The 55,626-nt window shown below is 71.1% G+C and carries 46 protein-coding genes and 2 pseudogenes (1 of these 48 cut by a window edge); 19 read left to right on the top strand and 29 right to left on the bottom strand.

The annotated features are described in order from the left end of the window. Window positions 1–338: hypothetical protein (locus FFT21_RS29815; protein ID WP_225978482.1), on the top strand; the 338-nt coding region annotated here is incomplete at its 5' end. Between the two features lie 223 nt (window positions 339–561). Next, window positions 562–888, top strand: a complete 327-nt coding sequence (locus tag FFT21_RS16995; protein ID WP_137814859.1) for a transposase — start codon at window positions 562–564, stop codon at window positions 886–888. Window positions 889–1,181: 293 nt separating this feature from the next. Here FFT21_RS16995 and FFT21_RS16985 read toward each other — a convergent pair whose 3' ends face one another. After that, window positions 1,182–1,856: a dienelactone hydrolase family protein gene (locus FFT21_RS16985; RefSeq protein WP_137814858.1), complete on the bottom strand. Its 675-nt coding sequence runs from the start codon at window positions 1,854–1,856 to the stop codon at window positions 1,182–1,184. 22 nt (window positions 1,857–1,878) lie between these two features. Beyond that, window positions 1,879–2,184, bottom strand: a pseudogene (locus tag FFT21_RS30715) (dienelactone hydrolase family protein); the annotation flags it as partial. A 173-nt stretch (window positions 2,185–2,357) separates the two neighbouring features. Here FFT21_RS30715 and FFT21_RS16975 point away from each other — a divergent pair. Continuing rightward, window positions 2,358–2,948, top strand: coding sequence for a LysR family transcriptional regulator (locus tag FFT21_RS16975; RefSeq protein ID WP_137814857.1), 591 nt, complete (start codon window positions 2,358–2,360; stop codon window positions 2,946–2,948). A gap of 80 nt (window positions 2,949–3,028) precedes the next feature. On the opposite strand, the gene FFT21_RS16970 is transcribed toward FFT21_RS16975, so the two are convergent. The 5 genes from FFT21_RS16970 to FFT21_RS16955 form a co-directional block, all read right to left on the bottom strand. Continuing rightward, window positions 3,029–3,853, bottom strand: a complete 825-nt coding sequence (locus FFT21_RS16970) for an SAM-dependent methyltransferase (protein ID WP_137814856.1) — start codon at window positions 3,851–3,853, stop codon at window positions 3,029–3,031. After that, complete coding sequence (locus tag FFT21_RS16965; protein ID WP_137814855.1) at window positions 3,850–5,553, bottom strand: cyanobactin maturation protease PatG family protein; 1,704 nt, start codon at window positions 5,551–5,553, stop codon at window positions 3,850–3,852. The genes FFT21_RS16970 and FFT21_RS16965 overlap by 4 nt, the downstream gene beginning before the upstream one ends. A gap of 252 nt (window positions 5,554–5,805) precedes the next feature. Then, window positions 5,806–7,710 carry a PatA/PatG family cyanobactin maturation protease gene (locus tag FFT21_RS16960; RefSeq protein WP_137814854.1) on the bottom strand — a complete coding sequence of 635 codons (1,905 nt, stop codon included), beginning with the start codon at window positions 7,708–7,710 and terminating at the stop codon, window positions 5,806–5,808. Window positions 7,711–7,832: 122 nt separating this feature from the next. After that, window positions 7,833–7,994 carry a hypothetical protein gene (locus FFT21_RS28860; RefSeq protein ID WP_153816558.1) on the bottom strand — a complete coding sequence of 54 codons (162 nt, stop codon included), beginning with the start codon at window positions 7,992–7,994 and terminating at the stop codon, window positions 7,833–7,835. 846 nt (window positions 7,995–8,840) lie between these two features. Then, on the bottom strand, window positions 8,841–9,467 hold the full coding sequence (locus FFT21_RS16955) for a histidine phosphatase family protein (protein ID WP_137814853.1): 627 nt from the start codon (window positions 9,465–9,467) through the stop codon (window positions 8,841–8,843). 257 nt (window positions 9,468–9,724) lie between these two features. Between FFT21_RS16955 and FFT21_RS16950 the strand changes: the two genes are divergently transcribed. Together FFT21_RS16950 and FFT21_RS16945 are read left to right on the top strand one after the other, a co-directional pair. After that, window positions 9,725–9,937 (top strand): CbtB domain-containing protein, encoded by a 213-nt coding sequence (locus tag FFT21_RS16950; protein ID WP_192909589.1) that lies wholly within the window; start codon window positions 9,725–9,727, stop codon window positions 9,935–9,937. A gap of 29 nt (window positions 9,938–9,966) precedes the next feature. Continuing rightward, window positions 9,967–10,716, top strand: coding sequence for a CbtA family protein (locus FFT21_RS16945; RefSeq protein ID WP_307722945.1), 750 nt, complete (start codon window positions 9,967–9,969; stop codon window positions 10,714–10,716). A gap of 252 nt (window positions 10,717–10,968) precedes the next feature. Here the strand turns inward: FFT21_RS16945 and FFT21_RS16940 are convergent, their stop codons facing one another. Both FFT21_RS16940 and FFT21_RS16935 read right to left on the bottom strand, forming a co-directional pair. Continuing rightward, complete coding sequence (locus tag FFT21_RS16940) at window positions 10,969–11,211, bottom strand: hypothetical protein (RefSeq protein ID WP_137814850.1); 243 nt, start codon at window positions 11,209–11,211, stop codon at window positions 10,969–10,971. 23 nt (window positions 11,212–11,234) lie between these two features. Next, a pseudogene (locus tag FFT21_RS16935) lies at window positions 11,235–11,774 on the bottom strand (putative immunity protein). 590 nt (window positions 11,775–12,364) lie between these two features. On the opposite strand from FFT21_RS16935, the gene FFT21_RS16930 reads away from it, so the two are divergent. The 5 genes from FFT21_RS16930 to FFT21_RS16910 all read left to right on the top strand — a co-directional run bounded on the left by FFT21_RS16930 (window position 12,365) and on the right by FFT21_RS16910 (window position 16,986). Then, window positions 12,365–12,703 (top strand): histone-like nucleoid-structuring protein Lsr2, encoded by a 339-nt coding sequence (locus tag FFT21_RS16930; protein ID WP_137814849.1) that lies wholly within the window; start codon window positions 12,365–12,367, stop codon window positions 12,701–12,703. Between the two features lie 467 nt (window positions 12,704–13,170). Next, on the top strand, window positions 13,171–14,628 hold the full coding sequence (locus tag FFT21_RS16925) for a tannase/feruloyl esterase family alpha/beta hydrolase (protein WP_225978481.1): 1,458 nt from the start codon (window positions 13,171–13,173) through the stop codon (window positions 14,626–14,628). 419 nt (window positions 14,629–15,047) lie between these two features. Further along, the gene (locus FFT21_RS16920) at window positions 15,048–15,701 is read left to right on the top strand and encodes a DUF4142 domain-containing protein (RefSeq protein WP_192909588.1); all 654 of its coding nucleotides are present in this window, start codon (window positions 15,048–15,050) and stop codon (window positions 15,699–15,701) included. After that, complete coding sequence (locus tag FFT21_RS16915) at window positions 15,698–16,372, top strand: class F sortase (protein ID WP_137814847.1); 675 nt, start codon at window positions 15,698–15,700, stop codon at window positions 16,370–16,372. Before FFT21_RS16920 ends, FFT21_RS16915 begins: the two co-directional genes overlap by 4 nt. Window positions 16,373–16,647: 275 nt before the next feature. Further along, window positions 16,648–16,986, top strand: coding sequence for a PASTA domain-containing protein (locus FFT21_RS16910; protein WP_137814846.1), 339 nt, complete (start codon window positions 16,648–16,650; stop codon window positions 16,984–16,986). Window positions 16,987–17,424: 438 nt separating this feature from the next. Here FFT21_RS16910 and FFT21_RS16905 read toward each other — a convergent pair whose 3' ends face one another. From FFT21_RS16905 to FFT21_RS16895, 3 genes are all read right to left on the bottom strand, one after another. Beyond that, the gene (locus tag FFT21_RS16905; protein ID WP_137814845.1) at window positions 17,425–17,715 is read right to left on the bottom strand and encodes a hypothetical protein; all 291 of its coding nucleotides are present in this window, start codon (window positions 17,713–17,715) and stop codon (window positions 17,425–17,427) included. Between the two features lie 677 nt (window positions 17,716–18,392). After that, a complete protein-coding gene (locus FFT21_RS16900) occupies window positions 18,393–19,736 on the bottom strand; it encodes an MFS transporter (protein WP_137814844.1) in 1,344 nt (447 codons plus the stop codon). A gap of 292 nt (window positions 19,737–20,028) precedes the next feature. Beyond that, window positions 20,029–20,703, bottom strand: coding sequence for a TetR/AcrR family transcriptional regulator (locus FFT21_RS16895; RefSeq protein ID WP_137814843.1), 675 nt, complete (start codon window positions 20,701–20,703; stop codon window positions 20,029–20,031). Window positions 20,704–20,848: 145 nt separating this feature from the next. On the opposite strand from FFT21_RS16895, the gene FFT21_RS16890 reads away from it, so the two are divergent. The 5 genes from FFT21_RS16890 (at window position 20,849) to FFT21_RS16870 (ending at window position 25,789) form a co-directional block, all read left to right on the top strand. Beyond that, window positions 20,849–21,790, top strand: a complete 942-nt coding sequence (locus FFT21_RS16890) for a shikimate dehydrogenase (RefSeq protein ID WP_137814842.1) — start codon at window positions 20,849–20,851, stop codon at window positions 21,788–21,790. Continuing rightward, window positions 21,777–23,669, top strand: coding sequence for a bifunctional sugar phosphate isomerase/epimerase/4-hydroxyphenylpyruvate dioxygenase family protein (locus FFT21_RS16885; RefSeq protein WP_137814841.1), 1,893 nt, complete (start codon window positions 21,777–21,779; stop codon window positions 23,667–23,669). The genes FFT21_RS16890 and FFT21_RS16885 overlap by 14 nt, the downstream gene beginning before the upstream one ends. A 226-nt stretch (window positions 23,670–23,895) precedes the next feature. After that, window positions 23,896–24,327 carry a class I SAM-dependent methyltransferase gene (locus tag FFT21_RS16880; RefSeq protein ID WP_192909587.1) on the top strand — a complete coding sequence of 144 codons (432 nt, stop codon included), beginning with the start codon at window positions 23,896–23,898 and terminating at the stop codon, window positions 24,325–24,327. Window positions 24,328–24,564: 237 nt separating this feature from the next. Continuing rightward, window positions 24,565–24,933, top strand: a complete 369-nt coding sequence (locus FFT21_RS16875) for a DUF4232 domain-containing protein (protein WP_137814839.1) — start codon at window positions 24,565–24,567, stop codon at window positions 24,931–24,933. Window positions 24,934–25,180: 247 nt separating this feature from the next. Further along, the gene (locus tag FFT21_RS16870; RefSeq protein WP_137814838.1) at window positions 25,181–25,789 is read left to right on the top strand and encodes a DUF6230 family protein; all 609 of its coding nucleotides are present in this window, start codon (window positions 25,181–25,183) and stop codon (window positions 25,787–25,789) included. Here the strand turns inward: FFT21_RS16870 and FFT21_RS16865 are convergent. Together FFT21_RS16865 and FFT21_RS30555 are read right to left on the bottom strand one after the other, a co-directional pair. Then, a complete protein-coding gene (locus FFT21_RS16865) occupies window positions 25,786–26,442 on the bottom strand; it encodes a hypothetical protein (RefSeq protein WP_137814837.1) in 657 nt (218 codons plus the stop codon). The genes FFT21_RS16870 and FFT21_RS16865 overlap by 4 nt on opposite strands. A 110-nt stretch (window positions 26,443–26,552) precedes the next feature. After that, window positions 26,553–27,527 carry a DivIVA domain-containing protein gene (locus FFT21_RS30555; RefSeq protein ID WP_137814836.1) on the bottom strand — a complete coding sequence of 325 codons (975 nt, stop codon included), beginning with the start codon at window positions 27,525–27,527 and terminating at the stop codon, window positions 26,553–26,555. Between the two features lie 977 nt (window positions 27,528–28,504). Here FFT21_RS30555 and FFT21_RS16855 point away from each other — a divergent pair. Further along, a complete protein-coding gene (locus FFT21_RS16855) occupies window positions 28,505–31,816 on the top strand; it encodes a MurT ligase domain-containing protein (protein WP_137814835.1) in 3,312 nt (1,103 codons plus the stop codon). A gap of 41 nt (window positions 31,817–31,857) precedes the next feature. On the opposite strand, the gene FFT21_RS16850 is transcribed toward FFT21_RS16855, so the two are convergent. After that, a complete protein-coding gene (locus FFT21_RS16850; RefSeq protein ID WP_137814834.1) occupies window positions 31,858–33,042 on the bottom strand; it encodes a MarP family serine protease in 1,185 nt (394 codons plus the stop codon). A 287-nt stretch (window positions 33,043–33,329) separates the two neighbouring features. Here FFT21_RS16850 and FFT21_RS16845 point away from each other — a divergent pair, with 287 nt between their 5' ends. Beyond that, window positions 33,330–33,677, top strand: coding sequence for a hypothetical protein (locus FFT21_RS16845; RefSeq protein ID WP_225978480.1), 348 nt, complete (start codon window positions 33,330–33,332; stop codon window positions 33,675–33,677). Window positions 33,678–33,806: 129 nt separating this feature from the next. On the opposite strand, the gene FFT21_RS16840 is transcribed toward FFT21_RS16845, so the two are convergent. The 13 genes from FFT21_RS16840 to FFT21_RS16780 all read right to left on the bottom strand — a co-directional run bounded on the left by FFT21_RS16840 (window position 33,807) and on the right by FFT21_RS16780 (window position 49,003). Beyond that, window positions 33,807–34,544, bottom strand: coding sequence for a TIGR03943 family putative permease subunit (locus tag FFT21_RS16840; protein WP_137814833.1), 738 nt, complete (start codon window positions 34,542–34,544; stop codon window positions 33,807–33,809). Continuing rightward, the gene (locus FFT21_RS16835) at window positions 34,541–35,458 is read right to left on the bottom strand and encodes a permease (RefSeq protein WP_192909593.1); all 918 of its coding nucleotides are present in this window, start codon (window positions 35,456–35,458) and stop codon (window positions 34,541–34,543) included. Before FFT21_RS16835 ends, FFT21_RS16840 begins: the two co-directional genes overlap by 4 nt. Before the next feature lie 328 nt (window positions 35,459–35,786). After that, window positions 35,787–37,685: a twin-arginine translocation signal domain-containing protein gene (locus tag FFT21_RS16830; protein ID WP_137814867.1), complete on the bottom strand. Its 1,899-nt coding sequence runs from the start codon at window positions 37,683–37,685 to the stop codon at window positions 35,787–35,789. Further along, a complete protein-coding gene (locus FFT21_RS16825) occupies window positions 37,682–38,767 on the bottom strand; it encodes a glycoside hydrolase family 172 protein (protein WP_137814832.1) in 1,086 nt (361 codons plus the stop codon). Before FFT21_RS16825 ends, FFT21_RS16830 begins: the two co-directional genes overlap by 4 nt. Before the next feature lie 87 nt (window positions 38,768–38,854). Then, window positions 38,855–40,261, bottom strand: coding sequence for a sugar porter family MFS transporter (locus tag FFT21_RS16820; RefSeq protein WP_137814831.1), 1,407 nt, complete (start codon window positions 40,259–40,261; stop codon window positions 38,855–38,857). Between the two features lie 255 nt (window positions 40,262–40,516). Further along, the gene (locus FFT21_RS16815; RefSeq protein WP_137814830.1) at window positions 40,517–41,632 is read right to left on the bottom strand and encodes an MCE family protein; all 1,116 of its coding nucleotides are present in this window, start codon (window positions 41,630–41,632) and stop codon (window positions 40,517–40,519) included. Continuing rightward, window positions 41,629–42,798, bottom strand: a complete 1,170-nt coding sequence (locus FFT21_RS16810; RefSeq protein WP_137814829.1) for an MCE family protein — start codon at window positions 42,796–42,798, stop codon at window positions 41,629–41,631. The genes FFT21_RS16815 and FFT21_RS16810 overlap by 4 nt, the downstream gene beginning before the upstream one ends. Beyond that, complete coding sequence (locus tag FFT21_RS16805) at window positions 42,798–44,012, bottom strand: MCE family protein (RefSeq protein WP_225978479.1); 1,215 nt, start codon at window positions 44,010–44,012, stop codon at window positions 42,798–42,800. The genes FFT21_RS16810 and FFT21_RS16805 overlap by 1 nt, the downstream gene beginning before the upstream one ends. Continuing rightward, window positions 44,009–45,025, bottom strand: coding sequence for an MCE family protein (locus FFT21_RS16800; protein ID WP_137814828.1), 1,017 nt, complete (start codon window positions 45,023–45,025; stop codon window positions 44,009–44,011). The genes FFT21_RS16805 and FFT21_RS16800 overlap by 4 nt, the downstream gene beginning before the upstream one ends. Continuing rightward, window positions 45,022–46,050, bottom strand: a complete 1,029-nt coding sequence (locus FFT21_RS16795; RefSeq protein ID WP_137814827.1) for an MCE family protein — start codon at window positions 46,048–46,050, stop codon at window positions 45,022–45,024. Before FFT21_RS16795 ends, FFT21_RS16800 begins: the two co-directional genes overlap by 4 nt. Then, the gene (locus FFT21_RS16790) at window positions 46,047–47,375 is read right to left on the bottom strand and encodes an MCE family protein (protein WP_137814826.1); all 1,329 of its coding nucleotides are present in this window, start codon (window positions 47,373–47,375) and stop codon (window positions 46,047–46,049) included. The genes FFT21_RS16795 and FFT21_RS16790 overlap by 4 nt, the downstream gene beginning before the upstream one ends. Beyond that, on the bottom strand, window positions 47,372–48,211 hold the full coding sequence (locus FFT21_RS16785) for an MlaE family ABC transporter permease (protein ID WP_137814825.1): 840 nt from the start codon (window positions 48,209–48,211) through the stop codon (window positions 47,372–47,374). Before FFT21_RS16785 ends, FFT21_RS16790 begins: the two co-directional genes overlap by 4 nt. Before the next feature lie 3 nt (window positions 48,212–48,214). Next, entirely contained in the window at window positions 48,215–49,003 is a 789-nt protein-coding gene (locus FFT21_RS16780) for an MlaE family ABC transporter permease (RefSeq protein ID WP_137814824.1), read from the bottom strand. A gap of 332 nt (window positions 49,004–49,335) precedes the next feature. Here FFT21_RS16780 and FFT21_RS16775 point away from each other — a divergent pair, with 332 nt between their 5' ends. Both FFT21_RS16775 and FFT21_RS16770 read left to right on the top strand, forming a co-directional pair. Beyond that, window positions 49,336–50,586: a PucR family transcriptional regulator gene (locus FFT21_RS16775; RefSeq protein ID WP_225978478.1), complete on the top strand. Its 1,251-nt coding sequence runs from the start codon at window positions 49,336–49,338 to the stop codon at window positions 50,584–50,586. Between the two features lie 404 nt (window positions 50,587–50,990). Next, on the top strand, window positions 50,991–53,534 hold the full coding sequence (locus FFT21_RS16770; RefSeq protein ID WP_192909586.1) for a bifunctional YncE family protein/alkaline phosphatase family protein: 2,544 nt from the start codon (window positions 50,991–50,993) through the stop codon (window positions 53,532–53,534). Window positions 53,535–53,658: 124 nt separating this feature from the next. Here the strand turns inward: FFT21_RS16770 and FFT21_RS16765 are convergent, their stop codons facing one another. Next, a protein-coding gene (locus FFT21_RS16765; RefSeq protein WP_192909585.1) for an ATP-dependent helicase crosses the window boundary here: on the bottom strand, window positions 53,659–55,626 show its 3' portion. It continues 822 nt past the right edge of the window; only the last 1,968 of its 2,790 coding nucleotides appear in the window; its start codon lies beyond the right edge, outside the window; the stop codon is at window positions 53,659–53,661.

Raw genomic sequence — 55,626 nt, 5'->3', positions numbered from 1 at the left:
AAAGTTCCCCGCACCTGGCCCTGGGCCAACCAGATCGTGAACGCATGGCAGCGCATCACCTCCCTGCCGCAAGCGCCCTAACCAGCACGAACCCGTCCCCGCGACCAAAGAAAGGACCCCGGGCCTGTGGAACCCCCGGCTACCCGGCCCGACAGCCGGGCAACCACCACGCCCAGGCCACAAAAACCAGCCACACCACAACAAAACACAACCTCCCCACCCACTCACCGACCGCCGTGAAAAGTCAGGGCTGGGGCTGCGGCGGCGAGTTCGAGGCGAACGGAGCGCTTTCGCAGAAAGACGTGATCGGCTGGGATCTGCTCGGCGCCGGCAGGTGACTACCCGAATCGGCTGGCGGCGCGAGCCGGGCCACCGTTAGCCAACCTGCCGAATGGGCCGCTGGGTATGCCAGACGTCGTCCTGGACGCCTACCTACGTGCCCAGCAGCGCATGGCCGCCAGCGACCCGGCCTGCCGTCTGGACTGGTTGCTGACCTGAGGTTCCCCCGGTAGCTCGGAGACTTTCAAGCATGGTCCGATAGGGACCTAAAGGGAGTCATCTGTGGCAGCACCGAAGAAGTACCCCGACGAGCTGAGGGCTCGGGCGGTCCGGCTGTATTGGGAGTCCGATCCGAAGCCGGTGATCCGGCGGCTGGCCGAGCAGTTGGGCGTGCACCACGAGGCGCTGCGGAACTGGATCCGCCAGGACGAGGCCGACCGCGGCGAGCGGGACGATCGGCCGACGACCAGCGAGTCGGAGGAGTTGCGCAGGCTGCGGCGGGAGAACGCAGAACTCAAGCGGGCCAACGAGATCCTTACTGTAACGTGTGCGGCGTGGGCGTGGCTGGGTGGGCTTTGGTGTTTTCGCTTTTGCCGTGCCTGTCGGTGAGGCGATGTGCACGTCGTAGCGCGGGGTTGGGCGGTGGTTGCTGCGTCCTGCGGGTCGCCCGGGGCCGGGTTGGGACGGTTCGATGTCCTAGCTGGACAGGCCAGCTGTGGGCGCAGGTGCCGAAACCCCCGACGCACGCGGGCGGGGGTGAGCCGTTGTGGCGGTGCTGGTTTCTCCCAGGGCGGCGCAGGTCGGCGGCGAGGCCGCGGGCCAGGCGCAGCTGGGTGTAGGCGGCCGGCAGCAGCCCGAAGCGGCGCAGGAACGCCTGCCACAGATCTGGACACCCCGCCGCCCTACTGGCTGCCCACGAAGGCCCTTCCGGAAGACGTCCGTGCGGATGCCCTGAAATTCCCGTACACCGCGACGGCGAACGATCCGGAGGCGCTGGTGATCGACGTGCAGATGGAGCACTGCGACTGCACCTGGAACGCCACGTTGAGCTGGATCGACGGCGGCACCACGAAGTCGAAGGTCATCGACGACGGTGGCCATCCCTTCGAGACCACCTCGGTCACCGGCTTGACCGGCGCGGAGTGGGCGGATACGTCGCCGGACGACACTCCGAAGTGGACGACCAGCCCACTGCCGAGGTGATGTCGCCGGACGGTCAGGCCAACTCCGCGGCGAGCAGGTCGCGGATGTGGCGCCACGCGTCGTCGGCGGGCTTGGCGGAACGTGTCGCGCTCCTCGCAGAAGAACCCGTACGGCGTGTCGGGATAGACGACCATCTCGTGGCGCACGCCGGCGTCGGCGAGGTGGCCGATGATCTGCCGGACCTGATCGGCGGTCACCAGGTGGTCGTCCTCGCCGGTCAGGAAGAGCAACCGGCCGGCGATGCCGGCAGTCAGCGTGACGGTCGGTTCCGGCCGGCTGAGCGCGATGTCGGTACCGGTGAGCCAGCCCGGGTAGAACACCGCGGTCGCCCGCGAGGTCGAGCTGGGTGGCGGCGAGGTATGCGATGTGCCCACCGAAGCTGCACCCGACCATACCGATGCGCTCCGTCACGGGTTCCCGGTCGCGGAGCTGATCGATGGTGGCCCGCACGTCCGCCAGGGCGTCGGCGCGGCCGAGCGCGCCGCCCAGTTCGAGTCCCCGGCGCCGGCCCTCGTCGGTGCCGGCGAGTTCGATGCCCGGTCCGGCACGGTGGTAGAAGTCCGGCGCGACCGCGACGTATCCGAGCCGCGCGATCCGCTCGGTCAGATTGCGGACGTAACCGGTCAGCCCGAACATCCCGAATCCGACGAGCACCGCGGGACGCCGCCCCGATGCGGCCGGACGGGCGAGGTAGGCGCCCATCGGCGAGTCGGGCGCGCCGGGCACCGGGATGTCGAGGCGCGCGGTGACGATCTTCTGGTCCACGTCGTCTCCTGTCAGCCGCTGTGGGCACCACGCTAGATCCGGCGAGGTATCAGCGACCAATAGCAGAAGTTCGTATCATCCATCAGCATGCTGATGGATGGTCGGGCCTGATGGATCTGTCCCTGCTGCGCACGTTCCTCGGGGTGTACCGGGCCGGCTCGCTGTCCCGCGCCGCGCCGCACCTGGGCCTGTCCCAGCCGGCGGTGACCGCGCAGATCAGGGCGCTGGAATCGGCGCTGGGCCAGCAACTGTTCCAGCGGCTGCCCCGGGGCGTGGCACCGACCTCGGTCGCCGACGAGCTCGCGCGCGAGGTCGCGCCGCACGTCGACGCGCTGGCCGCGGTCGCCGACCGGGGCGTCGCCCCGGCGAATCCGCTGGCCAAACCCGTGCACCTGGCGGGTCCGGCGGAGCTCACCACGGTCCACGCGCTGCCGGCGCTGGCCGAACTGGTCGGCCGCGGGCTGAAGCTCCGGGTCACCCTCGGGCTCGCCGACGACCTGCTCGCCGGCCTGGCCGCCCGCCGGTTCGTGCCCCGCTACCTCTGCCGCGACGAACTGGACTCCGGGACGTTGGTGGCCCTGCGGCGGCCAGAGGTGCCGCCGATCAACACGCTGTTCCTCGCCGCCCGCGCGGGGACCACCACGTTGCCGCACATCGCCGCGGTGCGCACCCGTCTGCTGTCCGCGGCAGCGTCCTGGTAGATCGTGCCGACGCCCCGGTTCCGCGATCACTGACCCTAGCGTGAGGTGGCGCGTTCCCAGGACGCCGGGGGTGGACCCAGCTAGGCACGGCCCGGGAAGTCGAGGTCGTCGTGGACAGTGCGGCGGGGCACGAACAGGGTGCTCATCGTGTGGCTTCCCGGGTGGTCCAGCTCGGCGAGCGGCAGCGTTTCGATGCTGGGCCCGGCGAGCTGGGTTCCCGACGTGGTCTGCACATACCGCACCGGGTGGCTCGGCGGGTAGAACCGCAGCAGGTGGTCCCGCAGCGCGGCGATGGTCGAACTGGTCTCCATGGTGATGCCCGCGGTGAGGTCGGGGCCGTGGTGTACGCCGAAGAGTGGGGCTTGAGGCAGCATGAGGTTGGCCCGCGTGTTGGGTTCGATCTTCTGCCGCACGAAGAGGGTCGCTTCCCAGATTTCCAGGCCGTAGAAGGGTTCGATGTTGAGATCGGCCCAGATCCCGTCCAATGAGGACGTTCCTCCGGTGACGTGGACGGTGAGGCCGCGCCCCGGGGCCTCGGCGAGGACGCGGTGGCTGACCAGGGCGCCGACCATCGCGCTGCCGTAGGTGGCCAGTGCCACCGGCGGCTGCTGCGCGGCGGCGTCCAGGACGGTGTCCAGCCACTCCTGGTAGGTGCGCTGCCGGTCCTTGTCCGGCGCGTAGCGCAGGAACAGGTTCTCCATGGCGGGCAGCCCGAAGTCGGGGGCGTGGATGGGCGGGATGCCGAACACGCGCGTACAGCGTTTCAGCACGGCCAGCGCTTCGAGAGTGAAGTCGTTGGGCAGCCGCATCCCGTAGCCCACCAGGTACACATCGGCCTCGGGGACGACCAGGTTCCACGGGACGGTCACCTCACCGGCCCGGCCCGGCGCCTCGCTTGCGGTCATGGAGACTCCTTTCCTCGGGTTTCCAACCAGGTGCGTACCTCGCCCACGGGCAGGGGAAGCGGGTCGCTGACGTCGACGGTGAACCGGCAGACTCGCCGGGCGCGCTGGTTGTTGTCCGGGTCGACGAGGCGGAACCGGACGTCCCAGCAGTCGCGGCCGGCGCGACCGAACGGGCTGGGTGCCACCGCGATGCCGTCCAGCACGTACCCGTCGACCGCGGCCGCGGCCAGTGCGGACCCGGCCTGGACGGCGTTGGTGGCCGCGAAGTTGAGCGCCCGGTCACGCGCGGTGGTGCCCAGGTTGCGGCAGTCGTGGACGATCCGGGCGAGGAGTTCCCGCAGGGCCTGCCGGGCCCGCTGCGCGTCGGGATCCGGCAGGGCTGCGGTTGCGCGGGCGGTGAGCCGGCCGGCGTCCCAACTGGACAGTCCGCGTGGTCGCTCGATCTCCACCGTGGGCACGACCGTGCCGGAGAGCAGCCGGGCGGTGCGGCCGCTGATCCTGCCCGGCAAGCAGACGCGGTCGACCTCGTCGCGGGCGGCCAACAGCCTGGCGAGCACCCGGTGGACCTCCGCGGCGAACGCGCCGACCGGTTCGATCGCGTAGACCGGGCAGCCGTCGAGTTCGAGGGTCCAGATCAGTGCGGCGGCGTCGGGGGGCCGAGCCGCGAGTTGGTTCGCCACCGCCCGCGGGTCGAGCGGATCGCCGTGCCCGGCCAAAAGCGTCCGGAAAGCGTCGCGGCGGGCTTCGGTGCCGAAGTCGTAGCCCAGCGAACCGAGCGCGTAGACCGGGGGACCGGACACGGCCGCGGCGGTGACGACGCCGGGGGAGAGCACCGCCCGGGTGGCCGCCGCCACGTCGAGCCGGCCGGCCAGGCACCGGTCCGGCTCGCCGTGCGACTCCGCCGGGGTGCAGGGGCGGGCGCTGGCCAGCAACGCCGCGCGCACCGCGAGCGGGTCGGGCCTTCTGCCCTGCCGCCGTTGCACGCTCACCAGCAGGGCCGCCACGCCGCTGACGATCGGTGTGGCGATGCTGGTGCCCTTGTGCACCGTGGTCCCGCCACCGGGCGCGGCCGCGCGCAGCTCGTCACCCGGGGCGACGATGCCGTGATCGCGGAACCGCGGTCCCCAGTTGCTGAACCGGAACATCGTGCCGTCGTCCCGGTGCGCGCCCACCGCCAGCACCTCGGGCAGGATGCCCGGGATCACCCGGTGCTCGCCGTAGTCGTTTCCGGTCGGCGCCACGATGAGTACGCCGGCCCGCTCGGCGTGCCGGACCGCCCGCTTGAGCAGGTCGTCGGCGTCGTCCGAGCGGGTCGGGTGGGCGGCGGTGAAGTGGATGACGTGGACGCCCGCGTCGACGAGCGCCTCGATGGCGCGGGCCGCGTTCAGCGGGTCCAGCACGGTGTCCTGGTCCCGCAGGGCGGGCACGACGATGCCGCGGCACCGCGGTGCCAGCCCCCGCACCGGACCGTGGTGCTGTCCGAAGAGGACGCTGGCGACGAACGTGCCATGCTCGGTGAGCACCTCGTGCGTGAGCGACGCGGGTAACCAGGACGGCTCCAGCACGGTCAGCTCGGCCCCGGCGAAGCACGGGTGCGCCAGGTCCGGCAGCCCCTCCACCACGCCGATCGTGACATCCGGCTCGCCGACGGTGTGCCGCCACAGCTCGCGGACGCCGGGAATGGACTCGATGGCGGTCACGGTCCGCTCCGCCCGGCGGCCATGGGACTCGGTGCCGGTCCGGCCAGGCGGCGGCCTGCCGCACCGTCTACGGTGGACACCCGCATTCGCTGGTAGCTCGGAACGGCGAACGCCGGCGGGTCACCGGGGTTCGCGCCGCACACCGCCCGGGTCCGCGCGGCGCGGTGCGGAGTGCCACGCGGCTGGATCGGGTCCGGTCGGCGCACCGGGCGAGCCTGCGGGGGCGGCGTCACGGCAGGCTCCCGCGCACCGTCAGCTCTCCGACCACGAGCGCACCTCGCCCAGGGTGACCGGGAGGACGTCACTGACGTCGATGGTGAACCGGTAGACCCGCCGAGCGCGGCGGTTGTTCTCCGGGTCGAAGAACCGCAGCTTCACGTCCCAGCAGTCGCTGTCCGGGCGGCAGAAAGGGCTCTTCTCGACGTCGATGGTGTCCAGCGCCATGCCCTCGCCCAGCGCGGCGGCGAGGGTTTGGGTGGCCTGGAACGCGTTGGTGGCGGCGAAGTTCAGCGCGCGGTCGCGGGAGGTGGCGCCGAGGTTGCGCAGGTCGTAGTACACCCGCGTGAGGAACTCGCGCAGCACCGTGCCGACCGCCGCGCCGTCCACCTCGCCGGGCCGGGTGGTAGCCGCTTCCACGGCTGCCACGGCCGCGGCGGTGAGCCGGTTGACCTCCCAGCCGTACAGGCCGCGGCGCTGTTCGACCTCGACGACCGGCACGACCTGCCCGGAGAACAGCCTGACGGTTCGGCCGCTGAGCCGGCCGGGCACGGCGATCCGCTCGACGAAGGCTGCGTCGTCCTCGTCGGTGACCTCGCCGGCCAGCAGTCCCACGAGCAACTCGTAGACGTCGGCGGCGTAGGCGCCGACGGGCTCGATCGCGTAGATGGGGGTCAACTCCAGGTTGAGCGTCCAGATCAGCGCCCTGGCCTCGGAGGGGTGCGCCCGCAGATGCTCCACCATGTGACGCGCGTCGTACGGATTGGCGCCGCTCTCCGCGGCGGGACCCATCAACTGCTGGAACGAGTCGCGGCGGGCCTCGGTGCCGAAGTCGTAGCCCAGCACGCCGACGGCGTACACCAGCGGGGTCCATGGTTGCGCGGTGGCGTTACCGGCCGAGGTCACCACACCCGGCCCGCGCTGGGCGGGCACGGCGTCGGCGGCGGTGGTGGGGGCAGCCTCCACCGCGGGCGCGTCACCGCCAACCACGTTCGCGGCGGCCGGCTCCGTACCGTCGCAGCCACAGCCGCAGGGTTGCTTCCGAACCGCCTCGGCCAGTTCGTCGAACTGTTCGGTCGTCACAGCGTTCACCGTTCTTTCGATGTTCAAGGTCCCGGACAGGAAGCGGACGCATTCCTCGGGATCGAATTCGCACGGGTCGGCGTTGGCCAGCAGGGCCGCCCGCACCGCGAGCGGATCGGGATCCCTGCCGGCGAGCACCTGCAGGCTCAGCAGCAGCGCCGCGACCCCGGCGACGATCGGGGTGGCGAGGCTGGTGCCGCTGCACCGGGTCGTCCCGCCGCCGGGGACAGCTCCCAGGATGTTCTCGCCGGGGGCGAGGATGCCCTGTTGCTGGTAGGCCGCGCCCCAGTTGCTCGTGGTCATCGGCCGGCCCGTGGCGCTGAGGGCGCCGACCGCGAGGACCGAGGGCAGCGCCGCCGGGACGTGCGTGCAGAAGCATCCGTCGTTGCCGGCCGCCGCCACCACGAGCACGTTGCGGTCCCGGCAGAAACGGACCGCCCGGGCCAGGGCGTCCTCGGCCGCCGCCGGCGGGCTGAGCTGCCCGCCGCTGATGTTGATCACGTGCGCGCCGGCCTCGACCGCGAGTTCGATGCCCCGCGCAAGCTCCAGCTGGGACGTCGTCGCGCGCCGGCCGAAGACGGGGACGCTCAGCCCCCGGCAGTGCGGCGCGACACCGGGGACCGGCCCGTCATGCTGACCGAACAGGACGCTGGCCACCAGCGTGCCGTGCGCGGTCGTGGCGCTCGTGCGGTCCTCGTCCTTGGGCCAGACGCCGGGCAGCCGGCCCAGCGATGCCCCGCGGAAGGCCGGGTGGCCGTCGTCGACCGGGCCGTCGACCACCGCGACGACGATCCGGTCCACTCCCCGGGTGCGTTCCCACAACCGGGCCAGTCCGGGGATCCGGGACACCTCACACATGCCGCAGCCGCTCCTCGCGAGTACCTCGGCCGGCGGGGCGGAGTGCCGGGCGGGGCCGCCGCCGGCGGCCGGCCACCCGACACTCCACGGGCCCCTTCCGGCACGTCACCGGCGGTGGGTGGTCACTCGTCGCCCTCGTCGGCGAACGTGATGCCGAGGATGGGGAGTGTGATACCGAGGATGGACTGGCCGACGCTCTCGTCGGTGCTCGCGGCGCCACTGGGTTTGCGGGTCACCGGCGGGGCCAGTTGGGCAGCCACGGACTCGATCAGGTTCTCCGACATTGATGTTCTCCTTATTCTGTTCCTGTTCGCCAGGCGTACGAGGTTTGGCGTCGCCGAACGGAGTTGGTGCCCGACGTCGCCGAGCCAACAGAGAGATCGGCGGAAATTTCTGATGCAGTCGATCAGGCAAACGTCCGCCGGGTTCGACGCCACTCCTCGGAGCCGGATCCGCCGCAGGGGAACCGCCCAGGTCCTGCCGTTGTGCCGGCGGACTCGTCGGAACCCGCGGGAGAGTGGGGTTTTGCCCACAAATGAGTGATCAGGTTACGTCGTCGTCTCCGGTCGTCACGAATCACCCCCGTTTCGGCCGCGCGGGGAAAGTGTGGGTCCACCGTGTCGCGCCGGGAGAATATCGGCGCTGATCCACACGTTCAGAATAGGTAGGCTGAAAGGGGGCGGCAATTCGCTGAACGGGTTCCGCGTCACATACCACGGTCACCCGGTCTTACCATGCGTGGCCGACGCCCAGGCCCTCGGTTCGGGCAAAGGGAGACATTCCGGCGGCGTCCGTGTGACGCACCGCCCATGGCTCCTCCCTCCGGATATACCGGGAAGAGACTCGGGTCGGGTCCTTTCGGGGTACCGCGACCGTGGCCGTGCGCGCACCAGGCGCCTCTCGCGGCCACGCGTGCGGGCCAGCGCGGCGAGGCCGGGGAAGCGGTCCGGATGGGCGTGCAGATCGACGTCGGGACCGCCACTGCGGCACGGTGACGATGCCGGGATCGGTGCGTGGACAGCAGCGCACCAGCATTGGTGACCGCTCGGCGGCTCGAGAACACGACCGTCGTGGCATGAGATCCAGAAACCCGACTCCGCGAAACCCGGGGCGGTTCAGCTCAGCCGAGATCAGCGTTCTTGAGGACCGGTCGCGTCCATGGTGGTGGGCTGCGGCTCTGGTGTTGTCAGGAGTGGGTGCCCTGTCTGCCGCACCGTCCATCGGCCGCCGTTGCTCGACAGCACGGTGTGGGACAGCGGCGCCACATCGAGCCGCCAGAACCCGGACGGCGGCGCCTGAAGCACGTGGAGCACGGCGGCGCGAATGACCGACGCGTGGGTGACCGCGACGATGCGCCCATGGCTTGCGCGCAGACCATCGAGCCAGCCGGCCACTCTCGCGAGCAGGTCGAGCAGCGGTTCCCCGCCGTGCGGCGCAGCCGAGGTATCGGTCAGCCAGGCATGCAAGGCGGTGGGGTCGGTGCCCTCAAGTTCCGCCAGACCCTTTCCACGCCAAGTGCCGACGTCGAGATCGGCCAACGCCGAGTCGACCGCGAGGTCCCGCAGTCCCAACGCGGTGGCGGTCTCCCGGCAGCGTCGCTCCGGACCGCAGCGCACCTGGTCGATGCGGCGCAGGGCCCCCGACGCGGCGGCGGCCTGGCTGGCGCCACGGGTGTCGAGTGGCTCGTCGTCGGGGAAGCGTGCCGCGCGGGTGGCGGTGGTCGACGCGTGGCAGACCAGGACCAGTCGGGTGATCATCGGTGGTTGGCTCCTCCAGTCACCGGGGGTGGAGCGGTGAGCGTGGTCTCCCAACCGGTTCGGCCGATTGACATCGTCTTCACACCGCGCTTACGGTCACTCGACCGACGGACCGGAGTAAGCCGGTGGGAGCCCGGCACGGTCGCGCCACTGTAAACGGCACCGTGCGCAGCCAGCGCGGGGTCCGTGAGTCAGACACTCCGCCGTCGTGATCACCGTCCGTTTGTGGGTCGCGTCAACCCGAGGAGGTTCCGATCGTGAGCGTCGTCTCCGCCCCCCGGCCCGCCCCGATCCCGGTGCAGATCCCGGTGCGGGAGATCCTGCCCTGGGCCGTGTTCATCGGTGTCTTGGCGTTGGTGTTGCTGTACTTCGTCGGCGCCGAACAGGGCGCCACGTCGCTGATCTCTGGTCACTACGTGCACGAGTTCGTCCATGACGGCCGGCACCTGCTCGGCTTCCCCTGCCACTGAGTGGCTGGGGGACTTCGGCCATGATGAGGATGTTGTTGGTGCGCGGCATGCTCTCCGGCTTGGTGGCGGGGCTGCTCGCGCTCGTGTTCGCCCGGATCTTCGGCGAGCCCTCGGTCGGTGCCGCGATCGATTTCGAGTCGGCGGAGCAGGCCGCCAGGGGCGAGACCCCCGATCCCGAGTTGGTTAGCCGGGGCGTGCAGAGCACGCTGGGCCTGGCCACTGGCGTGTTGGTATACGCGGTCGCTTTCGGTGGTCTGTTCGCGCTGGCGTTCGCGGTGGCCTACGGCCGCGTCGGTCGGCTCAGCCCGCGGGCCACCGCGCTCCTGGTGGCCCTGGGCGGCTACCTCGCGGCGTTCGTGGTGCCTTTTCTGAAGTATCCGGCCAACCCGCCGTCGATCGGTAACCCCGACACGATCAACGAACGCACCGTCGTGTACTTCGGCATGGTGGCGTTGTCGATCGCCTTGGCGGTCGCCGCGACATATCTCGGCCGGAGGCTCGTCTCCCGGCTGGGTGCCTGGAACGCGGCGCTGGTCGCGGGCGCGGCGTTCATCGTCACCGCAGCGCTGGGTGCGTTGCTGTTGCCGACCGTCAACGAGGTCCCGGAGGGCTTTCCGGCCGGCGTGTTGTGGAACTTCCGCGTGGCTTCCCTGGGCATCCAGCTGGTCATGTGGACCACCATGGGCCTGCTGTTCGGTGCGCTGGTGCACCGCCGCCTGGCGGCCAGCGGACGCGCACCCGAGCAGGCCGCGCCTGGCGCGGTCGCCCCCGTCCATTAACAAGAGCCACGGCGTCTTCTCGTCACCAGAAACTGGCTTTGGCCCTGGACGGTGTGGTGCCGGCCACCGCATATGGTGCCCGGTACCACACCGCAAGGGAGGGGAGCGGCGCATAGGCGTCCACAGCGGACTGGCGGCGCGGAGCCGGTGAGTGACTGACTGAGGTGACAATCACGGCGAACGTGCCTGGACATCCACGGACTTCCCGGAACATCCCGGCCCGCCGAGTAGCCAGCGGACTCGTTCGCCCACTCAAGGCCACGGCGCGGTCGCCGCGCACGCAGGAGCGGAAAACCGCTCGTGATCGGGCCGCGTACCGCTGGTGATGGTGCGCCGGACGTTGCGGTCACCGAGCGCAGCCGAAGGTGAGGCGCCGAGACGCACCTTGGCCGGCAACCGGTCCAGCCTGGGCTTGACGAGCTGGTGGCTGGCGTTGATCGCTCTGTCGAGCGGGGGCTCGGCGACGACGGGTTGGTACAGCAGGTACCGGTGCACCGGTGAGTGGTGGGAGGTGGGGGTCACCGCAGCGACGCGTCCAGCTGACGGATCAGTTCTCCGACCCGCCCACCGCCACGCGGGGCGACCGGGTAGCGCCTCAGGACGCCCACCACGACGGGAGACGCAAGGATCCGCGACTGCGCGATGTGGTCGGCTCCGACGGCGGGATCGTCTCCGGCGGAGAGTTCGAACGCTCGTGCGGCATGAGCGGCCGATCCGAGGATGTGCTTGACCTGAGTAGCTTTCGCCAGGGGGTGGAGGAACGCCGCACCGGCCGCGGCGAGGGCCGCGCGCGCAGCGTCGCTCGCCGCGGCCTGTCCTGCATCGCGAGCCTCCTGAGCCGCCCGCTGCGCCGCCCACGCGCTGTCACGTAACGCCTTGGTCCGCTCGCCTCCATCCGCGAACGCCTACGCAGCGTCGATCGCGGCGTGTGGGCGCCGATCGTCAGGGCGTTCCCGTTCGAAGATCGTCAATGCAGGCCGCGCGCACGCCACCGCGTAGCCGGCGACCTCCCGGAGTTCGGACCGGCTGAGTTCGATCGTCGTGGAGCCATCCGCCATGGTGTCATCCTTGCGCACCGGCCGCCCTGTCAGGGGCCCACGAGTGCATCGCTGTGCCGAAAGCGGACCATGTCCGGCCTACTGATCGCCGGGCGAGCCTTAGCACGGGCGTACCGAACACGAGTGGTGTGAACGTGGACCGACCGGGGGCCAGATCCGCGGTTTCCGCTTTCTTGCCACGCGATCCTGGCAGTCCGTGCTGGGACCGGCCCGAGCAGAAGGCGCCGCGTTCATGAGAAACTTTCCCATGTTCTTCCCCTGGACATGCGCTCGGTCCTTGGCCTGTTCCGCCGCAGCGTTCGACGCTCGCGGTACTGCCGCCGGAAGCGGGAATCTTGAGCGGCGTTCCGGCATGGCGATGCGGGCGTGGAGAGAAGGATGTTTCGGTTGTACGGGCGTCGATGGACGCCCGTCGCCGGGGCCCCGCCGATGGGGTGGTGAACATGGGGATCGGCAGCAGCGGGAATCGCGGCCAAGGTCGTGCGATCTCGGTCGGGCGGCGCTGTGTTGGTGTGGCATTCAGTTGACAGGAACGGCGTGGGGTCGCAGGATTTTGGACAGGACTCGATTATCGGTGAAAGGAGATGGCCGTGGCGCAGAAGGTGCAGGTCGCTCTCGTGGACGATCTCGACGGTTCTGAGGCCACTCAGACGGTGAAGTTCGCGTTCGAGGGTCGCGAGTACGAGATCGACCTGAGCGACAAAAACGCGGAGAAACTGTCGAAGGCACTGCGGCCCTACCTGGACAAGGCGCGCCGTGTCGGGGGTCGCAAGACGCGCGTCGGGCGGCCAGGCCGGCGGGCGGCGGCGAGTCGGGAGGAGAGCCAGGCGATCCGTGCGTGGGCCCGCCGGCAGGGCATCCAGATTTCCGACCGCGGCCGGATCCCGGCCGACGTGCAGCGCCGATACGAGCAGGCACACCGGAAGTAGTGACAACCGGCGGCGCGCGGGTGGCGGTGCGCATCCGATATCGCCACGGGGTGAGAGGTCGGCGACGACACCTTCCAACAGCACGTCGACGCGCAACGCCCGCGCCCGGAGTTCGTACCCGCGGTTACGAGGCGGACGCATCCTCAGCCTCGCGCTGCATGCGGGCGCTTGGCACCCACACGGTCGTCGGGTAGCCGCCCCACTCGCCAGCGCGGTGCCGGACTCGGCAATCGGGCCGTCCATGTCCGCACGCACCACAGGAGGCCCGTGACGTCTGTGCCGCCGGTACATGGTTGGCGCCCCTCGCGCTCTCTACGCTCACCCCGTCGGTCGGGGGGATGCCGTGGAGGGATGCGATGGTGCCGCGCTCCGTACCGGTGGCCGCCGGTCAGCCGCTGATGCCCGACCACGCCGGGCCGACTACCGCGAGCACGCGGACGAAGCGACGGCGCGGTCGGGCACGGCGTGTGGGGACCGGACCAGCCGTCGCCGGCCTCGCCATGCTCACGGTGGCCACGCTTGGCGCGGTGCCGGCGTCCGCGCAACCCGCCAGCGGTGTCGTGGCGCACTGTCCGGGGTTCACCGGCGCACTGGTCACGCCGGCTGCCGGAATCGCCGTCGCCGGAGCGGAAACGCAGAAAGCCGCGTGCCTGCCCAGCCTCACCACGGGCGGAGCGCAGGGAACCGTGGTGACCGGCCACACCGATCCCAGTGACTGGGCGGGACTGGCCGCATCCGGCACGAAGTCCCCGACCGGCGTCCCGGGTATCCAGGTGGACGGCTACTTCCCCGACAGCGACCGGGTGCAGCACAACACCGAGAACGGGTGGTCGCACGACGCCCAGTTCGTCATGCGTTTCCCGGAGCACTGGAACGGCAAGCTGGTGGTCACCGGTGCACCCGGCGTGCGCAAGCAGTACGCCGCCGACCAGGTGATCGCCGACGACGTGCTCGGCCGCGGCTACGCCTACGCGGCGACCGACAAGGGCAACAGCGGCACGGACTTCTTCCAGGACGGCGTGTCGCCGGGCGACGCGGTTGCCGAGTGGAACGCGCGGGTGACCCAGGTGACGATCGCGGCGAAGGACGTGGTCCGCCAGGTCTACGGCCGATCGCCGCGGCGCACGTACATGACCGGGATCTCCAATGGTGGCTATCTGACCCGCTGGCAGTTGGAGAACCGGCCCGATCTCTACGACGGGGGCGTGGACTGGGAAGGAACGCTGTTCCTCCCCCAGGGACCCAACCTGTTCACCTACCTGCCGACCGCGTTGAAGGACTACCCGACCTACGCCGCGGGTGGTCCCGGCGCGCAGGCGGCGCACGACGCGATGATCGCGGCCGGGTTCGCGCCAGGCTCGGAGTTCCTCTGGGCCGACCACTACGCCGAATACTGGGATCTCACGCAGCGGACCTATCGAGCCGAGTTCGATCCCGGTTACGAGCCGCCCGGGGCACCGCAGGACGGCTTCCCGTTCTGTCAGCCCGGCACGATTCCGCCAACGGTGGGCCGCTGCGACGCCGACTACGACTACGCCGACGCGATCACGCAGCGGCCGGAGGTGGCCGACGCGGTCGCCAAGGTCTCGCTCACCGGCAAGATCGGCAAACCGATGCTGACCCTGCACGGCGATCTGGACGCCCTGCTGCCGATCCGCACCGACTCCGACGTCTACAACCAGATGGTCGAGTACGCCGGAAGCGCGCCGTTGCACCGCTACTACGTGATCGGAGCCGGAAACCACGTCGACGGGCGCTACGACGCGCACCCGGACCGGCTTCGGCCGATCCTGCCGTGCTACCGCGACGCCCTCACCGCGCTGGAAGGCTGGGTCGAACACCGCACGACGCCGCCACCGAGCGGTTTCGTCCCCAAGCCAGGCAGTGGCGACGTGGTCAACACCTGCACCCTGCCCGGCCAGTAGCGGAGCACCCCCGGCGCTCGTGGCGGGTTTGCGGACCCGCGCAACCGACGCTGCGAGGAAGAACCGATGTGTGTCACGGCACCCACCGGACGCTTCCCGCGACACGGACGGTCCCCGCCGGCGGTCAGGTCGGGCGAGATCGACACAAGCGTGACGGACAGTGACCCGCGCAGGTCCACCACATCGGTGGCTGACACCCCGACGGCGAGCACCGTGTCGGACACGGTGCCATCCTCGGCTGGTGCCCGCGTGGAGCCCGCGCACCGCGGCAGCTTCATCGACGCTCTGGCGACGTCCTCGGGGTGGTTGGCGGAGCGGGTCAGGGACCTCTGTGGGCGGAACTCGTTGACAGCTGTGCGGTGCCGCGGCACGCCGCTGGGGGGGATGAACGAATGTCGAGCCGTTGGTTGAGATGGACAGTGGGGCATGGCAGGGCGGTTGCCGTCGGGCTGTTGCTGGCGGTGGCCACCGCCGGTGCCGCGGCCGCGAGCCAGTCGCAGCTGTCCAGTCAGGATCAGCAGTTTCTGCGGACGGTGCATCAGGGCAATCTGGCGGAGATCGCGGTGGGCCGGCTCGCGCAGAGCAGGGGCGCCAGCGAGCAGGTCAGGAGCATCGGCGCGCTCTTCGTCGCCGACCACACCCGCTTGGACGGCGCGGTGCAGCAGTTGGCCTCGATGAACCGGGTGACGTTGCCGGAGGCCCCCGACGCCGAGCAACGGGCGATGCAGGCCAGGCTGGAGAATGCCTCGGGCAGCGAGTTCGACCGGCTGTTCATCACCGGACAGTTGGCGGCGCACAGCGCGGTCCTGCGACTGGGCATGACCGAGGAGGAGACGGGCAGCTCCGCGGAGGTGAAGCGGGCGGCCGCTGATGCGGCTCCGGTGGTCCGCGCGCACATCGACCGGTTGACCGCAGCGGCCCGACAGCTTGGTGTGCCGATTTCGATCAACACCGGCAGTGCGGGCCTGGCCGCCGCGTCCTCGCGGGGCTGGCAGGTCGCCATCCTGGCCGTGGCCGGCCTGGTGGTGGCCGGACTTGGTGGTCTGGGACTGCGTCGGCGCGCCGGCAGGTGAGCCTGTTCCGGCTCGGCGGTGCGCGCACCATGGTGTGTGCCGCCGCCGTGGTAAGCGGCGTCGCGATGGTCACGGCTGCCATGGCGCTCACGCTGGCGGATCCGCCAGCCGAATTCGGCACCGTGCCGACGTTCGCCGGCGCAGACGGCAGTGCTGTGCCGCGCCCGTCCTTCGGTGGCACGGAGGACGGGCGCGCGCCGTCGAGCCCACTGGCCGCGGCGTTGGTGCAGCGCGTTCCGGATCGGCTGGTGTTGCCCAGCCTGGGGATCGCCGCCGCGGTGGTTCCCGTTCCGGTCCGCGGCGACGGGTCGCTGGTGGTGCCGCCGGACCCACGCCAGGTCGGCTGGTGGGTCGGCGGCGCCTATCCCGGCGCGACGACGGGGACGGTGCTGGTGGCCGGCCACGTCGACGACGTCCGCATCGGGCTGGGGGCGCTGTTCCACGTGGCCTCGCTGCGGCAGGGCGACCTGGTCGCGCTCGATACTCCCGTCGGTCGCTACACCTATCGCGTGATGGCCCGTCGTGAGTATCCGAAGCAGCGCCTACCGCCGGACCTGTTCGGCCAGCGCGGCCAGGCGCGGCTTGTTCTCGTCACGTGTGGCGGCTCGTTCGACCCCGACCGGGGATACGCCGACAACGTGGTCATCTACACGGAACCGGCGGCCAGCTGAGGATGGCGGCACCGTGCCGCGACCGGTCAGGGCCGCGCGGCGCGCGTGTCCCGGCTCGGAGTCCCGTGGTCGTCTCGGGCACCGCGGACAGCGGAATCCCCGCATCGGCGGCATCGCCGACGGTCAGTACCGCGTGTGCTGCGCCGAACCAGCGATTGTCCAGGCCCGTCCGAGTGGTCTGGATCGCCCGACATCCTGCGTCGCCGCAAGGATGGAAGGCACCGCAGAACGGCTGGGAGGCATGAGGGGGTTACCGCATGACCAGAATGGCGCTCGTGGGCATCGTCGGCGCCGGCCTGCTGATCGCCGGATGCCAGGGGCAAGGCGACCTGCTGATCAACTCCACGACGGTCCTACGATCGACCGTGATCCAGCCCCGCGCTGCCGCGCCGGCCGAGATCAGGGTGCCGGCCGTGGCGGGCCGCAACGGGCAGATCGTCCGCGATCAACTCCGCGCCCTGGGGCTGAAACGGGTCACCTTCGCCTCCCAGGACCCGCACGCCAAGGTGCCGATCATGCTGGGGAACTGGACGGCGGTGAAGATCGAGCCGCAGCCGGGCACCGTCGTCACGCCCACCGACACGGTCGTGGTCACCCTCACCAAACACGGCTGAACGCAGCCACACCGCCGGTGAGACGTGGTGTTGCCGCTCGCAACTGGTATGACCCGAACGGCGGCCTGACCCACCAGACCAGCTGCTACGTCCCGCGTTCCCAGGGCATAGAGCAGGACTGGACCGACTGCCGTCCCTGAAACCACCAGCCGCCGGGCTCTTCTCGGCGTGCTGAACATCCCGTGGTTCCCTGCCGTCGAACCATGGAAGATGCCGGACTGGAATGGTTGATACCAGGCGCGAAGCCGGTTCGGCCCGCAGAACCGTGGCATTACCGCGTTTCCCCTCGACCGCACGTCGGGTCGAGGGGAAACGCGGACACCGCGGGTGGCGATGAATCATCACTCGGGCCACCTGGGAGCCCGGCCGGCCGCCCGCACCTCGACACGGCAAGAGCGTCCACGACCGGAGCGGCGCAGGCGCCGTGCCCACCGGCGGTCACCGCGGCGCCGGCCGGTGCCCGCGGTGGGCGACGACCGCCAGCGCCACGCTCCACCAGTGCCGTGGCATGGCCAGCAATCGGGCGAGCCCGACGGCCGGCGCCGGCCACGGCGACCGTGCGCTCGCCGGCGCCGGCGCGGGTAAGAGTGCCGGCTGCGGCCGCGTGGACCGCTCGCGGGGCGGCGGGGTGATGTGCGCGGCACCGGCCGCGCCGCGGGTGGGCTGGTACCGGCGGATGGCCTCCGCGTGTACGACCGCGGCCATGGCGGCGAAGATGTCACGAGGCATCGTGGCTCCCTCCGGGTCGGTGAACCGGTATGGGGGGATCGCGGCCACCGGACGGCGGGCCCGGCGCGCAGGTCGGGCGGGCAGACCCGGGGCGACGGCGACCGCCCGGTGTCGCATCACGCGCGGTGACCGGTAGCTGGTCCGCCCACATCGGATAGTTGATCGGGCAATAAATCGGCGCGTGAATTCTGCTAACCGTGGTCAGCGGTGATAGAGTGCTGTTTCCGCCACGCCTCCCCTCGAACAATGCGGGCCGGGTGTCAGTGCCGACCGCGCGGGCACCGGAACTGTTCCCATGCGTCGACGTTAGCTCCGAGCAAACGGCCGGGTACTGCACATATCGTGGGTATTCGCGGTACGGCGCCGCCACGGTAGGTAGCGCGCCGATGCCCGCCCGCGATCGCGGGCGCCATGGCGAACCGGACATTTTCCGGGCACCGTACTCCTCGGTCGTCGGTATTCCGAGCTTCGCCCAACAAGGCTTTACCGGGTGCGCCCGCCGACGCCCTCCGGACAATTCCGGATCGGCAATCATTGACCCTTTCTTTGCCCGAGATATGTCACTCCAGGTAACCAGGCGCGGGACGTCCGGACGCTGATGATGGCGAGGTCTTAACGGCGATCAGCGGGGTTTGGCGGGCACGGTGTTCAGCGCTGAGCAGGCCGTCGGGCGCCGGCTACCGTGTGGTCGCCGGAGCCGGGCGGGCACCGAGCCGGTCCATGGGGACTCGGTGGGTTTCCCGGGCGGTGGCCGCGGCGATCGCGTTGACCACGCACACGGCGGCGGTGAGCGCGGCGACGCCGAGCCAACTGCCACGTCCGGAGCCGGCGACCGCGGCCGCCGCCGTGGGCACGAACCCGGCGAACGCGAAGCCGAGCTGGGTGCCGATGGCGGTGCCGGAGAGCCGGACGCGGGCGCTGAACATCTCGCCGTAGAAGGACGGCCACACCCCGTTGGGCGCGCTGTAGGCGACACCGAACATGAGGATGCCGGTCAGGAAGATCAGACCGTAGCCGGCCGAGGAGATCGACCACAGGTAGGCGAAGGTGAGCGCGCCGCTGGCCAGCGCGCCGCCGATGAACACCGGCTTGCGTCCGATCCGGTCGGACAGCCGGGCCCACAGCGGGATGGCGGCGAGCGCGACCACGTTGGCCAGCACGCCGACCCAGAGCACCGGCGTCCGCGCCAGCCCGACCGTGTTCACCGCGTAGGACAGCGCGTAGACGGTGAAAATCGTGCTCACCGACGCGATCCCGGCGGCCAGGATGACCCGTAGCACCGCGGCCCAGTGCTCGCGGAACAGCACGGCCAGCGGCAGCGCGGCACGCTCCGCCCGCACCTCGCGACGGAACACCGGTGTCTCCTCCAGCCTGCGGCGGATGACGAAAGCGACCACCACGACGACCGCGCTGAGCCAGAACGGAACCCGCCATCCCCAGGTGAGCAGCTGGTGCTGGGGCAGTGCGGCCACCGGGAGGAACACGGCGGTGCCGAGGATCTGGCCGGCCTGGGTGCCGCTCAACGTGAAGCTGGTGTAGTAGCCGCGCCGGTCGGATGGGGAGTGCTCCAACGTCATGGAGTTCGCCCCCGCCTGTTCACCCGCGGCGGACAACCCCTGGAGCAGGCGCAACGCGACCAGGGCGGCCGGCGCCAGCACGCCGACCTGCTGGTAGGTCGGCAGGCAGCCGACCAGGAAGGTGGCGGCCCCCATCAGCAGCACGGTGAGGACCAGGACGCGCTTCCGGCCGAACCGGTCGCCGACGTGGCCGAGGAGGACGGCGCCGATCGGTCGGGCGAGATAGCCGACGCCGAAGGTGGCCAGCGAGAGCAGGGTGCCGGTGGCCGGGGCGCTGGCCGGGAAGAAGATCTTGCCGAAGACCAGCGCGGCGGCTGTGCCGTAGATGAAGAAGTCGTAGTACTCCAGCGCGCTGCCGATCCAGCCGGCCAGCGCCGCCTTCCGCGGCTTGCCCAGCTCGGCCAGGAACTCGGGCCGAGGCCGGGTCGATCGGGTGGGCGTCATTGCTGCTCCTCGGTCGGTGCTCCGTTGCACGGGTCGCACGGGCAGCGGCGGCGTTGTGCCGGCGCGCCACGGTCCTCGCGGTGGCCGGCGGAGGTGGCGGTGTAGCCGGCCGCTCGCGGGTCTCCCGAGGGGCGGCGTGCCGGTGCCCGTCCTAGATGTGGCTGTGCGGCCGGGGGGGGTTGGGGTCGGCTTCCGTTACGAACTAGTTAGTTAAATCTGCGGGTCATGGCCGTCGCGTGTCAAGCCCCGCTGCCCGCCGTCATCGCCGGGGTCCACGGCAGGGCACCGGTGGTCAGCGCGCGGTGAGGTAGGCGATCAGCATGTCGCCGAGCATCCGGCGGTGGTGCTCGCGGTGCCGCGGGTCGAGCATGTCCCGCTTGAAGATCGCGTCGAACGTGTGGCGGTTGGCCGTGCGGAACACGCAGAACGCGCTGATCATCATGTGCACGTCCAGGGCGTCCACGTCCTCGCGGAAGACTCCGGCCGCCCGGCCCCGCTCCAGGATGCGGGCGAGCACGTCCAGTGCCGGATCGGCCAGTCCGGACAGCACCGAGGACTTGGCGATGTGCTCGGCCCGGTGGATGTTCTCGATGCTGACCAGGCGCAGGAAGTCCGGATGCGACTCGTGGTGGTCGAAGGTCAGCTCGGCGAGCTGCCGCAGCGCGTCCGCGGGTTCCAGGTGGTCGACGTCCAGCTCCCGCTCGATCGAGCGGATCACCTGGTAGGCCCGCTCCAGCACGGCCACGAAGAGCTGCTCCTTGCTTCCGAAGTAGTAGTAGATCATCCGCTTGGTGGTTCTGGTCTTCGCGGCGATCTCGTCTACTCGGGCGCCGGTGTAGCCGCGGTCGGCGAACTCCCGGGTGGCGACGTCGAGGATCTCCGCCCGCGTCCGGTCGGCGTCCCGCTGCCGCTCCGCCCCCTTCGGGGCGCGTTCGGTCGACGCCGGGTCGGACGGTGGTGCGGCCACCGGGGCCCCCTCGTGCTCGGATATGCGGATCTCCCACTTTAGGTCCGCGCGCCGGATTCCCTCGGCTCGCCCTTCCCCGGGCGACCCTGGTGGGCTAAAACTAACTAGCTAGTTCGTACACAGGCTCGGATGGGAGGACAACCGCATGCCCGCTTCGCAGCGCGCCGGTGAGGGTGGGAGCCGCCGGGGCGGCTACCTGATCGGGCTGATCGGGTCGGGCATCGGCTCGTCGCTCAGCCCCGCCCTGCATGAGCGCGAGGCCGACCGGCTCGGCGTGCGCTACCTCTACCGCCTGCTGGACATCGACGACCTCGCACTGCCGGCCGCCGCGATCGGCGACCTTCTCAGCGCCGCCAGGCTCGCCGGCTACGACGGGGTCAACGTCACCCATCCCGGCAAGCAGCTTGTGCTCGACCACCTGGACGAGTTGTCGCCGGAGACCGCCGACCTCGGTGCGGCCAACACCGTGGTGTTCACCGGCGGCCGGGCGATCGGCCACAACACCGACTGGTCCGGCTTCGCCCGCGCGGTCGGTCGGGGACTGCCCGACGCCTCGCTGGACGCCGTGGTCCTGCTCGGCGCCGGCGGCGCCGGCAGTGCGGTGGCGCACGCGGTGCTCACCCTGGGCGCCGGGCACGTGCGGATATTCGACCTCGACGCACGCCGCGGCGCCGCGCTGGTCGAGGCGCTGCGCGCCCGCTTCGGCGCCGACCGCGTCAGCGGCGGGCGGCTGTCCGACGGCGGCGCGGAGTTGGCCGCGGCGTTGCGGTCGGCCGACGGCCTGGTCCACGCCACGCCCACCGGCATGGCCGCGCACCCGGGGCTCCCGGTGCCGGTGGACCTGCTGCGGCCGCGACTGTGGGTGGCCGACGTGGTGTACCGGCCGCTGGACACCGAACTCGTCACCGCGGCCCGGGAACGTGGCTGCCGGGTCCTCGACGGCGGTCGGATGGCCGTCTTCCAGGCCGCCGACTCGTTCCGGCTGTTCACCGGCATCGACCCGGACGAGGAAGCGATGATGCGCCACTTCGACGCGCTCGTCGGCGCGGCCGGAGCGGGAAAGCGAGACGCCCATGCCCGTCGCTGACCAGCCCCCCAAGCCGGCCCGGCCGCGCACCGGGATCGCCACCGTCTGCCTGTCCGGCACCCTGGAGGACAAGCTGGCAGCCGCGGCCGCCGCCGGCTTCGACGGCGTGGAGATCTTCGACCCCGACCTGATCGCCGCCCCGTGGTCTCCGGCACGCGTCCGGCAGGAGTGCGCCGACCTGGGCCTGACCATCGACCTGTACCAGCCCTTCCGCGACTTCGAGGCGGTCCCGCCCGACGTCCTCCGGGCCAACCTGCGCCGGGCGGAGCGCAAGTTCGACGTGATGGAACAGCTCGGGGTGACCACCATGCTGGTCTGCTCCTCGGTGTCGCCGGACGCGGTGGACGACGACGACCTTGCCGCCGAGCAGCTGCACGCGCTGGCGTCGCGAGCCGCGGAGCGCGGGATGCGGATCGCCTATGAGGCGCTGGCGTGGGGTCGGTTCGTGAACACCTACCAGCACTCCTGGGACATCGTCCGCCGCGCCGACCACCCCGCGCTGGGCCTGTGCCTGGACAGCTTCCACGTGCTGTCGCGGGGCAGCGACCCGGCGGGCATTCGGGACATCCCCGGATCCAAGCTCTTCTTCCTGCAACTCGCGGACGCGCCGCGGATGGACATGGACGTGCTGCAGTGGAGCCGGCACCACCGGCTCTTCCCCGGCCAGGGCGCCTTCGACCTGACCACCTTCCTCGACCACGTGCTGGGCGCCGGCTATGACGGCCCGCTGTCGCTGGAGGTGTTCAACGACGTCTTCCGCCAGGCCGATCCGCGGCGTGCGGCGGTGGATGCGATGCGGTCGCTGCTGGCCCTGCGGGAAACCCTCGGTCCGGCTGGCCCGGCCCAGGTGCGCGAGCCGGAGCTGCCGTCCCCGCCGGATCTGGCCGGGCATGCCTTCGTCGAACTGACCGTTGACGAGGCGTCCGGCTCTCAGGTGGAGCGCGCGCTGGCCGCGATGGGTTTCGCGCACACCGGCCAGCACCGCTCCAGGCCCGTCCAACTCTGGCAGCAGGGCACCGCGCGCATCCTGGTCAACGCGTCCGGACGCGGCGGGGACAACCCGGGTGTGACCGAGGTGACCGGGCTCGCCGTGGAGAGCGCCGACCCGGCCCGCTCCGCCCGCCGCGCGGAGGCGCTGCTCGCGCCCGAGCTGCCCCGGACGCACGCCGCGAACGAGGCGGACCTCGCCGCCGTGGCCGCACCGGACGGGACCGCGGTGTTCTTCTGCCGCACCGGCGCCGACGATCCGGCCAGCTGGCTGGCCGACTTCATCGCCATGGGCGTGCCGCGCGGTGCGGGGACCGGCCTCACGGCGGTCGACCACGTCGCGCTGACGCAGCCGTTCGACTATTTCGACGAGGCGGCGCTGTTCTACCGCTCGGTGCTCGGCCTGCATCCGGAAACCCTCACCGAGTTCGCCGCCCCGTTCGGGCTGGTCCGCAGCCGCGCGGTCACCGACACCAAGCGCCAGGTGCGGATCGCGCTCAGCGTGGCCCTGCTGCGCCGCGGCGAGTGGGCGCCGGGGGTGCGCGACCCGCAGCACATCGCCTTCGCCACGGACGATGCCATCACCACCGCCCGGGCCATGCGGGCGCTGGGCGCGCCGCTGCTGGAGATCTCCGGCAACTACTACGACGACCTGGACGCCCGGCTGGCCCTCGACCCGGACCTGCTCGCCGCGATGCGGGAGTGCGGCGTGCTTTACGACCGCGACGAGAACGGCGAGTTCCTGCACTTCTACACCGAGTTGCTGGGCTCCCGGGTGTTCTTCGAGGTGGTCCAGCGCGTCGGTGGCTACGCCGGGTACGGCGCGGTCAACGCGCCGATCCGGATGGCCGCCCACCGGCGGCTGCGGCTCGCCCGCGGCGCTCAGCCGTGACGCACCGACGGGTTCGGTGGCGCGGGGAGGCCGCTCGGCGAGCCGGATGGCGGCCCGCCTCTGTCGAGCAGCGGCTTGTGGTCGACCGTGCCGGAGATCCGGGTGGGGGAGCGACGGTGAGCAGTTGCGCCACAATGTCAAAACGCAGGCCGTGCTGGGCAGGGGTGGGAACACGACGATGACTCGAGGAGCGAGGACCGACGCGTACAGCACCGGACCCTTCAGCATGGACGAGCTGACCGAACTGGATCGGCTACGGTTGCTCGAGCGGGTCAAGGACCCTGACACGATCGCGTTTCTCGAATCACTTCCTCTCCGTGACGCCTGGCGGTGCCTCGAAATCGGCGCTGGCGCAGGGTCGGTCGCCTACTGGCTTGCCACCAGGTGCTTGGAGGGTCATGTTGTCGCGGCCGATATCGATACGCGCCACCTCGATCCGCGGCGGGTGTCCAATCTGGACGTCCAGGAAGTGGACATCAACTCCCATCATTTCGCCCCGTCATCCTTCGAACTCGTGCACACGCGCGCGGTGCTCTGCCACGTCCCCGCCCGCGAGGAGGTCATCGCCCGCGCCTTCGAGTGGCTCACCCCGGGCGGCTGGCTGGTCGTGGAGGACGTCTACACCCTCCCGGTGGGCTCGAGCCCCTACCCTGCGTGAATCGCTACGCTGCCGCCGCCGAACAGGCCGCACGACGGCGCGGTGCGGACATGGCGTGGGGAAGCCGGCTTCCCGCTCTCCTGGCACAGCGCGGTTTCGTCAACATCGCGGCGGAAACGAAGCCACGGCTGATCGGAGTGGGCGGGCTACCGGACGATCTGTGGCGACTCAACCTCACGCAGGCCGGACCACATCTGGTCAGGGACGGGTTGCTGACCCGCGACGAACTCGACGAGTGTGTCCGCCAATATTGGCAAGGCGAACTGTGTCCTGTCAGGCTTCCCGGGGGTGTCCTTCGTCGCGCCAGGAAACGGCGAGCAGGTCGGCGCGCCCGCGGGGCACGATGGTCCTACCGGGCCGCAGGTCACCCTGGCACCCGGGCAGATGGCCTCCGCGATTGTGCGGGTCGCCAGCACGGAAAACTATCCGGCCAGTGACTGCAATCCCGTCGCGGTGGCTGGTTTCCGGGTCTACCCGCCGGACGACACCGCCGCCATGTTCGTGCGGTTCGATTCGGGCGATGTCACCGCATGCGGCAACACCAGGATCCCGGGAGGTCCGCAGCTCTCGGTGCAGGCCGTCAAGCCAGGGTCCGGGAACGGGTGAGCGGGCGGGCGGGCTGCTCGAGGACGGCGTCGAGGTACGCGCCGTGTTCGGCGTTGACCGGGTTGAGCGCGCCCTGTCGCCGCGCGGTGTCGGTGGCGCCGCCGAGGCCGGGACCGCGCGAGATCGATAACCGTGCGCATGGGTGGGCTGACGGCGACGCCCCGGGCGGGTGATTCCTTCGGCGAGCGCAGGCGCCGACGACGGTTTCCTGCGGAGACTGCGAGGGACGACTTCAGGGGGGAAGATCGTGGTCGAGGCAACGGGAACACAGGGCGGGCGGATCCGCTGGCGGCGCTTTCTCGCGGTATTCGCCGCAGCGGTGATCAGCGCGGGCGGGCTGATGTTCGGCATGGCCCGGGGTGCCCTCGCGGTGTCCTTCGCCGTCGCCGGCATGCCGTTCAAGGTCAGCGCGGACCTCCTGCAGGGCTTCGGGTTCGTCACGTTCGGCGCGGTCGACCGCGAGCTGACGGGCCGGCTGCATCCGGTGCAGGTCAACGCGTTCCGGCAGGTCACCCTCTACGGCTTCTGCCAGTCCATCGTCACCCCGCACGTGCCGTTCATCGGTGACGTCACGCTGCTCACCACCGCGCCGTCCTCGACGGGCGTCAACCTGGTGACCGACCTGGAGTTCCTCGCGGGCGACGTCACCTACAACAACGTCGACGTCAACATCGACGCCAGCACGGTGTTCAAGGGTCCGCCGGGGGTCCGGGGAGTACCCGGAACCTCAGGCGCGCAGGCCAACGCGGTGACCGTGCGCAATCTGCGCAACGTCGCCTGGGCGACCACCGCCGGGACGTTGCACCAGCCCGGCATGGTGACCAGGGTTCTGATCGGCCGCCACGAGTGCTTCTAGACGCTGTCCTTGGCTTGGCGTGGCGCGTCGGCGGTCGGTACGGTCGCCCGCGCCTTCGGTGGTAGGCGCAGGCCCAGCGCGGCGAGGTGGGCGGCGGCGAGCTTTTCGGTCACGGCGGTCTCCCCGCGATGCCAGGCCGCGGCCGGCTCAGCGCTGATCGCCAGCAGCCGGCGTGCCGGCAACGCGGTCAATGCGCGCAGGGCCAACAGTTCCGGATCCCGCTCGCGCATCAGCTTCGCCGCGCCGGCCGCGCGGGCGTAGCGCAACCGCCGGGGGAGCCACCACCACAGCACCGGGACCACCCCGAACACGACCACCGCCGCCGCGAGCGCCACGGCGCTGTCGTCGACCACGGCGATCTGCCGCTGTCCGGCGTCGATCATGACCTGCCCGGCGTCCGCGCCGTGGCCGAGCGCATCGGAGAGCGGACCGCCCACCAGGGGTACCTTGCCGGCGTGCTGCGCCGTGCTGGTGAAGGTGTGTTGCAGATCGGCGCCGGCCTGGGTCAACCGCAGCCCGGGATCACGCAGGCCCAACACCCAGTCCCGCACCTGAATCGCGGCCCAGCACGAGACGGCCAGCCACGCCACGACGAGCGCGTCCGCCACCGCCTGCCCGGCGACGCGAAACGGCCGCTCCGCATAGAGGTTCATGGCGCCCGAGTGTCGAGCATCGAAACGCACCCCGACACCCCGCGAGCCGACCGACGCGTACCTCACCCTGGCGCGCCACGGCCGCGGCCGGGTGCGTGCCGGCTGATCGGTCAGGCGTGCCAGCGGTGCACCACGTCGCCGCCGAGGTGGTCCTGGACCAGGTCCAGGAGTGTTTCCACCTCGTTCTGGTCGTAGCCGCCCTGCTCCGGTGGCACCTCGTGGAACCGGACGTCGTGCACGTCCTGGGCGGTGAGGGTGTCCTGGCCGGCCAGCGTGGCTTCGACGCGGTCGAGGAACGCGTCGACCTCGTCCGCGTCGTAGCCGCACTGACCCAGCGGCGGCCGGTGAAACCGGACGTTGCGGATCGCTTCCGGGGTCAGCGGTGGCGGGGTGGCTTCCGGCGGCGCCACCGGTGGCGTGGGTGGGGCGGGCTGCTCGAGGACGGCGGCCACCAGGGCGAGAAATTCGGTTTCGGTGTAGCCGGGCCGGCCCGGTGGCGGAGGGTTGAAGGTGGCGGTGAGGACATCCTCGGCGGTGATCGTGTCCCCACCGGCGAGGGTGGCGCGGACCCGGTCCAGGAGGGCGTTGACCTCGTCCCGATCGTAGGTCGCCGCCGCTGAGCGGCGCCGGATGGCCGCGGCGTGATAGACGTCCCGGGGGTCCGGTTCCGATGGGCGACGACCGGGCTGCGGGGTTGGCGACGCCTGCCGGAACACCCTCGACGCGTCGCGGCCCGATCGCGGTGTGTTCCCGGGCGCGGACGCACTCGCCCGCATCGATGGTCGGGTGGGTTTGTCCGCGGACCGGGTGAGCCGTTTGAGGCTGTGCGCGGCCAGGACGAGGAACGCCGTCACCCCGGCCTGGCCGTAGCCGCGGTTCCCCGGCGCTGGCGGTGGGAAGGCGGCGGTGAGTACCTCGTGGGCGGTGAGGGTGTCCTGGCCGGCCAGGGTGGCGTGGATCCGGTCCAGGAACCGGTCGACCTCGTCGGCGTCGTAGGCCGGTTCTCCCTGGGACGGGCCCAGGAAGGCGACGTTGTGCATGTCCCCGGCATCCCACGGGGGCGGATCCGTCCGTGGCCGGGTCATCGGTGGTGCCTGCCGGGACGATTCCGGCGCGTGACCTCGCGGTGACGGGAGCGCCGACCCGATGTGGCCGCCGGGCGCTCGTCGTCGCCGCGCGTGCCGGGTGGGGCCGCGCCGAATCTGATGCCGCGGACATCCCTCGGGGTCAGGGTCACCGTGCGTTCCTTCCCGCGGGTTCTCGCGCGACCGCGATCGCGTGGCCAGGGCGCGCCAGATGCGCCCGGGTCACGTCCCGCGGCACGGCGCCCCGCCACCACGATCGCGGGGCCTGGCGGCCGGTGAGCGTCATGCGGAACCGGCCCAGCGACCACGGGCCGCCAGGCCCGTGCGAGCGGCCGGTGCGGCGACACACGGGACGGACCGCACGGGCTGGCCGCATGACGCGAACGCCCGCAGAAACACGGCGCGTGACATGGTCGCGTTGGCTCACGCGGCTTCGCGCACGCATGAGGGAGCCTCCCTCGCGCCGGTACGCTGGAACAGCGCCCGCGTACGCGGCGGGAACCGGCGGGCCCCCGACTGCCCGTCCTACGTTGCTTCGGTCAGCTTGGTCGATGGCATGTTGCCGCATCAGGTGACGCCGTGCAAAGCCCGGCCATGCCGTGGAAACCGGTGACGCGGATCCTTCTCGGTTCTGCCCCCGGATCTGATGCGCACGCACACCGAGGGTCTTTCTCATGAGGACGGTGTTGCGACACACGGGTGCCGGCTCCGCGGGCGCCTTACCAGGAGCGACCGGCCGAGTACCCGTTCGACAGTGTGGGGAATCACCGGGTCGCCCGGCCAGCCGGTTGGGGGAGAATGCCCGCCGGGCCGACCGGCCACCCGCCACCTGCTGCCGATGACGAGGGACTGGATTGCTCACCGCGGCCGACAGAGAGTCGTTCCATCAGCGCCTGAGTGTTCGTGCTTCGGCGGCGATCGCGCTGGGGCAGGCGGCGTCCTGGCTGTCCCGCCGGACCGGCCGGGGCGACGGAGCCATGATCGGCGGTCGTGTCGCGCTGGCGCTGGACTCCGGAGTGCTGCGCCAACTGTCCCGCGGCCGCCGGATCGCGCTGGTAACCGGCACGAACGGCAAGACGACCACCAGCCACATGATCACCGCGGCGCTGCGCGCCCACCACGGCCGCGTGGCGAGCAACCACACCGGCGCGAATATGCCGGACGGGCACGTCGCCGCGCTGGCCGCTGATCGCGGCGCCGAGCACGCCGTACTGGAAGTCGACGAGTTGCACCTCCAGCAGGTCGCCAACCAGGTCGCCCCCGCGGTGCTGGTGCTGCTCAACCTCTCCCGCGACCAACTCGACCGCGCGGAGGAGATCCGCCGGGTGGTCCACCGGCTCGCCGCCACCGTGGCCGATCATCCGCGGGCGGTGGTCGTGGCCAATGCCGACGACCCGAACATCGTGCTCGCCGCCGCCGCGGCGCAGCGGGTGGTCTGGGTGGCCGCCGGAGCGGTGTGGCGGGCCGACGCCACGGTCTGCCCCCGCTGCGCGCGGACCCTCTCGGTCCGGGAAGATCACTGGTGGTGCGAGTGCGGCCTGGCTCGACCGACTCCCACCTGGACGGTCGTCGATCCGGACGGCGACCCGGCGTCCATCACCACACCGGAGGGCACCCGGCTCCCACTGCGGTTGCGCCTGCCCGGGGCGGCCAACCGCGGCAACGCCGCCATGGCCATCGCCGCGGCCACCACCCTGGGTTGTCCCGCCGCCACGGCCGCCGCAGCCGTGGGTGAACTGGCCGACATCCGCGGCCGCTACCGTACGATCGCGTTCGGCGGCCGGCCCGCGCGGCTGCTGCTGGCGAAGAACCCCGCCGGCTGGCAGGAGACGCTCACCGTCGTTGCCGGTCACGAACGGCCGCTGGTGCTGGCCATCAACGCCCGCGAGGCCGACGGCCTGGACACCTCCTGGCTGTGGGACATCCCGTTCGAACGGCTCCGCGGGCGGCACGTCGTGGCCAGTGGGGAACGTGCCACGGACCTGGCCGTGCGGCTGCGCTACGGCGAGGTGGCCCACCACGTCGAACCCGACCCCGTCCGTGCCGTCGCCGCCGCGGGTGGTCCGATCCCCGACGTCATCGCCAACTACACCGCCTTCGCGGCGCTCGTCGGGAAGGGCGACCCCGTCGCCGACGGCGGGCCGGGGGAACCGCGCGGTGACTCCTCCGCCTCCGCTCCGCCCGCGGACCCGTCCAGCCTGGCGACCCAGCCGCTGGACCGGCGCCGGCTCGGCCGCTCCCTCGGCGCGGACGCCTCGCGGCGGGCGGCGGTGTGGCGATGGGTGCGCCGCACGTGCTACCTGGTCACCGCCGCGGTGATCCTGGCACCGCTGATCGCCTTCGTCATCGGCTACGTCGCCTGGGACGTGGCCAGCCCGGAAAGTGTCGCGCGCGGCACCGCCCAGACCGTGGTGCTCACCTACGCGGACAACTCGGAACTTACCCGCATCGTGCCCACCTCCGGGAACCGCACCATGGTCCGCGACGTCGACCGCGAGGTCTCGAAGCCGATGCGGGACGCCACCCTCGCCGCCGAGGACCCGACCTTCTACCAGAACCCGGGATTCGACATCGTCGGCATCCTCCGTGCCGGCTGGGCCCAGCTCACCGGCGGCTCCGGCGGAGGTTCGACGCTCACCCAGCAGTACATCAAGCTGTCCACCGGCAACGACCAGCACACCTACACCCGCAAGTTCAAGGAGATCGTGCTGGCGTTCAAGATGAACCGGCAGCAGTCCAAGGACGACATTCTCAAGGCCTACCTCAACACCGCCTACTACGGGCGCGGCGCCTACGGCATCGTCGCCGCCGCCGACGCGTACTTCCACAAGCCGCCCGGCGAGCTCGATCCCAGCGAGGCGGCGGTGCTGGCCGGCATGGTGCAGCAACCCACCGACAACGACCCGCGCGTCAACCCGGAGCAGGCACTGCGCCGCTGGACCTACGTCGCGGACCAGATGGCGCGCTACCACTTCGTCACCGCGGCGGAACGCGCCGCGATGCGGCCACCACCGACCCAGGACCCGGCCGCGCGCGAGGGGAACCTGACCGCCACCCAGTACGACATCCGCCGGCAGGTCCTGGCCGAACTCGCCCGGAACGGCGTCACCGAGCGAGATCTGCAGCAGCATGGCTACACCGTGGTCACCACCCTGGACCCGCGCGCGCAGCGGGCCGCCGAGGACGCCGTCAACCAGGTCCTGCAGGGCCAGCCCGGCAACCTCCACCCCGCCCTGGTGGCCGTCGAGCCCGGAACCGGCGCCATCCGCGCCTACTACGGCGGCGGCGGGAGTCCGGGCGGGTTCGACTACGCCGCCGCACCGCAGCAACCGGGCTCGGCGTTCAAACCGTTCGTGGCGCTGGCCGGACTCGAGCAGAACCGCGGCCTCGGCGAACTCTATGACGGGTCATCGCCGCAGACGATCGCCGGCGCGACGTTCGCCAACAACCCGGGCGTGCGGTGCGACGACCCGCCACACTGCAGCGTGCGCGAGGCGATGACCAAGTCGGTCAACACCGTCTTCGTCAACATGGCCGTCCAGTTCGGACCGGTCAGGGTCGCCCAGGCCGCCTACCAGGCGGGCATTCCCCGCGAGATCAACGGCACACCCACCCTGCGGAGCCCCGACGGCAGCGTCGAGGCCGGCATCGCCCTGGGCATGTACCCGGTGCGCACCATCGACATGGCCGCCGCCTACGCCACCTTCGCCGCGGGCGGGATGCGCAACCCGGCCCGGTTCGTCGCCAAGATCGTCGACCACGACGGGCGGACGGTGCGCGCCTTCGGTGCGCAGCCGCAGGCCGCGTTCGACCCGGGCGACCCGCGCCGCAACGCGAACCTGGCCGCCAACGTGACCGACTCCCTGCTCGACGTCGCGAACCATTCGCACATCGCCCTCGGCGGAGGCCGGCCCGTCGCCGGGAAGACCGGAACCCACCAGTACGGGCGCGGGGACAGCCCCGACAACGAGAAGGCCTGGATGGTCGGCTACACCCCGCAGATCTCCACCGCCGTCTCGATCAGCGCCGGCGACGCGGAACACCCCGTGCTGCCGGTCCGCGACGCGGGCGGCAACCCGGTCTACGGCGCCAGCCTCCCCGGCCACATCTGGCAACGGTTCATGGACGCCTACCTGGCGGCCCAACCCGTCCTCGCCTTCCCGCCGGCGCAGCCGATCGGCCAGTTCTACCCGCCCGCTCCGCCACCACCGCCGGCACCGCCGCCGCCCGGGCCGCCGCAGGACAAACCACCGAAACCGCGGCCGCCGCACCGGCACGGCGGCGGGTAGCGGGCGGAGGCGGCAGGCTGGCCCGAGCCCGACGCCGCGGATCAGCCTGCGCAGCCGCCGGTGGACACGCCCTGGCTGGCGTTCGGCGCGGCGGCCGTGGCGGCGGCGACCTGCTGCTCGGTGAGCACGAACCCGGTTTCCGGGTCGTCCACCGCCGCGCCGAACACCACACCCAGCACGTTGCCCTGCGGGTCGATCAACGGGCCACCGGAGTTCCCGCTGCGCACGGTGGCACGGACGGTGTAGACGTCGCGGGTGACCGTGTTGGCGTCGTAGATGTCCGGTCCGCGCAACTGGATGCGTTGCCGCACCCTGGCCGGCGACGCCGTGTACGGGCCGTCCAGCGGGTAGCCCAGCACCACGCCGCTCGCCCCACCGGCCGCCGGCTGGCCGGCGAAGGGCAGCACCGGCGCGGTCAGACCCGGTACGTCGAGCACGGCCACGTCGACCTCCGGGTCGTCGTACACCACCCGCGCCGGCAGTTCGCCCCCGGCGGCTTCGACCACGGTCCGGTCGGTGCCGGCGACCACGTGCGCGTTGGTCATCACCCGCTGCGGGGCGACGACGAACCCGCTGCCTTCCAGGGCCCGCGAGCAGGACGGCGCGCGGCCACGCACCTTGAGCACGCTGGGCCGCACCCGGTTCACCACGGCGCTGTTCCGCAACGCGGTGTCCGGCGGGCCGACGTCGGTGATCGGGGTCCGGGCGAACGGGTCCACCGCGGCCGGGAAGCCGGAATCGTTGAGCAGCCGCCGCAGGTCAGCCGGCAGTTGCTGAACCTGCCGCGGCATCAGCGAGTTGACCGTGGCGAGCACCCGCGAGTCGTTGATCGACGTGGCGAGACCGGGCAGCCCCACCACCGACGTCAGCGGAAGGGCGACCAACCAGGCCACCACGAACACGACGAGGCCGTGGACGACCGCGCCGAGGGCGTTGTCCACGCCGGTCAGCGGAGTTCGGTTGACGCCGCGCTTGATCGCCGCGCCGATCGACATCCCCAGCGTCTCGCCCAGCGCCACCAGCAGGACCACCACGCCCACCGCGACAGCCACCCGGGCCGCCGGCCCGGAGAACTGGTTGACGACCAGCGGGGCGAGCCGGATGCCCAGAACCGCGCCGCCCAGCACCCCGGCGAACGCCGGCACCGCGGTCACCATGCCCTGCCGGGCGCCCGAGGCCCCCGCCGCCAGCGCGAGCGCGATCACCAACAGGTCGACCCAGTTCACCCGTCACCTCCGCACCCGCTGCCAATTCTTATCGGAGCGCTGGCGGCGCGCTCCCGCGATCTTCGAGGTCCTGCCAATCGGGAACGTCTCGAACTGGTGGTCACATTACGTCAATGCCCGACCCGTGGGGACGCGGTGGGTGGCGCGATGTCAACAAGCCACACGATGTCCGCGTTCCATGCCAAATGAGCGCATCGTCCCCGCCGGCACCGCCTGGCCGCCGAGGCGATCGATGGATTGACCAGGTGTCCTGGTCAATGCGGCTGGTGGTTGTCACAATGCCGCGCATGAGTTACCGCGGTTACAACGACACCGATCCCCGCCTCCACCCCGGCTATGGCCGCGAATCCCGCCGCGAGCAGGGTGGTGAAACCCTGGCCCGCGTCATCAACGTCGTGGTCGGGCTGGTCACCACGGTTTTCGTGCTGCACGTCGTGTTCGTGGTCGCCGGGGCCAACAAGCACAACGGGTTTGTCTCACTGGTGCACCAGGTGGCCAAGGCGCTGGTGTTGGGCTTCGGGGACGTGTTCACTCCGGACGACGCCAAGATCGGCGTGGTGTTGAACTACGGCTTGGCCGCCATCATCTACGCGGTCGTCGGGCAGTTGATCGTGCGGGCACTGCGGCGGCGTTGAACAACCACCCGGAGCAAGCGCCACGGCGGCACGGGCAGCACTCGATCCCATGAATCCGGGTGGTTTCTCGGAACGTGGTCAAGAATGCTCATGGGGTGTTGCCTCGACATCAGCGGGGAACCGAGCGCGTCAACTGCCCCAGGTTTCGTACGGGTCGGGCGGGGCGGGGACCGGCCGTGCCTGCCGGACGTCGATGAACGGGATGGCGCCGTTGTTGACGGGATCCCTGGCCTGTTCGGTGGTGTAGGTGCCGACGACTTCCAGCCAGGTGTCGGGTTGCAGTACGGGAGGCACCTGCCCGGTGAGCCCGATCTTGACGGGTTGCGCGTCGGCGGCGCAGCAGTTGAGGAGCATCCGGACCAGGTAGGGCGTGCCGCCGCTGTCGAACGCGACGAAGCCGGTGACCTTGACCGGACGGTCGCCCAGGGAGCGTCCGTGGTCGTAGACCGCTCGGCCGGCGTAGTTGAGCACGCTGAGCTGGACCGGATCGCCGGCGGGCAGCGTGGGGAAGCCGAACGGTCGCTGGAGGGCCGTGCCGGCGCGCATGGCGCTGTAGGAGTCCAGTGCCGGTGGGGCGACCAGGATGAGCGCGAACAGCGGCAGCAGGAGTAGCCAGGAGACTCGTGGTTCACGGTGGCCGTGGCCGCCGTGCTGCCCACGCCCGGACTGGCCGTCCCGGGTGGCGCGCGGCCGGCGCCAGTCGTACCAGACGGTGGCGGCGGCGGCGATGACCAGGATGATGCCGGCGGTGAGCAGCAGCGGGCGCAGCCCCACCTTGACGTAGCGCAGGTAGAGGTCGGTGAGGCTGGCGCGCAACACCGCCCCGCCGACGAGGAGCATCAGGACGGCCTGCGCCTGCCGGCTCACAGCAGCACCACCCCGGCGAGCGCCGACGCGGCGACGGCCAGGGCGAAGGTGACGGGCGCGAACCGCAACGCGAAGCCGCGGCCGAACGTGGCGGCCTGCATGCCGAACAGTTTCAGGTCGATCATCGGTCCGACGACGAGGAAGGCCAGCCGGGCGGTCAGGGAGAACTGGGACAGCGACGCGGCCACGAACGCGTCCGCTTCGGAACAGATCGACAGCAGCACCGCGAGGACCCCGAGGGCCAGGATCGACACCACGGGGTTGCCGGCCGCGGCGTGCAGCCAGCTTGCCGGGACCACGGCCTTGAGGGTTGCCGCGGCCATCGCGCCGCCGACCAGGAAGCCGCCGGCGTGCATCACGTCGTGCCGCACTGAGCCCCAGAACGCCGCCGGTTTGCTGAGGCCGTCGAAGGACGGGTGGGCCGGTGGGCGCAGCCATTCGGTTCGACCCAGCCGCTGCCACAGCCAGCCCATCGTGCAGGCCACCAGCAGGCTGGCCGCGAACCGTGCCAGCACCATCCGCGGGTTGCCCGGAAAGGCGACGGCGGTGGCGGTCAGCACGACCGGGTTGATCGCCGGGGCGGACAGCAGGAACGCCAGCGCGGCCGCGGGGGTGACGCCCCGGCGCACCAGCGCACCGGCCACCGGCACGGAGGCGCACTCGCAGCCGGGTAGCACCGCCCCGGCCATCCCGGCGACCGGCACCGCCATGGCTGGCCTGCTCGGCAGCGCGCGGGTGAAGAACGACGGGGGAACGAACACCGCGAGCAGCGCCGACAGCAGCACGCCGAGGACCAGGAAGGGCAGGGCCTGGACGACCACCGCCACGAACACGGTCATCCAGTTCTGCATCACCGGGACGGACAGCGCCCGGCGGATCGGGCCCTGCACCTGGAACGCCAGGAGCAGGACCATGGCGAGTACGAACACCGAATCGAGCCTGCGGACCGGCCGAGCGTTCCGGGCGCGGTGGGCCACCCGGGCCGGGGCCACGTCGGTGGTGGTGGTCACGGGGAGGTACCTCCGGTCGGGAAGGGCTTTCGTGGGCGGGTTAGCTTCCACCTCCAGCAGGTCGACTCGGGCGGCACTTCGCACGGCCGCACGAAGATCAACGCACCGGACGGCCGTACGGTTCACCGCGGGCGTCGCCTCCGCGCGGCCACAGGTCCGGGTCGGGTTACCCGGCCCGGAGCGGGCGTGGCGGGGCGACGGCGAACTCGACCCGGATCCGGGTCCGGTGGCGCTACCGGGGTGGCCGGCCGTCGAAGTAGACGGCGAGTTCGGCGATCGAGGTGAAGGTGGCCGACCCGCCGGGGACTCCGCAGACGCGGATGCCGTCGCCGCGGGCCTCGGCGAAGGTCATCGTGTAGGTCCGGTAGCTGCCGGCGGTCCGGTCGTGCGGATAGCCGGGGCTGATCGTCAGGTCGGCGACGTCCACCCAGCGCGTCCCCTGCCTGACCTGCACCATCGGTCCGTGGGCGAACCATCCGCCGTCCGGGAACATGTGGCCCGTGGTGTAGACGACCCGGTCCATGCGGTACTCGCGGGGCCAGGTGTAGCCCCAGAAGTCGAAGGTCTTGTGGGAGCAGTCGAAGCTGTCCTCGCCGAGGTTCGTGGCGCAGTCGTTGTAGTAGCCGCCGTGGCCGTAGTGGGCGCACTTCTCGATGGGTGTCGTGCCGCACCCGCGGGCGAGGTTGCAGCCCGGGTCGGGCGGGTTCGGCGGGCAGCCGGGCTGGCGCGGGGCGACGTGCAGGCGACGCAACGAGAACGTGTAGTTCGGAGCGCCGCAGCCGACACCGAGGAACCAGTTGGACTGTAGCCACATGTCGCGGCCGTCGGCGCTGACGAACTTGGACGGGATGGTGCAGGCGTAGCCGCCGTTCTTGGGTCCGGGGCACGGGGCGGCCTGCGGCGCCGGGCCGGTGCGGCGCGGGATCGGGTGGCCGAACGGGTTGGGTATCACCTGGATCTCCGCGGCCGGGCCGTACCACGGGTAGGCTCCCGCGTCCCTGGACATGAACAGCCGCCACGGTCCCCACGGGGCCGGAGCCTCGTAGAACTCGAACGTGTACTCCGTCCACGAGGTGTAGAGGTACCGGCGCAGCGGCGCGTTGTAGAGAACGCCTCCCTGGGAGAGCACCGTGAAGTTGGCGCGCCCACCACGGCAGAAAACGTCCGGGTAGAGCCTTCTGGGATCGTGCAGAACGGCGACGCGGTCGTCGATGCGCGGGCTCCATCGCGGCTCGCCGGACGGTGCCGTGCCGGCGAAGAACTCCCACGCCTGGCGGCACTGGATGGCCGCCCTGGGCACCCGGGCCAGGTACAGGCTGGTGGGCGACGGCACGGTGTTGCTGTAGGAGCAGCGCCAGTTGTGGTCCAGCCCGTACGCGTAGACGTACCGCGCGCCGTCCGCGCCGAGAACCCTGGCGTGCCGCTGGCTCCTGCCGAAGTCCAGGAACATGATCGTGGTGAACACGTGGCCGGTGAACATCGGCTCGCGGGTCTTCCGCCACGTCCGCCCGTAGTCGTCGGACCGGCAGATGCTGGCGTTGGGCGCGTCGTCGAACGCCACGTTCGCCGGGGCGCGGCGAAGGTCCTGGACGGCGAGGTACAGCTCGTCGCGGCCGTCGCAGTTCCCGTCCACGGCCACCATTCCGGTGGGCTTCCGGTTGTAATAGCGGCGGTCGGCGTACACGTTCGCGATCTGGTCGCCGGCGGCCAGGCGTTCACCGGTGATGCCCACCTCCGGCGTGCCCATGATGCGGTTCACCACGATGTCGGACATCGGCCCGGTCCCGAAACCCTGACCGTCGCCGTTGGCGGCGTAGACGTTGTCGTCGTCGGCCCAGCACGACGGCCACAGGTCGCCGGTGCTTTCGGTGGCATAGCTCGCCGCGTACTCGGTGAACGCGGTGGCGAAGAAGGCGCTGTCCGGGTCGCGGTGCCGCGCGGCGACCCGGTCGGCGGGCCGGCGGAGCGCGAGGGCGTTGCCGGCGGGCGGCGCCGCCCTCGGTGCGGACGGCGGGAACACCGCCGCCGCCCCGGCGGTCGTCGCCGCACGCAGGAAATGCCGGCGGGTGACGCCGCCCGCCGAGGTTCCGCCCGCGGCGGCGGCCGGGCGTTCCTCCTGACCGGTGCTCATCGGCCCCGGGGGATGCGCTCGTCGACCGGGGCGAGCGCGAACGGCTGATGTGGTTCGGACTGGTACCAGTAGGCGGTCGAGGAGTAGTCGTCGCCGCGCTTGTTCGCGTGGCCGTGCTCGATGGTGACCCGGATGGACCGCTGGAACGGGACGGGATCCTCGATGTGGAACCGGTAGAGGCTCACCTGCCCGCTCCAGTTGTCGCCGCCGGTCAGGGTGATGCCGTGGTAGGGGGCGTGGTAGGACTGGCTGGGGCACCAGGCGGTGTTGAAGTAGTCCTCCGTTCCGGTTCCGTGCAGGGTGGGTGGCCACTCGTCGCCGTCGATGAAAATCATGTCGTCGCCCTCGCCGTACCAGTTCCACTGCTGCGTGTCCCGCAGGTTGTGGATGTTCAGCACGCATCCGACGTAGTGGCCCCGGCCCTGCGCCTCGAGGATCGTGTAGTTCCCGGCGCCGTCGGTGTTGGTGCCGGAAAGCTGGAACTCGGCGTTCGTCTGGCTGCCCTGCTCCGCCCCGGAACACGGGTTGGCCCGGCGCCACTGGGCGTGGAACCGGCCGATGCCCTCCTCGAGTTCGTCGAGTTCCTCGTAGTCGACGTAGTAGTAGAGGAAGACCCGCTCCTCGGTCATCTCGCTGGCGACCTCGATGCGGGCGCCGGTGGCGAACGGCATGTGGAAGAAGCTGTTGAACCCCTTGCCGTCCTCCGGGCTCATCTGCAGCGGCGCCGACACGAAGTTCGTCGTCCGGGCGTGACCGACGCCGAAGAAGTCGCCGAGCGGGACGTTGATGCTGGGATGCGGCTCGCCGTCCCAGAACGCCCGCAGCACCAGCCGGCGGAGGTAGTCGGGTTCGCGCATCCACGGGTCGCGCGTCATCCGCTCGTTCGCCAGCGTCATCCACAGGTGCGTGACGGTGCCCGCGCCGTCGATGGCCGCCAGCGTCGCGGTCTCGCCGGGTTCGAGGGTCACCCGGTCGTCGTTGCCGCCGGTGCGGTCCCAGCTCGACGCGCGCCGGCGCCGGGTGCTGCGCAGGCGGGGCAGGTCGCGCAGGCTCGATCCGTGCGGCCCGTACCTGACGGTCATGGTGGCTAACCTCCCGGCGAAACCGGTGTGCTGTCGGTGTTCGCGGGCGCTCGCGCGCCTGCGGTGCGGTGCGCCGGGCTGCCCGGCTCACCGGTCCTCGCGGGGTGGCGGCCTTCCCGGGCGCAGCCGGGTGGCGGCCCGGAAGCTGATCTCCAGCGACTCCAGGCTGCGCTGCTTGGTCTCGGGCACCACCCACCAGACGATCGGGAAGATCGCGACACCGGCGGCGGCATAGGCGACGAACACCACCCCGGCGCCGGCGAGCGCGGTGAAGGTCGGAAAGGTGAGCGACACGAAGAAGTCCGTCAACCAGTTGAACAGGGTCGCGACGGCCATCGCCGTTCCCCGCAGCGCCAGCGGAAAGATCTCCGCGAGCACCACCCACAGCACCGGGCCCCACGTCGCGGAGAAGGTGTTGGTGAAGACGACGAAGGCGGCGACCGCGACAGCGAACAGCGCACCGGAGTGGGCCGGCAGTACCAGCGCGGCGGCACCGACCGCGAACAGGCTCGCCGACATGCCCACCAACCCGGCGAGCAGCACGGGTTTGCGGCCCCATCGATCCACGACCTTGGCCTGCACCATGACCGCGATGGTCCCGATGTTGACCAGCCCGTTGAGGAAGGTGAACAGCAGCGCGGTCAACTTGGACAGGCCGAAGCTCTCCAGCACCGACGGTGCGTAGTAGACGATGGTGTTGATCCCGGTGATCTGCTGGAAGACGGCCAGCATGGCGCCGAGGACGAGCAGGCGGCGCACCCAGCGGGCGCGCAGCCGGACCGCGGCGCCGGCCTCGGTACGTTGCCGTTCCAGCGCCACGATCTCGGCGAACTCGCGTTCGGCCCGGTCGGGGTCACGGCGAAGCTGGCGGAGCAGGGCGCGGGCGCGCTCGGGTTGCCCGCGGCGGACCAGCGAACGCGGGGTGTCCGTGACGGTGAGCATGCCGGCCACCAGCACCACCGCGGGGAAGACACCGATGAGGAACATCCACCGCCACGACCCGGTGAACGCCAGCAGGTAGCCGATCCCGGCGGCCAGCGCCGTCCCCACGATGATCATGTACTGGTTGAGGGAGGTGATCGCCCCGCGGACGTCCGCGGGGGCCATCTCGGCCAGGTAGACCGGGACCATCACGGACGCGATCCCGATACCGAGCCCGAGGATGAACCGGAACAGCACCAGAACCGGGACCGTCGGCGCGGTGCCCGCGCCGAGCGCGCCGACCGTGAACACCACGCCGGCGAGCAGCAGGGTGCGCTGGCGTCCCTGGTGGTCGGCGACCGGACCGCTGCCCAGCGCGCCCACCATGGCGCCGATCACCGTGGCGCTGACGACCGTGCCCTTCAGCAACGGGGTCAGCGGCAACTGCTCCGGAATGAACAGGATGGCGGCCGAGATGATGCCGTTGTCGTAACCGAACAGCACGGCCGCCAGCGCAGCCAGCGCGTAGGCGCGGCGGGTGCTGTCCCGGCCCCGGGCCGCCGGGACGCTCATGCATACCTCCGCTCTCGGCACGGGACCCGCGACGCCGACCGCCGTGCCGGCGGAAAGCGGTCGCGTCGTGGAGTCGAACTGCCACGGAGTGTCGCGCGCGCCGGCCGGCCGCACAGGGCGGTCCGGCGAGAACAACACGATCCGGGGGCGGACGCTGCCCGAAGGGCCACCGCGGCGCCCACCCGTTGGTGTATCCCCGGATGGGCACGCCGCGACGGGCCGGGTCCGGCAGCGCCGCGCCCGCGTCCGGCCCGGCTAGTGCGGCGGTCGACCGGGCGAGTTCTGTGCCCCTCGGACGTCCGTCGGGCTTCCCGGTGGTTCGGCGCAGTAGGCGAGGTTGTTCGCCGGGGCGGGCGCGGTGTCGGTGCCGGTGCGCTGGTGGGTCTGCTCGTAGCCGTGGACGCAGGCGTACGGGTCGAACGAGTTGAGGACCATCCCGAAGTGCGCGGTGCCGTCGCCCGGCGCCACCGTCTTGGCGCCCGCGGTGACCACGGGGTAGACGACCAGGGTTTCCTCGACGCCGGCCAGGCGGACCTTGTAGACGTTGGCGACGGTCAGCAGGTTCGCGAACAGCACGCCCAGGTTCGGCCCCGACTCCCGGAGCAGGTCGCTGATCTGCTGTGCCGCGCCCGGGGCGGCGGCGATGACGCGCCGGTAGTCCGGGTCGGAGGTTTTCAGTTGCTCCGCGAGCAGTCGCATGTCGTGGCTGAACGACTCGATGTCACGGGACTGGGCCCGCTGGGTGTCCAGCACGGTCCTGCTGTTGGCGATCAGGTCCCTGGTCTGCGGTAGCTGGTCGACGGCTTCCTCGGTGTAGGACGAGCTGCTGTCCAGCAGGGTGGCCAGTTGGGTGCGGGTGTTGGTGAAGGCGGTGCCCAACTCGTCGACGACGGTGCGCAGCGACTCGGTGGGCACGCTGGTGACGGTGCGGTCCAGGTGGGACAGCAGGTCCTCCGGCGGCAGCGGGATCGAGGTGCGGTCGCTGTGGATGACCGAGCCGTTGCGCAGGTACGGGCCGGCCGCCGTGCGCGGGCGGAGGTCCACGTACTGCTCGCCGACGCCGGAGCGGTTGGCGACAACGGCGTCCGTGTCGGCGGGAATCCTGGTGCCGGTGCTGTCGATGTCGAGTTCGACGTCCACTCCGGACTTGCTCAGCCGCAGCGGCCCGACCCGGCCGACGGTGAGGCCGCGGTAGGTGACCTCGGCGTTGGTGAAGATGCCGCCGGAGTCGGTGAACTGTGCGGTGACGACGTAGCCGCGGGGCCCGAACAGGCGGTCCAGCCCGGCGTACCTGCCGCCGACGTAGGTGACGCCCACGACGGCGATCAGCGCGAACACGATGATCTGGACGCGGACCTTCCTGGCGATCATCTAGTGCCCCCGAGCAGGTTGCCGAGCAGGTCGCCGGGCTGGCCGGGTGGCGCCGGCAGCGGTGGGACGCCGGGTGCCGGTGAGCCGGGCAGCGGCAGCGGCGGTGGCGCCGCGGCCGGTGGCGGGCCCTTCGGCGCGGCGGGCCCCTGGCTGCCCGAGGCGAGCAGGAAGTCGACGATGCTGTCGAAGTCCGCGTCGAGCTTGACCGCCAGGTTGGCGTAGTCGCCCTTGATGATGTTCACCGAGTAGTCGGTGAACGGGTAGGTCACCAGCATCTGCAGCGACTTGGGCAGGTTGTCGCCGGCCTCGGCCAGCTTCCCCAGGATCGGGCTGAGCGCCTTGAGGTTGGCGACGGTGTCGTCCCGGCTCCGGTTCACGGTGTCCACCGCGACCTGCGACAGCCGGTCCATCGACTGCAGCATGGTGACGAACTCGCCGCGCTGCTCGTTGAGCACCTTCAGGCCGGGGCCGAGGTTGTCCAGCGCGGTGGCGATGTTGCGGTTCTGCCCGGACAGCGACGCGGACAGCCGGTTGAGGCCGTCGATGGCGCGGACGATCTCGCCCTTCTGCCGGTCCAGTTCGCCGGTGAAGCGGTCCAGGTTGGTGTTCAGCTCACGCAGGTCCGCCTCGTTGCCGCCGAGGGCCCGGTTGAGTTCCTGGACGATGTTCTGGATCTGGCCGATGCCGCCGCCGTTGATCAGCATGGACAGCGCGCCGAGGACCTCCTCGACCTCGGGGTTGCGGTTGGTGCGGTCCAGCGGGATGCGGGCGCCGTCGGAAAGCCGGCCGGGCGCCGGCTTGGCCGGGTTGGCGAGTTCGACGTACTTCTCGCCCAGCAGGCTGGACTGCCGCAGTTCCGCGGTGGCGTTGGGAGCCAGGGCCACGCCCTCGTTGACCTCCATGACGACGTCGGCGGTCCAGCCGTCCGGTCCGGTTCGGACGGTGGCCACCTTGCCCACGGCCACGTCGTTGACCCTGACACTGGCCTGCGGCACCAGATCCAGCACGTCGTGGAACTCGGCGGTAACCCGGTACGGGTGCGGCCCGAGGTCGGCGCCGCCGGGCAGCGGCATGTCGTAGATGCCGGCGAACCCGCCCTGCCCGCACGCGGTGAGCGCGAGCACCAGCACGGGCAGAAGGGTGGCCAGCGTGCGCCCGCGCCCCATCAGCGACCACCCCGCCCAGCGGTCTGGCCGCCCATGTTCAGCACGTTCACCAGTGGCAGGGGCAGGGGTGGCGGCTTGCCCTGCTGCATCGCGCCGACCACGTCCGCGGGGGAGGGCAGCGGCGCGGCCCCGTTGATGACCGGCGCGAGTCGCCGGCACGCGTCGGTGAGCACCGGCGGAACCGGTTTGGTCGGGGGCGCCGCCTGCAGCAGCTTGCAGACCAGCACGATCGGCGGGTTGGTCAGCTCGTTGATGTTGCTGCGGGTCTGCAGGGTCTGCGACGCCGCGTCGTAGGTGTTGGCCAGGTTGGACAGGCCCAGCGGAGCGTCGTCCAGCACCTCGGCCAGCGCGGCCCGCTGGTCGACCAGCACCTTCGTCACTCCGGCCAGGTTGTCCACGTTGGACTTGATCTGGTCGCGGTTGTTCCGGATGAACGCCTGGACGTCCTCCAGCGCCGGCCCCAGGTCGTGCAGCGCCCTGCCGAGGTCGCCGCGCTCGCCGGCGAGAAAGCGCATCGCGTCGGCGAACTGCTGGTTGAACTGCCGCACCTGCCCGTCGCTGTCGGCGAGTGCCTTGTTGAACTTCTGCAGATGGTCGATGGTGCCGAACCAGTCCTCTTTGGAACCCGACAGGGTGCTCTCCGCCTGGCCGAGCTGGATGATCATCTGGTGGATCGCCTCGCCGTTGCCGCGCAGGTTCGCTGCCTCGACGGTGAGCGCGTCGGACAGCGCTCCCTTGCTGTTGGCACCGTTCGGGCCCAGCGCGGTCATCATCCGGTCGAGGTTCTTGTTGATGTCGTCGAGTTCCAGCGGCGCGGCCGTGCGGTCCAGCGGAAGCACCGTTCCGTCGGTCATCCGCGGGCCGCCGTCGTAGGGCGGGGTGAACTGCACGTACCGGTCGCTGACCAGGCTGGGCGCCACCGCGACGGCCTTCGCGGTGGCCGGCACCGGGACCTTCGGGTCCAGCGTCATGTCCACCCGGACCTGCGGGCCCTGCGGGGTGACCCCGGTGACCGTGCCGATCGGCATGCCCAGCACCCGCACGTCGGAACCCGCGTAGAGGCCGATCGACTCGGGGAAGTAGGCGGTGACCCGGGTACCCGACGGGCGGGACAGCACCCACCACACTCCGGCGGCCAGCAGCAGGACGACGACCGCGGCGAACGCCACGGACCGCGCGAACGCGCCGTGGAAGGAGATGACCGGCCTGCTCACCGCTGGCCTCCTCCCGCGATCGGCGGCTGGCAGCCCTGCTGGTTGACCCCGACCGGCCCGGCCTGCGCCATGGGCGGGAACTGCCCGCAGATGTAGCTGTCGAACCAGCGGCCGTTGCCGACCGTGTTGGTGAACAGCCGGGTAAACGGGGCGAGGCCGGCCAGCCCGCGGGACAGGCTGTCCTGGTTCGCGTGCAGCATCGCGGTGATCTGGTCCAGCTTGGCCAGCGCGGGCTGGAGCTGGCCGCCGTTGTCGGCCACCAGGCCGCGCAGTTGCGTGGCGAGTTGCTCGGTGCCCTGCAGCAGCCTGGTGATGGCGTCCTCCCGGAAGCGGATCTCCTCCAGCAACTGGTTTCCGTCGGCGAGCAGCTTCTGGAACCGCTCGCTGTGGTCGGCGAGAATCTGGCTGACCTGGTCGGTGTCCTGCAGCAGGTGGCGGATCTCGTCGTCGCGGGAGGCGATCGTCGCCGACATGGCGGACAGCCCGCGCAGCGCGTCGCCGACCTCCTGCGGGCTGTCCCGGAAGGTGTCCGCCATGACCTGGAAGCTCTGCGCGAGTTCCTGGGTGTTGATCTCGCCTTCGGCGCGGCCCACGTCGTTGAACGCCGCCATGACGTCGTAGGGCGCCTCGGTGCGGTCCAGCGGGATGGGAGTGTCCGGGTCCAGCGGGCGGTCACCCTTCGGGTCGAGGGCGAGGTATTTCTGCCCGAGCAGGGTCTTGATCTCGATGGACGCCCTGGTGCGGTCACCCAGCCACGCGCCGTCGACCCGGAAGTCGACCCGGATGTGCCTGCCTTCCAGCGCCATTCCGGTGACCTGACCGGCCTTCACCCCGGCGATGCGCACCTCGGCACCGCTCTTCAGGCCCGCGGCCTCGCTGAACTCGGCGCTGTAGGTCCGCCCGCCGATCAGCGGCAGGTCCTGGAAGTAGAACGCACCCAGCATCACCGCGGTACACAGCAGCAGGCAGATCGCGCCGACCGTGACCCGGTTCGCTTCCCGCAACCGCTTCATGGCTGGCACCTCGCGGGCATCGGTTGGCTGTTGTCCAGGGGGAGGCGCATGCCGAGGCTGGATATCCCGACCTCGCCGGTGGTGCGGCAGAGGAAGTAGTTGAACCAGCCGCCGTAGCTGGCCGTCCGGTTGATCGTGTTCAGCTTGTCCGGCAGGAACTGCACGAAGTGCTGTACCACCGCCTTGCTGTCGTCGAGGTTCTTCGACAGCGCGCCCAGGTTGGCGATGTCCTCCCGGAGCGCGGGGCGGCTTTCGGCGAGCATTCCGCCGGTGACCTGGTTGAGCTGGCCGATGCCGTCGATGGCGTCGCCGATCGTCCTGCGGTCGGCGGCCAGGCCGGACACCAGTTCCTGGGTCTGGGTGAGCACGGTGGACATCTCGTCGCCGCGTGCGTTGATGGTGTCCAGCGCGCTGTTCAGATTGTTGATCACCTGGCCGATCACCTCGTCGCGGCCGGCGATGGTGGACGTCAGCGAGGCGATGTGGGCCAGCAGGCTCTTCACCGTGCCGCCCTCGCCCTGCAGCACCTCGATGATCGACTGGGACAGCTTGTTGACGTCCTGCGGGGACAGCGCACGCAGCAGCGGCTTGAACCCGTTGAACAGCACCGTCAGGTTGAGCGCCGGCCGGGTCTGCCGCAGCGGGATGGTGCCGCCCTCGGGCAGCGTCGCGTTCACCGGTCCCGGCCCCTGGCCGAGCGCGATGTAGCGCTGGCCGATCAGGTTGCGGTACCGGACGGCGGCGGTGGCCGTCGCGGGCAGTTTCCGCTTGTCGAACAGGCTGAACCGGACCTCGGCCTGGCTCCGGTCGGCGATGCGGATGGAGTCCACCTGCCCGACCTTCACCCCGGCGATGCGCACGTCGTCGCCCTCGTTCAGGCCGGTGACGTCGGTGAACCGGGCCGCGTAGTGGGTGGCGGGGGTGAAGGCCGTGTTCGCGATCGTGACGGCGAGCAGCCCGGTGGCCGCCAGGGTGACCACGATGAACACGATCAGCTTCGTCAGCGAAGGGCGGATCGACCTCACTGCACGGTCACCTCCGCTCCCCGGTACAGCGGCCCGAGTAGCAGGCACCCCCAGGACGGCACGTCATCCGGCGACACGTCCAGCGCGGGCGCCACGAGCACGGCCACCAGCCGCTGCTCGGCCGGCGAGTTCGCCAGCGGGGCCGCGGCCGGCGCCGTGGACGAGGGTGCGGTAAGGCCCGGCTGGCTCGGGCGTGGGTTCGGCGCCGGCGCCGGGTGCGACGAGCCGTCCCGCACCGGCCCGTCCGGCGGGTACTGGGGCGCCGGGACGGGCGTTCCCCAGCAGCGCGGCCCGCGCCGGTCGTCGTAGCGCGGGGTGTCCTGCCCGGGCAGGTACTTGCCGCGGCTCTGCGCGATCTTGACGGTGAGGTGCAGCACGCCGGGCTCACTGGTGCCCTTGCCGGCGATGCGGTCCGTCTCCGGGATCGAGGCCACGATGTCGTGCAGCAGGCAGGGGTACTCGGGTGCGTAGCGGGCGAGAAGTTCGTTGGTGGGGCGGCTGGCCACGTTCAGCGCGATCAGGTTGTCCTTGTTGGCGCGCAGGAAGGTGTCCATGTCGTTGGATGCGGTGGTCAGGCTCCGGTACAGCCGGTCCAGCCCGGCCCGCTGCTCGGCCACCGTTCTCGCGTTGATCGACATGTCGTGCAGGGCCTGCGCCAGGTCGGGCACCGCGTTGGCGTAGGTCCGCGACACGTCCGCGAGGGCGCTGATGTCGGCCGTCATGTCCGGCAGCGCGGGGTTGAGCCCGACCAGCAGGCGGTTGAGGTCCACCATGGTCTGCCCGAGTTCCTGGCCGCGGCCGTCCAGGGTCATCGAGATCGTGTTCAGCGTGGTGGCCAGCTTCTCCGGCTGCACCGCCTGCAGCAGCGGCATCAGGTCGCCGAGCACCTTCTCCACCTCGATGGAGGTGCTGCTGTGGTCCTGGTCGATCACGTCGCCGCTGGTCAGCGACGCCGGTGCGGACTGGTCGGGCAGCACCAGGCTCACGTAGCGCTCGCCGAACACGGTCTTCGGCAGCAGCCGGGCGGAGACGTTGCGCGGGATGAGATGCGCCTCGTCGGGTCGCAGCGCCAGGTCCAGTTCGGCGCCGCTGCCGGTGGCGCGCACGCTGCGGACCTCGCCGACGATCAGTCCGCGCACCTTCACGTCCGACGGTGGCTGGAGCTGGTTGCCGACGTGGTCGGTGCGCAGCGTCACGTGCACCACCGGCTCGAACACCTTCTTGTACACGGCGACGGTGGAGAGGAGAAACGCGATGAGCACGCTGATGTAGGCGATGCCGATGAGGCGTCGCCGGATTCGCCAGGCAAGGCTGTCCTGGCTCATCCGGCGACCCTCACCGTCGTGGTCGCGCCCCAGATCGCCAGCGTCAGGAAGAAGTCCAGCACGTTGATCGAGGTGATCGCGGCGCGCACCGCGCGGCCCACCGCGGTGCCCACGCCGGCCGGCCCGCCGCGGGCGCGGAAGCCGAAGTAGCAGTGCAGCAGGACGATGACGACGCTGAACAGCAGCACCTTGGCGAAGGAGTACAGCACGTCCTCCGGCGGCAGGAACAGGCTGAAGTAGTGGTCGTACGTGCCGGCGGACTGGCCGTAGAACACCACCGTGATCACCCGGGAGGCGAGGTAGGACGACAGCAGCCCGATGACGTACAGCGGGATCACCGCCAGGAACGCCGCGATCATCCGCGTGGTGACCAGGTACGGCACGCTGCGCACGGCCATCACCTCGAGCGCGTCCACCTCCTCGGAGATCCGCATGGCACCGAGTTGGGCGGTGAACCCGCAGCCCACCGTGGCCGACAGCGCCAGGCCCGCGACCAGCGGTGCCACCTCGCGGGTGTTGAAGTACGCGGTGATGAACGCGGTGAACGCGGACGTGCCGAGTTGGTTCAGCGCGGTGTAGCTCTGCATGCCCACGACGACCCCGGTGAACAGGGTCATGCCCACCATCACGCCGATGGTGCCGCCCAGCACCGCCAGCGCGCCGGTGCCGAAACTCACCTCGGCGAGCAGCCGCGCCGTCTCCTTGGTGTAGCGCCGGACCGTCCGCGGGGTCCACGCAATCGCCTGCACGTAGAACGTGGCCTGGTCGCCGGCCGTGTCGAGGAACTGCAGCGGCCGGCCGAGCATCCGCCGCATGCCGGGGAGCGAACTCGCCATCGCTCACATTCCCTTCGGCGGGACCAGTTGCAGGTAGATCGCGGTGAGCGCGACGTTGACGAAGAACAGCAGCATGAACGAGATCACCACGGACTGGTTGACCGCGTCCCCGACCCCCTTGGGCCCGCCGCCGGGGTTCAGCCCGCGGTCGGCGGCGACGACCGCGGCGAGGAACCCGAAGATCACCGCCTTGATCTCACCGATCCACAGGTCCGGCAACTGCGCCAGGCCGTTGAAGCTGGCCATGTAGGCGCCCGGCGTGCCACCCTGCATGATCACGTTGAAGAAGTAGCCGCCCAGCACGCCGACCACGCTGACCACCCCGTTGAGCAGGGTCGCGACCAGCATCGCGGCCAGCACCCTGGGCACCACCAGCCGGTAGACCGGTGAGATGCCGAGGGTCTCCATCGCCGCGATCTCCTCGCGGATGGTGCGGGCGCCGAGGTCGGCGCAGATCGCCGAGCCGCCCGCGCCCGCGATCAGCAGCGCGGTGATCAGCGGGCTGGCCTGCTGGATGATCGCCAGCACGCTGGACGCCCCGGTGAACGACTGCGCGCCGATCTGCTTGGTCAGCGACCCCAGCTGCAACGCGATCACCGCGCCGAAGGGCACCGACACCATCGCCGTGGGGACGATTGTCACGCTGGCCACGAACCAGGCCTGCTGGACGAACTCCCGCCACTGGAAAGGCCGGACAAAGGTGCCGCGCACCACGTCGACCGCGAGCACGAACAGGTTGCCGGTCTGTCGCAGCGCCCCGGTACCGGGGAGCGCTCCCGTCCGCGCGGTCATCGCACCGGCTCCCACGGCCGTGGCCGGCCACGGCCACCGAGCACGGGCCGGTGTTGTGAAACGCCGACGACCGAAGGAAACTTTCCGACTTCGAAAGGTGGCCGACAGATCTGGTTGGACCGAGCCAAGCTCGCCTCCCGCGCCGATTCCCCGATGCCGTGACAGGTCAACTGAGCTGGGCTCCCAGGCTGGACGCGGCTGCCGGCGAAATCCATGGACCCGCTGCCCAAACATGCGTCTCGCCTTTTGGGCGTTGTGCCCGAGAAGGTATGGACTACCTGCGTCAAGCCGTGTCATGGTGCGGTATGGCCATACCGACCGGACGGTGTGTTGTGACCGAGGTGTCCCCTTCGATCTCTCCGGCGCCGCGGCCCGTGGACGGTGGTGCCTCCGCCGCGGCCAGGGTGCTCGGTGACGTCCTGCTCGACGACGTCGACGCCCTGGCCGACCGGCTGCTGCGGGTCGTCATCAGGCGCGAACCGTCCTACGCGGAACTCAGCCGGACCGGCGGCGACGAGCTGCGCCGGGCAGTCCGGGAGAACATCGAACTGTGCATCCGGTCGCTGGCCGGCGACATCCCGGATTCCGTCGACCCCCGGGAGCGGTGCCGGCTCACCGGCCGGCTGCGGGCCCTGCAGGGCGTGCCGCTGGAGGCGGTGTTGCGGGCGTACCGGGTCGGTGGGCGGATCATCTGGGACGAACTGCTGGCCGCGTCGCGGCGCCACTTCGCGGGCGAATACGACCACGCACTGCTGGGGCTCGGCAGCGAGATCTGGCGGCTGATCGACGCGAGTTCCACCGTGCTGGCCGAGGCCTACCAGGAGGAGGCGCGGCGGTGCGGCCGCGCGTCCGGCCACGGGCAGGCCTTTCTCAACGCGATCCTCGAAAACGGCGGCGACGATCCCGCCCTGCTCGGCCAGGCCGCAGCGGCGCTCGGCGTGCCGCTGCGAGGGGCCCTGCTGTGCGTGGTGGGCCTGATCGACTCGGCGAGGGACGAGCCGTTGCGCGCGCCCCAGGACGTTCTGGCCGCGCACGGCATCGTCTCGTCGTGGCATCCGCGGTCGGCCGACGTGGTCGGGCTGGTGGTGCTCGGCACCCGAAGACCGCGCACGGTTCTCGACACGCTCGGCCCGGCGGTGGCGGGGCCCGTGGGCGCCTCGCCGGTGATCCACGAACTCGGTCAGCTTCGCCGTGCCTACGAGATGGCCCACACAGCCGCATGTACCCTCAGCGAACCCGGCCTGGCCACGGTGGACGACCGGCTGCCGGAGGCGCTGCTGGTCAACAGCCCGCAACTGCTGGACCGCCTGCTTTCCGTCGCTTTCGGCGACCTGCTCGCCGTGCCGCAACCGCACCGGAAGACCCTGATCCGCACGCTGCGCGCGTTGCTGGGCTGCAACGGGTCGGCCACCCAGGCGGCCAGAATCCTGCACTGCCACCGCAACACCGTGCTCTACCGCCTGCAGCGCATCGAGGAACTCACCTGCCGCAGGCTCGGTGAGCCCCGCGATCGGCTGCTGCTCACCCTCGGGCTGATGGCACTGCGCCCGGGCCGGACCAGGCGCGGCACGACCGATGCCTGAGCGATGGGCGATTTGACCGACGAGGACCTGTTCGCCCGGGTTGCCGCGGAAATCTACCCGCGGTAGCGCGTGGTGGCGGGTGAATACTCCCTGTCCTGGTCGGTTCGGGGTGTGTTCCGGGCGTCGCGCCGCCATTCTTTACCGAGGGTATGACGGTTCATTACCGGGGCAGTAAGCAGATGATTCCGCACGGTGCTGTCACTCGCCGTTCGGATGATTGTCGACCCCAGGTTGATTCGCGATGATTGTGTGCTCGTCCGTACCGAAGTCCAACCGCGGGAATCTCGGTGCGCGGCTGGTACTGACAGCCTGTCCGGCAACTCGACCGGCCTGCGATGACGAGCATGGGAACGCGCCCGGGCGGGCTCGCGGACAGGCACCGACGGAAGACTGGAGTGGCGAGGATGAGAAGGCTCGTACGCGTCGGGGTCACCGCCGCGGCGGTGCTGGTGGTGGGCGCGGGCACCGCGTACGCGGTGAACACCGCCCTGCACGCCGGACCGCAGGGCGACGGAACCGGCGTCACGCCGGCGGGCTGGCGGGTGACGCCGGCCGGAGCGCAGACCGCACTGGGGTCGCTGCCGACGGCGTCGGCGTTGAGCCCGGACGGCAAGCTCCTGCTGGTGCTCAACGCCGGCGATGCGACGCACGAGTCGGTGCAGGCCATCGACCCGGCCAGCCACGCGGTGGTGCAGACCATCCCGTACAAGAAGCCGGACGGCCTGTACGCGGGCGTCGCGTTCAGCCCCGACGGCCGGCACGCCTACGCCAGTTCCGGCGGCGCCAACACCATCCACGCCTACAGCGTCGACGGGCAGCACCACCTCACCGAGGACCCGCCGATCGCGCTGCCCACGAAGAACCCCGCCGGCCAGGTGGTCAACCTCTACCCGGCGGGGCTGGCCGTGACGCCGGACGGCAAGCGGCTCGTGGTCGCCGACCAGATGAGCGACTCCGCCTCGGTCGTGGACCTGGCCACCCGGCGCGTCGACACCGTCGGCGTGGGCCACAACCCGTACGGCGTCGCCCTTTCCCCCGACGGGCGCACCGCCTACGTGAGCAACCAGGGCGCGAACACGGTCAGCGTGCTGGACATCTCCGGGCCGCTGCCGACCGTGGCGCGCACGGTCACCGTGGGCACGCACCCCAACCGGATGGCGGTCGATCCGCACGCCGGCACGGTGTACGTGGCCAACAGCGAGAGCGACTCGGTCAGCGTCGTGCCCGCCGGTGCGGCCGCACCCCGGTCCACCATCGACCTGTCCCCGTACCAGGGCGCACCGGTCGGCTCCAACCCCGACGGCCTGGCGCTGTCCGCCGACGCCGGCACGTTGTACGTGGCCAACTCCGGCAACAACGACGTGGACGTGGTGGACGCGCACACCGGGCACATCCGCGGCATGATCCCCACCGCGTGGTACCCGACCGCGGTCACCCCCTCCGCCGACGGCCGGACGCTGTTCGTGGTCAACGCCAAGGGACTGGGCGCCGGCCCCAACCCGAACGGCCCCAACCCCTACACGGACAACCAGCGCAGTGGCACGCCCGGGTTCGAGGCGCAGTACGTCGGCACGATGATCGCCGGCAGCCTGTCGTCGATTCCGACACCGGACGCGGCGCAACTCGCGAAGTACTCCCAGCAGGTGGTGGCCAACGACGGCTTCGACGAGCGGGACAAGGTGCGCAGCGCCGCGCCGAACAACCCGGTACCGGCGCGCGTCGGCGAGCCGTCGCCGATCAAGCACGTGATCTACGTGGTCAAGGAGAACCGGACCTTCGACCAGGAGTTCGGCAGCCTGGGCAAGGGCAACGGCGACCCGTCGCTGAACCTCTTCGGCGACGACTCCGCGCCCAACTCCCGTGCGCTGCAACGGAAGTTCGTCACGCTGGACAACTTCTACGCCAATGCCGAGGTGAGCGCGCAGGGCTGGAACTGGTCCGTGGGCGCGAACTCCAACCCGTACGTCGAGCAGACCTGGGTGGGCAACTACTCCGGCCGCAATCACCCGTACGACTACGAGGGCGGCAACTTCACCACGGCGATGAACCGCGACCCGAAGGACTCCTACATCTGGGACCGGTTGGCGGACAAGAACATCGCCTTCCGCAACTACGGCTTCTACGAGAGCGACAACGTGTTCAACCCGGGCCCGTCGGGGCCGGACCCGCGCCTGGTGGCCAACACCGACCCGAACTTCTACGGGTGGGACCTGAAGTGTCCCGACTCCTCGGGCACCTTCACCCCGAGGACCGCCTGCAACACCCGCATCGACGAGTGGCAGCGTGAGTTCCAGCAGTACGAGGCCAAGGGCAACCTGCCCGCGGTGGAGTTCCTGCGGCTGGGCAACGACCACACGCAGAACACCACGCCCGGCTACCCCACGCCGAAGGCCTACGTCGCCGACAACGACTACGCCCTCGGCCGGCTGGTGGACAGCGTGTCCCACTCCAGGGACTGGGCGTCCACGGCGATCTTCGTCGTGGAGGACGACGCCCAGGCCGGGCCCGACCACGTGGACGCCCACCGCACCATCGCCCAGGTGATCAGCCCGTACACGCAGACCGGCAAGGTGGACTCCACGCAGTACTCCACCGCGTCGATGCTGCGCACCATCGAACTGATCGCCGGCATCGGCCCGATGACCCAGTTCGACGCGACCGCCACCCCGATGTTCAACTCCTTCACCGGCAAGCCCAACCTCACGCCCTACACCGCGGTGAAGCCGGCGCAGGACATCCTGACCAGCGTCAACGGCGCCAACGCTCCGATGGCCGCGCAGTCCGCGGCGCAGGACTACACGCGGGAGGACCAGATCGACGAGCAGGTGTCGAACCAGGCGATCTGGCAGAGCGTCAGGGGCGCCGGCAGCCCGATGCCGGCACCCGTGCACGCGGCCGGCGCCCCGCCCAACCCGCCGGCCGGCGACCCGGACGACGACGGTCACTGAACCGGCATGACGGTGGGCCCCGGCGAGCACGCCGGGGCCCACCGCCGCCTCTCGGCTCAGCGTGCCGCGGCCGGTTCAGTCCCGCGCCGGCAGCGGCACGACAGCGCGCGGTTGTGCCGTCCGATCAGTGCTGGCGGCGGGCGTGGCGACAGAAGCGGCGGAAATCGCAGTCGTGGCACGCCGTGGTGTCCGGCGCGAACTGGCGGTCGCGGATGCCGTCGACCCAGCCCGCGAGGCGGTCGCGGAAGGCGGCGGACGCGGCGGGCGCGTTGTCGACCTCGACGCGTTCGTTGCGGTCGAGGTCGTGGATGGCCAGGCGCACCGGCCGGTAGCCGAGCCGGCGCAGTGCCGCGGCGTACAGCCGCAACTGTTCCTGATGGATGTCGGCCGGCGGGCGGTTCGCGGTGGTCTTGAAGTCGACGAGGTCCACCTCGTCCGGTTCGCCGCCCGGGTGTCGCAGCACCAGGTCCACCCTGCCGCGGACGCGTGCGGAGCCGATGGGAACCTCGAACCGGGCCTCCGGTTCCACCGTGCCGACAAGTTCGGCGCCGTGCGCGGCAAGGTAGCCGCGCAGCCGGCGCCATGCGGCGGCGTGCAGGCGGGCGGCCGGCACCGGCCCGGCGAACGGCAGGTACCAGGCGCTCTCCAGTGTCGCCGCGAGCGCCCGCTCGTCCGGCACACCTGTCTCGGGCGCGGCACGCGCCAGCTCGGCGATCACGTGGTGAAGCACCCGGCCGAAGCCGAGTTCGGGCGCGATCGGCGGCTGAAACCCGCACCCGCGCCGCAGCCAGTACCGGTGGCCGCAGGCCCGGTAGGTCATCAGGTCGGAGAATGCGACAGCCAGCGGCGGGGGCGCGGCGGCGGAGTCGCCGCACGGCGGTCGGGCGGTGCCGTAGGGCAGGGCGCCGGCCAGCGCCGGGGCGAGGTCGCGGGCGAGGAACCGGGACGGTCGCGCGGGCCGGGTCCGGTGGTGCGTGAACGAGCTGAGCACGACCAGCTCACGTGCGCGGGTGAGGGCGACGTAGAGCAGCCGCGCCTCGTCGGCCTCGCGCCCCTCGTACCTGTCCCGGTCGAACAGCGTTTCCGGGATCAGCCAGGGCTGCGGCCTGCCCAGCAGCGCCGAGGGAAAGCGTCCCTCCACCAGGCCGGGCACGAACACCACCGGGAACTCCAGGCCCTTCGCCTGGTGCACGGTCATGATCTGCACCGCCCGGTCACCCGTCGCGTCGGTCGCCGGTGTCTCCTCGGCGGCGCTGCCGGCGACATGCTCCAGATACGCACGCAGCCGGGTCAGGTAGACCTCGCCGTGGGTGCGGCCGACCACCCGGCGGGTTGCGCTGTTCGGTTGGGACAGTGCCTCGTCCTCGGCCGCCTCGTCGGCCGCCGGCCCCGCCACATACAGCGCGGCCGGCGCGGCCCGCCGCACCGCGTGGTCGAAGTCGGTGAGCAACTCCGACATCCGGCCGAGCCCGGGCTCCTGCCGCTCGTCGTGGGGGAGGCCGAGCACGGCCAGCAACTCGTGGAGCACCGGCACACTGTCCGGCACCCCGTCCCGTCGCACCCGCGCGCCGAGCCGGTCGATCGCGTCCAGCGCGCCGCCCGGGTCGACCCGGCTCACCGCGGCGATCTCTGCCGCGAGACCGTCCCGGGTGACGATCTCCGCGGTGGGTTCCGGCTGGGGGTACCAGGTCCCGCCGGCCCAGTACACGAGGATCCGGGCGAGTAGCGCCATCTCCGGGTGCGCCAGCAGCGACGTCCGGCCCGCCACGGTGATGTCGACACCACGCCGCCGCAGCTCGTCGACCAGCGGCCGGGCCGACGTGCGCACCGAGCGGTAGAGCACCGCGATGTCGCCCAGCCGGTGCCCGGCCGCCCGCAGCCCCTCGATGCGGTCCGCGATCGCCGCCGCCTCCTGCTCCGGGTCACGGGCGAACATCACCTCGACCGCGCCCGGCCGGGCGGGCCCACGTGTGGCGGCCAGTACCTTGGCCTGCCGGTCGCCGAGTCGGTCGACGACGCGCGCGGCCAGTGCGACGATCTCCGGGCGGCACCGGCGGTTGTTGCCCAGCGTGACCTCCGCGGTCTCCGGATG

Source organism: Gandjariella thermophila, assembly GCF_005405885.1.
Classification (GTDB): Bacteria; Actinomycetota; Actinomycetes; order Mycobacteriales; family Pseudonocardiaceae; genus Gandjariella; species Gandjariella thermophila.
Note: the sequence above shows the minus strand (reverse complement) of the source record. Positions and strands in the feature narration are given on the sequence as shown.

Bases quoted from the DNA above. Each gene is read 5' to 3' on its own strand.
- FFT21_RS16975 (WP_137814857.1), top strand. From the start codon at position 2,358: ATGGATCTGTCCCTGCTGCGCACGTTCCTCGGGGTGTACCGGGCCGGC.
- FFT21_RS16970 (WP_137814856.1), bottom strand. From the start codon at position 3,853: ATGACCGCAAGCGAGGCGCCGGGCCGGGCCGGTGAGGTGACCGTCCCG.
- FFT21_RS16960 (WP_137814854.1), bottom strand. From the start codon at position 7,710: ATGTGTGAGGTGTCCCGGATCCCCGGACTGGCCCGGTTGTGGGAACGC.
- FFT21_RS28860 (WP_153816558.1), bottom strand. From the start codon at position 7,994: ATGTCGGAGAACCTGATCGAGTCCGTGGCTGCCCAACTGGCCCCGCCG.
- FFT21_RS16955 (WP_137814853.1), bottom strand. From the start codon at position 9,467: ATGATCACCCGACTGGTCCTGGTCTGCCACGCGTCGACCACCGCCACC.
- FFT21_RS16945 (WP_307722945.1), top strand. From the start codon at position 9,967: ATGTTGTTGGTGCGCGGCATGCTCTCCGGCTTGGTGGCGGGGCTGCTC.
- FFT21_RS16905 (WP_137814845.1), bottom strand. From the start codon at position 17,715: ATGCCTCGTGACATCTTCGCCGCCATGGCCGCGGTCGTACACGCGGAG.
- FFT21_RS16900 (WP_137814844.1), bottom strand. From the start codon at position 19,736: ATGACGCCCACCCGATCGACCCGGCCTCGGCCCGAGTTCCTGGCCGAG.
- FFT21_RS16890 (WP_137814842.1), top strand. From the start codon at position 20,849: ATGCCCGCTTCGCAGCGCGCCGGTGAGGGTGGGAGCCGCCGGGGCGGC.
- FFT21_RS16885 (WP_137814841.1), top strand. From the start codon at position 21,777: ATGCCCGTCGCTGACCAGCCCCCCAAGCCGGCCCGGCCGCGCACCGGG.
- FFT21_RS16880 (WP_192909587.1), top strand. From the start codon at position 23,896: ATGGACGAGCTGACCGAACTGGATCGGCTACGGTTGCTCGAGCGGGTC.
- FFT21_RS16865 (WP_137814837.1), bottom strand. From the start codon at position 26,442: ATGAACCTCTATGCGGAGCGGCCGTTTCGCGTCGCCGGGCAGGCGGTG.
- FFT21_RS30555 (WP_137814836.1), bottom strand. From the start codon at position 27,527: ATGACCCGGCCACGGACGGATCCGCCCCCGTGGGATGCCGGGGACATG.
- FFT21_RS16855 (WP_137814835.1), top strand. From the start codon at position 28,505: ATGATCGGCGGTCGTGTCGCGCTGGCGCTGGACTCCGGAGTGCTGCGC.
- FFT21_RS16845 (WP_225978480.1), top strand. From the start codon at position 33,330: ATGAGTTACCGCGGTTACAACGACACCGATCCCCGCCTCCACCCCGGC.
- FFT21_RS16835 (WP_192909593.1), bottom strand. From the start codon at position 35,458: ATGGTCCTGCTCCTGGCGTTCCAGGTGCAGGGCCCGATCCGCCGGGCG.
- FFT21_RS16830 (WP_137814867.1), bottom strand. From the start codon at position 37,685: ATGAGCACCGGTCAGGAGGAACGCCCGGCCGCCGCCGCGGGCGGAACC.
- FFT21_RS16825 (WP_137814832.1), bottom strand. From the start codon at position 38,767: ATGACCGTCAGGTACGGGCCGCACGGATCGAGCCTGCGCGACCTGCCC.
- FFT21_RS16820 (WP_137814831.1), bottom strand. From the start codon at position 40,261: ATGAGCGTCCCGGCGGCCCGGGGCCGGGACAGCACCCGCCGCGCCTAC.
- FFT21_RS16815 (WP_137814830.1), bottom strand. From the start codon at position 41,632: ATGATCGCCAGGAAGGTCCGCGTCCAGATCATCGTGTTCGCGCTGATC.
- FFT21_RS16810 (WP_137814829.1), bottom strand. From the start codon at position 42,798: ATGGGGCGCGGGCGCACGCTGGCCACCCTTCTGCCCGTGCTGGTGCTC.
- FFT21_RS16800 (WP_137814828.1), bottom strand. From the start codon at position 45,025: ATGAAGCGGTTGCGGGAAGCGAACCGGGTCACGGTCGGCGCGATCTGC.
- FFT21_RS16790 (WP_137814826.1), bottom strand. From the start codon at position 47,375: ATGAGCCAGGACAGCCTTGCCTGGCGAATCCGGCGACGCCTCATCGGC.
- FFT21_RS16785 (WP_137814825.1), bottom strand. From the start codon at position 48,211: ATGGCGAGTTCGCTCCCCGGCATGCGGCGGATGCTCGGCCGGCCGCTG.
- FFT21_RS16780 (WP_137814824.1), bottom strand. From the start codon at position 49,003: ATGACCGCGCGGACGGGAGCGCTCCCCGGTACCGGGGCGCTGCGACAG.
- FFT21_RS16770 (WP_192909586.1), top strand. From the start codon at position 50,991: ATGAGAAGGCTCGTACGCGTCGGGGTCACCGCCGCGGCGGTGCTGGTG.